Raw genomic sequence first — 57,671 nt, 5'->3', positions numbered from 1 at the left:
CGCCAGAATACGCGTGACCAGTTGTTCCGAGGCCGTCCGGTCGCGAACCGCCAGACCGCCTTCGATCGAAAGCGTTATCGCAAGCCCATAGGCGGCCGGCGGCAGCGGTGTGGCGATGAAATGGAAGGCGATCAGCAGAGCGACCGAGATCACCACCGTCGCCGTTATGCGGGACGCCTGCCGCAGCCGGGAAAAGGCCGGATCATTGGCCAGCAGCCAGTCCCGGAAGCGAAGCCTGAACGTCATGGCGCCTCTGCCTGTCCGCACGCCCGCAGCGTGCAGCGTTTGTGGGATGACGACGCGCAAAAAACAGTTGAAGCACGCCGCCGCTCGATTTCTGAAATAGCCTTTCGCGCGGTCTTTTCAAAGCCGTGAGGTGACCGGCCCCCGGTCTGAAGACCGGGCGCGACCGGCCGATTCCGAGCTCGCCGCCTTGCTCCAAAGTTTCGGCCAAGCATGCTTTGCCTTGCTGGCTCACAGTGCTATAGGGCTCTGGATTTCTCCCACCGTCGGAATGCCGCACGCGGTGTTCCGCAAGCTACGAGGCATATCAATGGCAAAGATCAAGGTCGCCAATCCGGTCGTCGAACTCGACGGCGACGAGATGACCCGCATCATCTGGCAGTTCATCAAGGACAAGCTGATCCATCCTTATCTCGACCTCGATCTCGAATATTACGACCTCGGCGTCGAAAACCGTGATGCAACTGACGACCAGGTGACGATCGACGCCGCAAACGCCATCAAGAAACACGGTGTCGGGGTCAAATGCGCCACGATCACGCCGGACGAAGGCCGCGTCGAGGAGTTCAAGCTGAAGAAGATGTGGAAGTCGCCGAACGGCACGATCCGCAACATCCTCGGCGGCGTCATCTTCCGCGAGCCGATCATCTGCAAGAACGTGCCGCGCCTCGTTCCCGGCTGGACCAAGCCGATCATCGTCGGCCGCCACGCCTTCGGCGATCAGTACCGCGCAACCGATTTCAAATTCCCGGGCAAGGGCAAGCTCTCGATCAAGTTCGTCGGCGAAGACGGCCAGACGATCGAGCATGACGTTTACGACGCGCCGGGCGCCGGCGTGGCACTCGCCATGTACAACCTGGACGAATCGATCACCGAATTCGCGCGCGCCTCGTTCAACTACGGCCTGCAGCGCAAGGTTCCGGTCTACCTTTCGACCAAGAACACGATCCTGAAGGCCTATGACGGCCGCTTCAAGGATATCTTCCAGAAGGTGTTCGACGAGGAATTCGCCGCCCAGTTCAAGGCCGAGAAGCTCTGGTACGAACACCGCCTGATCGACGACATGGTCGCCTCGGCGCTGAAGTGGTCCGGCGGCTATGTCTGGGCCTGCAAGAACTATGACGGCGACGTGCAGTCCGACATCGTCGCGCAGGGCTTCGGCTCGCTCGGCCTGATGACCTCGGTGCTGATGACGCCGGACGGAAAGACGGTCGAAGCGGAAGCCGCCCACGGCACGGTGACGCGCCACTACCGCCAGCACCAGAAGGGCGAAGAAACCTCGACCAACTCGATCGCCTCGATCTTCGCCTGGACCCGCGGCCTCGCCCACCGCGCCAAGCTCGACGGCAACACCGAACTCGCGAAGTTTTCCGAAACTCTGGAGCGCGTCTGCGTCGATACGGTCGAATCGGGCTTCATGACCAAGGACTTGGCGCTCCTCATCGGCCCCGACCAGCCCTGGCTGTCGACCACCGGCTTCCTTGACAAGATCGACGAGAACCTCAGGAAGGCAATGGCCGCCTAAGCGGCCAGCCCGACAACCACAACTGCGAAACCCGGCCTTGTGCCGGGTTTCTTGCTTGAATGGTACGAGCAAAATGGAGCCGCATTACTTGAGCGGCAGATAGATTTCCGTAAGCAGCTCGGTCGGGGCCACCTCGCGCGGGTTGTTCAGATATTTCTCGAACATGACGCAGTCGCGGATTTCGCGGCCGGAGTTCGGAAGCCAGGTCCCATAAAGCCATCGATAGGCCTTCGGCATGTCGGCATAGGGGCCTTTGTGCCGCAGCACGGCATAGTGCCCGCCCTCGATTTTTTGGGGCGTCAGCGGCGCCTCGGCCGCGTGCTCGCCGTTGACCGTCACGCAGGCGAAGGATCGGAGCTTATCCGTCTCCACGAGTTCCGGGTCATCCAGGTAGATTCCGACCATCTCCATGTCCGGCCGAAAGAGGCCGCGTGCAAAAAGGGTACCGTAAAGCGTTTCGAACGCCTCGCCGATACCCATGTAGGAACCGGAATGGGCGACACCCGCCAGGGTCAGAGGCTCTATCGTCCTCAAGTCAACATCGTACATGACAGCATTTCCTTCCGTAGAGGCGGCTTCAAAGGCCCTGTGGCTCCCCTCCTTCCTGTAGCGCGCCGGCGGAAGGCCATAGACGGCCTTGAAGGTGCGGTTGAAGGATTGAACATTCGGGTAGCCGGAGCGTCGCGCGATCGCTTCGACGGAAAGATCGGTCTGGACGAGCTCTGCCGCCGCGCGCTGCAGCCGCAATCTCTTGACGGTCGCCGCCAATGTCTCGCCATTTACCGCCCGGTAGATGCGATGCCAGTGGTGCGGCGAAAGACATGCGATCTCCGACAACCGGCCGAGATCCAGTTCTTCATCGAGATGCCCGTAGATATAGGCCGAGACGCGATGAAGCCGCCTCTCATATGTAGCCCATGCACCGCCCGTCATATCGAACCTTCCGCGCTTCGCTCGATCGCCTTCAAACCACGGATCGATTTGACAAATCCTGCTGACCTAAGTGCTGCCCGCTCCGCTTGTGCGGCAATGCGACTCAGATAGGCTGACAATGCCCGGCGCGCAGGATCCTGCAAACGTGGCGGATCTCGAAGGTTTCTCCGATGCCCGATTCTCTTATCCCGAAAACTGTCAGCGTGATCGCCGAGGGATACGGCCGCACCAGGCTGAAAGCGGACGCCCTGGCCGGCCTGACGGTCGCCATCGTCGCCTTGCCGCTTTCGATGGCCATCGCCATCGCCTCCGGCGTAACACCCGATCGCGGCCTCTATACCGCAATCGTCGGCGGCTTCCTCGTTTCACTCCTCGGCGGCAGCCGGGTCCAAATCGGCGGTCCGGCGGGTGCCTTCATCGTTCTCGTCGCCGCGACCGGTGCCCGGCACGGCATCGACGGCCTGCTGCTTGCGACTGCCATGGCTGGCATCATGCTCGTTGCGGCCGGCTACTTGCGCCTCGGACAGTACATCAAATTCATCCCCTACCCCGTCACAGTCGGCTTCACGGCAGGGATTGCCGTGATCATCTTCGCCAGCCAGTTGCGCGACCTTTTCGGCCTGACGCTTTCGGGTAGCGAACCCGGGCCGATCGTCGAAAAGACCGTGGCACTCGGCCGGGCTGCCGACACGGTCAATTGGGCGGCAGTGGTGACCGCCACCCTCACGATCGGCATCATTCTCGCGCTGCGCCGATCGAGGCCGCATTGGCCCGGCATGCTGATTGCCGTTGGTGCCGCATCGGTCCTCGTCGCCGCCTTGTCTTTGCCGACGGACACGATCGGCAGCCGTTTCGGCGGTATTCCGCGCGGCCTCCCGTTTCCGACCTTGCCGCCGCTCTCCCTTGAGAAAGCCGTTGCGGTGTTTCCGGACGCGGTCTCGTTGGCTCTTCTCGGCGCGATCGAGTCACTGCTTTCGGCCGTGGTGGCCGATGGCATGACGGGACGTAGACATAGATCCAGCATGGAGTTGATTGCTCAGGGAGTCGCCAATTTAGGTTCGGCGCTCTTCGGCGGCATCTGCGTCACCGGCACCATTGCCCGCACGGCAACCAACGTTCGCGCCGGAGGCACCAGCCCCGTTGCTGGCATGCTGCATTCGGTCTTTCTCCTTCTCTTCATGCTGCTTGCCGCACCGCTCGCAAGCTATATCCCACTCGCTTCCCTCGCCGGCGTGCTTGCAGTCGTTGCCTGGAACATGATCGAGAAGCCGGCCTTCATGGCGCTCTTGCGGTCGTCCTACGGTGATGCCGTCGTGCTGCTCGCGACCTTTTTCATCGTTGTCTTTCGCGAATTGACAGAAGGGATAGTGATCGGAGTCGCGCTCGGCGCCCTCCTGTTCATCAATCGAATGGCGAAAAACATCTCGGTCGGTGAAATGAAGTCGCTCGAGCTGCTGCAAGCGGGGAACGGCGACGAAGAGCACCCGGTCATCGGCGACGATCCCGAAACGGTGATCTATCGGATTGCAGGCGTCTTCTTCTTCGGCTCGGCAGCCACCGTTGCCGCGGTGCTCGATCGGATCGCCGATCAGCGCCGAAACTTCATTCTCGATTGCTCGGAAATCCCCTTCATGGATTCTACCGCCGCGAACATCATCGAAGGGACGTTGCGCAAGGCGGAGAGGATCGGCGTGCGCGTCATTATCGTCGGTGCCAATACGCAGGTTCGTCGCGCCTTGTATCAACACCACGTGCGTCCACCGCGTGTCTTGATGCGCGCCTCGGTTCCGGCGGCACTCGACACAATCCGCAGCGAACTGCGCACATGAAAAAGGGCGCCGCAGCGCCCATTATTCGTCTTTTCGCACCACGCCGCTCAACCGGCCAACGCTACGGCGACCGCCTCGATCGCCTCCGCTGCACGTCCGCCGTCCGGACCGCCGGCCTGGGCCATGTCGGGCCGCCCGCCGCCGCCCTTGCCGCCGAGCGCAGCCGAAGCGACGCGCACCAGATCCACGGCGCTGACTTTCGAAGTGAGGTCGTCGGTGACCGCCACCACGGCGCTCGCCTTGCCGTCGCCGCTGACGCCCACGAAGGCGACCACGCCCGAACCGAGCGTCTTCTTGCCGTCGTCCGCAAGGCTCTTCAGGTCCTTCGGCTCGACGCCGGATACCACCCTGCCGAGGAACCGGACGCCGCCGATGTCGCGGGCAGCATCCCCGGAGCCGTTCTGACCGTCACCCGCGAGCGCGAGTTTCTTCTTCGCCTCGGTAAGTTCCCGTTCCAGCTTGCGGCGCTCGTCGAGCAGCGCCTCGACGCGCCCGAGGACATCCGAGGGCTGGACCTTCAGGGCAGATGCCAACGTCTTGACCCGCTCATCCTGTTCGTTGAGATAGGCTCGCGCGGCCTCACCGGTCAGCGCCTCCACCCGGCGCACGCCGGCGCCGACAGCGCTTTCCGAGACGACGCGAACGAGGCCGATATCGCCCGTAGCGGACACATGCGTACCGCCACAGAGCTCGACCGAATAGGGCCTGCCGGCTTTGGCGCCGCGAAGGCCCTGCCCCATGGACACGACCCGCACCTCGTCGCCGTATTTCTCGCCGAAGAGCGCCATGGCGCCCTCGGCGATCGCATCGTCGACGCTCATCAGCCGTGTGACGACCGGCGTGTTCTGGACGATGATCTCGTTCGCCATCTCCTCGACGATCTTCAGCTCCTCCGCCGTCATCGGCTTCGGATGCGAGACGTCGAAGCGCAAGCGCTCAGGCGCGACGAGCGAGCCCTTCTGGGCAACATGGGTACCGAGGACCTCGCGCAGCGCCTCGTGCAGCAGATGCGTCGCGGAATGGTTGGCGCGCAGGCGCGCACGGCGCGCATGGTCGACCGTCAGGGCAGCCGCTTCGCCGGTCTTCACGCTGCCTTCCTCCACGGTGCAATAGTGGACGAAGAGCCCTTCGCCACGTTTCTGCGTGTCGGTCACAGTAAGCTTGCCGGTCTCGGTGGTGATGGCGCCGGTGTCACCCACCTGGCCGCCGGATTCGCCGTAGAAAGGCGTCTGGTTCAGAACCAGCTGCACGTTCTCGCCCTTGGTGGCCGCCTCGACGACGGCACCATCCCTGACGATCGCCTGAATGACCCCTTCGGCTGACTCGGTGTCGTAGCCGAGGAAGTCGGTCGCGCCGTGCTTATCCCTGAGCTCGAACCAGATGGTCTCGGTCGCGGCTTCGCCGGAGCCGGCCCAGTTGGCGCGGGCCTCGGCCTTCTGCCGTTGCATGGCGGCCGTAAATGCGTCCGTATCGACGCCGATGCCCTTGGCGCGCAGCGCGTCCTGGGTGAGGTCGAGCGGAAAACCGTAGGTGTCGTAGAGCTTGAACGCCGTCTCGCCGTTGAACTGGTCGCCTTCGGAAAGATCGGCCGAAGCCTCCGCCAAAAGGTTGAGGCCGCGCTCCAGGGTCTTGCGGAAGCGGGTTTCCTCCAGCTTCAGCGTTTCCGAGATCAGCGCTTCGGCGCGGACGAGTTCCGGATAAGCACGGCCCATCTGGCCCACGAGCGCCGGCAGGAGCTTCCACATCAGCGGATCCCGCGCGCCGAGCAACTGTGCGTGGCGCATGGCGCGGCGCATGATTCTGCGCAGAACGTAACCGCGGCCCTCGTTCGACGGCAGAACCCCATCGGCGATCAGGAACGCGGAGGAACGCAGATGATCGGCGATGACGCGATGGCTCGCGCGCCGGTCCCCCTCGGCCTTCACGCCGGTCGCCTCTTCGGAAGCCGCGATCAACGCGCGGAAAAGGTCGATGTCATAATTGTCGTGCTGGCCCTGGAGCACGGCGGCCACGCGCTCCAGCCCCATGCCCGTGTCGATCGAAGGCCGCGGCAGGTCGACGCGCTCTTCCTTGGTGATCTGCTCGTACTGCATGAAGACGAGGTTCCAGATCTCGATGAAGCGATCGCCGTCTTCCTCGGCCGAGCCGGGAGGTCCGCCCCAGATATGATCGCCGTGATCGTAGAATATTTCCGAGCACGGGCCGCATGGACCGGTGTCTCCCATGGCCCAGAAGTTGTCGCTCGTCGCGATGCGGATGATGCGATCGTCGCTCAGGCCGGCAATCTTCTTCCAAAGGCCGAAGGCCTCGTCGTCGGTATGGTACACCGTGACGAGCAGACGCTTGGCATCGAGCCCGTATTCCTTGGTGATCAGGTTCCAGGCAAGCTCGATCGCGCGCTCCTTGAAATAGTCGCCGAAGGAGAAATTGCCGAGCATCTCGAAGAAGGTGTGGTGACGGGCGGTGTAGCCGACATTGTCGAGGTCGTTATGCTTGCCGCCGGCGCGCACGCATTTCTGCGCCGTCGCCGCGGTCGAATAGGGTCGCTGCTCGAGGCCGGTGAACACATTCTTGAACTGCACCATGCCCGCATTGGTGAACATCAATGTCGGGTCGTTGCGCGGCACGAGTGGGCTGGACGGCACGACCTCGTGACCGTTCTTGCGGAAATAGTCGAGGAACATCGACCGGATTTCATTCACGCCGCTCATCTTGCGTCCTATCTGTGTACACTCCGGCGGCAGCCCGATCTCTCCAGGCTGCAAGCCGCACTTTTCAACCCCGCGCTTAGGCGCGTCGCATTCAATCACGTCACGCCTCCCGCCGGCCGAGCCGTCGGAACCACAGGCTTTTATCGTCCGCATTTCATGCTGTCCAGCGGGCAGCAAAAAACCGGCCGCGGGTGACGACGGCCGGCTTCGCATGCTTCAACCAGACGGTTGCTGCCGATTACATGTCGGCGGCTTCGTCGCCGTCGCTTTCCGGCCCGCCATTCTCCAGGAACCGGTCGGCGATGAGACCGGCATTCTGCCGCAGAGCCGTCTCGATTTCACGCAACAGTTCGGGATTCTCCCGCAGGAAGAGCTTGGCGTTTTCCCGTCCCTGGCCGAGCCGCTGGCTGTTATAGGAAAACCAGGCGCCCGATTTCTCGACGATGCCCGCCTTGACGCCGAGATCGATCAATTCGCCCGTCTTCGAAACGCCTTCGCCATACATGATGTCGAACTCGACCTGCTTGAAGGGCGGTGCCATCTTGTTCTTGACGACCTTGACGCGGGTCTGGTTGCCGACGACTTCCTCGCGCTCCTTGACCGAGCCGATACGGCGAATGTCGAGGCGCACCGAGGCGTAGAACTTGAGCGCATTGCCGCCCGTCGTCGTTTCCGGCGAGCCGAACATCACGCCGATCTTCATGCGGATCTGGTTGATGAAGATCACCATGCAGTTTGACTTGGAGATCGATGCCGTAAGCTTGCGCAGCGCCTGGCTCATGAGGCGCGCCTGCATGCCCGGCAGACTGTCGCCCATCTCGCCCTCGATTTCGGCGCGCGGCACGAGTGCGGCCACCGAATCGATGACGAGAATGTCGATCGCACCCGAACGGACCAGCGTATCGGTGATTTCCAGCGCCTGCTCGCCCGTATCTGGCTGCGAAATCAGAAGATTTTCGAGATCCACCCCGAGCTTTCGCGCATAGACCGGATCGAGTGCGTGTTCGGCATCGACGAAGCCGCAGATGCCGCCCTTCTTCTGTGCCTCGGCAATGGTCTGCAGCGCCAGCGTGGTCTTGCCCGAGCTTTCCGGTCCATAGATCTCGATGATGCGGCCTTTCGGCAGGCCGCCGATGCCGAGCGCGATGTCGAGGCCGAGCGAACCGGTGGAGACGGTTTCGATCTCAACTACGCTGTCCTTCGCTCCGAGCTTCATGATCGATCCCTTACCGAACGAACGTTCGATCTGGGAAAGAGCCGCTTCAAGTGCCTTGCTTTTGTCCACCGATTTGTCCTCTACGAGCCGCAAAGAATTTTGTGCCATTGGTCCACCTTTAGGTTATTGGAGCTATCGAGGCAATGAAGCCGCCGCAAGCCTTTTTGTACATGTTTTGTTCCAACTTGGCAATGGCACGTCAAGCAATTGAAATTGCACGGCATATTTCACTACGTTCGATTCTTGTTCACGCCTTTCGTCCACAGTATCCACAAGTTGCGCGTCAACGCATGCCGGCTTTCACGCGCCGCCCCGATTCGCTTCGTGATTCACGATGGATCAAAGCCGGACAAAGCCCTAAAAGGTAGTCCGAAACGATAGATCGGAATGCCGGCGGAAGAGAGACTTCGCCACCTTTTCTCCGCCCTTCATCGAGGACCAGATGCAAGCACAGGTGAAGTCGCAGAACATAGCCGTTTTTGGCGGCGCTCATATCGACCGGCGCGGCCGGATCAGCGGCGCGACGACACCGGGCGCGAGCAATCCGGGCACCTGGTTTGAGGAAGCCGGGGGCGGCGGCTTCAATGCAGCGAGAAATCTCGCGCGCCTCGGCCATCGCGTAACCATGATCAGCCCGCGGGGCGGCGATCCCGCCGGCGACACGGTGGCGGCCGCTGCGGAAGCTGCCGGTGTGATCGATCGCCCTTTCACCTTTCTCGATCGCAAGACGCCGAGCTATACGGCAATCCTGGAAAACGACGGCAACCTCGTCATCGCGCTCGCGGACATGGACCTCTATGCTCTGTTTACGCCGCGCCGGCTGCAGCAGCGGACCACGCGCGAGATTTTAGCGGCGAGCGAACTCGTGCTGATGGACGCCAATCTGCCGGAGGAGACATTGACGGCGCTTGCCGGCATCGCCGCGAAGTCCAGCCCGCTCCGTGCCGGTATCGCCGTTTCTCCGGCAAAGGTGGTCCGCTACCGCGCGTGCCTCGACGGGCTCGATTTCCTGTTCATGAACGAGGCGGAGGCGCGCGCACTGACCGGCACCGAGGCCGCAACCGCCGCGGAATGGCCGTTGCTGCTGCGCTCCGCCGGTCTTTCCGGCGGTGTCGTGACGCGCGGAGGCCGGGCCGCGGTCGCCTTCGACGGCAAGGGTGCCTGCCTCGCTACGCCGCCGGCTCTTTCAGCACTTGCCGACGTCACCGGCGCCGGCGATGCGCTTGCCTCGGGCTTTCTCGCCGCCCGGCTTGCCGGTGCGGATCTTGCCGACTGCCTGCGCCGGGGCATGGCGGCCGCCGTCATAACGCTGCATTCGCCCTACGCTGCCTCCGAAGAGATGCTGCCTGACAAGCTGGAGCAAGTGCTGCGCCTTGTGCCGGAAGCGGAAATGCTGGCATGAGAATTGGCAGCTGAATGGGAGCCGGGTAGCGCGGAATGCGGGCGGTTCTTCCGCACCCTCTGCTCCAGGCACCGGAATCGATCAGGCACCCCCGATGCAATTTGCCGTCGGATGTCATCAATCAAGGAAACGATCATGACCAAACCCTCCTCCCCGTCCCTGCCGATGGAATATTCAGATGAAGTCGCGGCCGCCAAGCAACGAGGTGCGCCGATCGTCGCGCTGGAATCCACGATCATCACGCATGGCATGCCCTATCCCGGCAACCTCGACATGGCCCGCAGCGTCGAGACGATCATCCGCGAACAGGGTGCCGTGCCCGCGACCATCGCCGTAATCCACGGGGTCCTCCATATCGGTCTGGACGATGCCAAACTGGAGGCGCTGTCGAAGACGCAGGGCGCGATGAAACTTTCGCGCGCCGACCTCGCCTTTGCGATCGCCGAACGCCGCACCGGAGCCACGACCGTTGCCGCAACGATGATCGCCGCTGCCCGTGCCGGCATCCGGGTTTTTGCGACCGGCGGCATCGGCGGTGTTCACCGCGGAGCGGAGCAGAGCTTCGACATATCGGCGGACCTGGACGAACTCGCACGTACCGGCGTCATTGTCGTCTGTGCCGGCGCCAAGGCCATTCTGGACATTCCCAAGACGCTCGAAGTGCTCGAAACCCGCGGTGTCCCTGTCGTGACCTATGACAGCGAGAACTTCCCGGCCTTCTGGTCGCGTGAATCCGGCCTCAAGAGCCCGCTGATGCTGAACAGCCCGGCGGCAATCGCCAGTTTCCAGCGGACGCGCGAGTTGCTCGGGATCGACGGCGGAATGCTTGTCGCCAATCCGGTGCCTGAACAAAGCGAAATCCCGCGCGAGGAGATGGAGATCTATATCACCCGCGCACTGGACAATGCGGCGAGCGAGGGCATTTCCGGCAAGGCGGTCACACCGTATCTGCTCGACAACCTCTTCCGTTTGACGGACGGGCGCAGCCTGGAAACCAATATCGCGCTGGTCGAGAACAATGCGCGCCTTGCCGCCGGGATCGCTGTCGCACTCGCTGCGAAGTAACCGCAGAAATGGAATAGGAAGGCGAAGGGGATCTGCCGCGCCGCCGTTTGCCCTTCTCCCTATCGAAATGGGGAAGATGCCGGCAAACGGCGAAGAGCACAGGTTCGGAGGAGAAACCTCGTCAGCTGTCGAGCATCTCGCGCACGGCGACGGCAAGTTGCTTCAGCGAGAAGGGCTTCGGCAGGAAGCCGAACTTCGCGTCGGCCGGCAGATTTCGCGCAAAAGCATCTTCGGCATAGCCGGATACGAAGATGAACTTCAGGTCCGGATATGTCTTGCGCAGCTCGCGCAGCAGCGTCGGCCCGTCCATCTCCGGCATCACGACGTCGGAGACGACGATATCGACGGCGCCTTCGAGTTCGTCCATGATCTCCAGCGCTTCGATACCCGATCCCGCTTCGTGAACCGTATAGCCGCGCGTCTCCAGCATGCGCTTGCCGCCGCGCCGGACCGCTTCCTCGTCCTCGACGAGCAGCACGACCGCCGAATCCCCGGTCAGGTCGGCAGGCTCGGCCCGAGGCATCGGCACCGCAACCGGTTCGCTCCTCGCCGGCGCCGCGGATTGCGCTGCGGACGCGTCCTCATCCTGGATTTCGGGCACGTCGACATGCCGCGGCAGCAGGATGCGGAAGGTCGTACCGCTGCCGATCTCCGACTCGGGATAGATATAGCCGCCGGACTGCTTCACGATGCCGTAAACCATCGACAGTCCGAGTCCGGTGCCCTTGCCGACATCCTTCGTGGTGAAGAAGGGCTCGAAGATCTTGTCCATGATTTCCGGCGGAATGCCGGTGCCTTGGTCGGACACCTCGACCATGACGAAGTCTTCCTCGGGCAGTTCGCGCCGTCCAAGCGCCGACACTTCGCTCGCCGGCAGATTGCGCGTCCTGAGCGTGATGATCCCGCCTGCAGGCATGGCGTCGCGGGCATTGACGGCGAGGTTCAGGAGCACCTGCTCGAACTGGCCGAGGTCGGTCTTCACCGGCCAGAGATCGCGGCCGTAGTCGACCTCCACCTTGACGTTGGTGCCGGTCATGCGGTCGACGAGCATCCTGAGATCGCCGATGACGTCGGTGAGATTGAGCACCGTCGGACGCATCGTCTGCTTGCGCGAGAAGGCGAGCAGCTGCCGCACAAGCACGGCTGCCCGGTTGGCGTTACGCTTGATCTCCATCAGGTCCGCGAAGGTCGCATCCGCCGGCCGCGCCGATAGCAGCAGATGGTCGGCGGAAAGCAGGATGGCCGTCAGGACGTTGTTGAAATCATGGGCGATGCCGCCGGCGAGCGTTCCCACGGCATTCATCTTCTGCGTCTGCGCCATCTGGTTTTCGAGCGCCTTCTGCTCGGTGATCTCCAGAGCATAGATGATCGCAGCCTCCTCGGGCGCCTGATCGCTCTGGTCGATGACGGCATTGACGTAGAAGCGGAAGTGACGCCCATCATCCTTGGGATGAAGCGCGTCGATCGGGGCAATATCGCTCTGCCGGTCCTTCGCGGCAGCCAGCGACTCCTGCAGACGCCCTCTCTCGGATTGATGCACCACGGCGTCGATCAGGGCCCCGCGCTCGACCTCGTCCTGCGAAACGAGCCCGGCGAAGAGCTTCATGAACGGAGCGTTGGTTCGGAGAATGCGGCCGTCTCCATCCACCGAGGCGATCGCCATGGGCGTGTTGTTGAAGAAGCGGGTGAACCGCATCGCGGCATTCGACGCGGACTGATCGCCGTCGTCGCCTTCCCGGGACATCACGATCGTCCGGCTTTCGCCGGGCGCACCGTCCCGTGCCGAGGAAACGCGATGAATGAGGCGTACCGGCAGGCTCTGGCCGTTGGTCTTTCTGAGATCGAGGTCCAGGATCTTGGTTTTCTTGAGGCCGGGCTCCGCCTGTACCGATTGTACCAGCGCCAGCCCCTCGCCCGCGACGAGATCGGCAATGCTGACGGAGCCGGGCTGGAACTTGGTCAGGTCTATTCCGAGCCAATCGGCGAGCGTCGCGTTGATATAGAAGATCTCGCCCTTGCGCCCGGCGGAGAAGAAGCCCGCGGGTGCGTGGTCGAGATAGTCGATCGCGTTCTGCAGTTCCTTGAAGAAGCGCTCCTGCTCGTCGCGCTCCGCGGTAATATCCGCGATCTGCCACAAGTAGAGCGGATTGCTGTCGGCATCCTCGAGCGGCAATACCCGCGCCTTCAGCCGATACCAATGGGCGCCGGAACCGGCCACCTTGCCGTTTGCCAGAGGTTTCAGCAGCCGGAACTCCTCGTGTCCCTGCTTGCCCTCATGCAGACCGTTGGTCAGGCGATAGATCGCTTCGGTTGCCTCGCGGTTGCGCGACAGGATCGTTTCGAGCGACTGGATGCCTGCCGCGCTCTTGGTGCCCGTCAGGGCACCATAGGCCGCGTTGGCATAGATGATGCGCCCCTTGCGGTCGGTCACGATCGTCCCGTCTTCATGCGCGTCGAGGAAGGCGCGCGCCAGTTCGTCCGGCCGCGATTGCGGCATCACTTCGATAAAGCCGATGACGGAAGAAACGAGGAAGAAGATGCCCACCATGGCCAGCACGCCGAGAATGCCGAGCACGATCTCGTTTTCGAGCTGGTCCTTGAAGACGACGAAAGCGGCAGCCGACGCGGTGAGGACGATCGCAAGCAGGATGATCCTGAGGATGGTTCCCGGACGAACGCCCCGGTCAACGACCGGCATCTGGTAGTCACCTGCCTGCCGCAATTTCGTCATCGGGTCCTCACCTGCTGCCGGGTCGCATCGAACGCGATCCGAGCGCTTGCAGTGCCGTACATCCCCGTGGATGCACAAGGGCCGCTGCAATACTTTGAATTGCCGCATGACTTATCCCCAATCCGTTTCCGGCTTGAGGAACCATGCGGTGGCCGGGTCCGAAGGCATCGTCGCGAATCGATGGCCGCCCTCCGCGCTTTCGCGCATCGACCTGGAATCATCTTTAACAATCAGAGATAACAGCAAAAAGCGTCTCTGCGGAAGCGCTGCGGTCAATTCACAGGGAATGTCGGGCCGAAGCTTGTCCAAGCCCGAAAAAAGCCGTCAAATATTGACATGCGAAGCGGCAGTAAGGAGTTCAGCCTATGTTGGAAACAATCCTCGGGGACAACGCCAGCCGGTTCATGATCGCCGCCGGAGCGGTTGCGATCGGTCTCTTGTGCCTCGTCGCCGTGCTTCGGCTCATGCGCAACAAGCCCTCCTCTCCCTTCGTCCGTGGCGGCAAGAACAGGCAGCCGCGGCTTGCAGTGCTCGATGCCGCCGCTGTCGACACGCGTCGGCGCCTGGTGCTCGTCCGCCGCGACGACGTCGAGCACCTGATCATGATTGGCGGCCCGACGGACATCGTGATCGAAAGCCGCATCGCGCCCGAGGGAGAAGATCCGGTTCCGGCCGCACTTCAGGCGCAGCCGGAAGAAAAGACGACCCGCGCCCCGATTGCGGAAACCCGGCCTCAGCCGGTTCCTTCCCCTGTCCCGCCCGAACGCCCTCTCCCGACGGAAGCTGCCGCCGACCCCGTTCGGCAACCGGCGCGCCCGAGCGAGCCGCCGCGGGTCACCGCGCGCCCGGAGCCTCCGGTGCGGGTGGTTCCGGATCAGCAAGGCCCCGCACTCGGCTCACCGCAGCCGCAGCAGGTCTCCAGGCCTTTACCTGCGCCTCACATTCCGCCGGTATCAGCCATCGAGCCGTCGCACACCGATTTCAGCGCGGTGCGTGACCGCTCGCTTCCGGTGGAGCCCGCTGCTCGCGAAGAGCGCCCCGTCCCGCTTACGGCGCTCGAGCCGGTAAAGGGCATGCCGGGCCAATCTCTCCCGCCTCGGCCCGCAGCGCCGGAAGCGGCCGCGGAATTCGAGCGCATGCTCGATGCGGAAATCAGCGGCGATCTCCAGCGCTTCTCACCTTCACGGCCGCCGCGTCCGGAGATCAGGCCCGCCGGTCGCCAGGAACCGGTACTCGGATCGCCTTCGCAGGAGACCCGCAAGGAGCCGACGATCGAAGAAGAAATGGAAAGGATGCTCGCCGATATCTCCGTGAGCCGCAAATTGTAACTCGTACGCCGCGGAACAACGCATCGGTGCCAAATGAAAACGGCGCGGTCGAACCGCGCCGTTTTCGATAGTCCCAACGGTGTCCCGGGACTTATTCGTCCCGGTAGACCTTCTCGCGACGCTCGTGACGTTCCTGCGCCTCGATCGAGAGAGTTGCGATCGGCCGGGCGTCCAGGCGCTTCAGTCCGATCGGCTCCCCGGTTTCCTCGCAGTAGCCGTAGGTGCCTTCATCGAGCCGCTGCAACGCGGCATCGATTTTGGCAATCAACTTCCGCTGACGGTCCCGAGCGCGCAACTCGATCGCCCGATCCGTTTCGGACGAGGCGCGGTCCGCAAGATCAGGATGATTGGCGCTCTCCTCCGCCAGGTGATCCAGTGTCTCGCGGGCTTCGCGAAGGATGTCGTTTCTCCAGGCATTCAGCTTCGCACGAAAGTATGCCCGGTGGTTCGCATTCATAAAATCCTCGTCCTCCGACAGGACATAGGTACTAAGATCGATCTTCTCACTCAACGCGATTCTCCTGAAGAACATCTCATTGCGGCGGTGTATAGACCTATGGAAGCTCTGATTCAAGCCTTGTAATCAGTGCTTAACTGCATTTTAACACTGCCCGCATCGCAGGCTAACCGGCTAATATTTCATCACAATTACACGCAAAGTCTTGAACGCCGAAATACCGCTCACCGCCGACGGCATCGGCCGCTTGACGTTCCACGGGCGAGCACGGCGGCATTTCGGATTGCGACATTTGGTGCGCGACCCGCATCGGTTCAATGGGCGCACCGGATCAAAAAACCACGAAACGCGGCTTGATCTTTACGCCGACCGGCGGGACAACGGAGCATCCGCAAGGCGTTTCCAGCCGTCGGCACCAGGGGCGCCTCCATCCTGGGGATTTCCAACACCGGGTGAATACATGCAAGACAGCGTCGTCCCGGCCTTCCAGCTTCTGCTTCTTCGCCACGCCCGATCGGGCTGGGCTCTGCCCGGCCAGAGCGATTTCGATCGCGCGCTCGACGATGTCGGCTTTGCGGAGGCGGAACTCACGGCACAGTCCGCAGCCGACCATCGCATCAGGCCGGACCTGATTCTTTGTTCGACGGCTGTCCGCTGCCGGCAGACGGCCGAACCGCTATACCGCGCATTTGGCGAAGATATCGACATTCGGTACCTCGACCCACTCTATACCGGTCCCACGACCGTCTATGCCGACCTTGTCGAGGCGCATGCGAGCCGACCCTCGCTGATGATTATCGGGCACAATCCGATGATGGAGGAGCTCTTTCGACGAATTCTGGGCGAAGAACGGGCGGCTGCGGCACTCGCTGACGGATATCCGCCGGCCGGAATGGCGGTGATCGATTTTGCGGCGCCGCCGAAAGCCGGAAGGGCATGGACAGCGACACTTTCGAAGTTCCTCGTTCCCGCCCTTGAAGAAGCCGGGAAAGGATGAGGCCCTGCCAGCCGCTTCCGCCTGCGGAAACGGCGAATTCGCTTCGCCTTGTTGCGCTGGCGGAAACATTTCCTATATCGCTCCAGACGCTACGCGGATGCCCGCGACCCGGTTGGGATATCGGCAAATCAAACGTACCGCTCATCATTCCCGAAGGGACGAAACAATTTGGCGCCCATTCTCACCAGTTTCAAAGACGACGCGCTGATCGCCCTGGACAATCTCGCCGACCGTGCCGCGGGTCTCGTCACCCCGTCCCTCAGGCTCGGCGTCACCGGCCTTTCGCGGGCCGGCAAGACCGTTTTCATCTCTTCGCTCGTCCACAACCTGCTGAACGGAGGGAGGCTGCCGGTTTTCGAACCGGTCCGGTCGGGCCGTGTATCCAAGATCCGGCTCGAACCGCAGCCCGACGACGCGGTCCCGCGCTTTCAATATGAGGATCACATTGCGGCGCTGGTCCGGGATCGGTCCTGGCCGGATTCGACCAGGGCCATATCGCAGCTGCGGATCACCCTCGATTACGAAAGCGCCAGCGGCTGGAACCGTCTGTTCTCTCCCGGGCGGCTGTCGATCGACATCGTCGATTATCCCGGCGAATGGCTGCTCGATCTGCCGCTGCTCGGCCAGGATTTCCGGCAGTTCAGCGACGCAACGGTTCAACGCGCACGCACCGGCATGCGCGCCGACCTGTCGAGCGAGTGGTTGGGACTTGCCGTCGCGCTCGGAGCCTCGGCGCCGGCCGACGAAGGCAGCGCCCGCCGGCTTGCCGAGAGTTTCACCGCCTATCTCAAGGCCTGCAAGGACGACGACCGGTCCCTCTCCACCCTGCCGCCTGGCCGCTTCCTGATGCCGGGCGACCTCGAAGGGTCGCCGGCGCTTACCTTCTCGCCGCTCCCCGACCTGCCTGCGGGCCGCGCCCCAAAGGGTTCGCTCTGGGCGATGATGGAGCGCCGCTACGAAGCCTACAAGACGCATGTGGTAAAACCGTTCTTCCGCGAACATTTTGCCCGCCTCGACCGCCAGATCGTGCTTGTCGACGCGCTTCAGGCGGTCAACCGCGGCACGGAGGCGCTGAAGGATCTGGAACAGGCTCTGGCAGACGTGCTTGCCTGCTTCCGGCCCGGCGTCAACTCCTGGCTGACTTCGTTCGTCACGCGCAAGATCGACCGCGTACTGATCGCCGCCACCAAGGCCGATCACCTGCACCACGAAAGTCACGACCGGCTGGAGCGCATCACGGCTCGCCTCGTCAGCCGGGCGACCGAGCGAATAGGAATGAGCGGGGCGGGCCTTGAGGTCATGGCGCTCGCATCTGTCAGAGCAACGCGGGAGGCCACCGTAGACCACGATGGCCATCGTTTGCCCGTGATCGTCGGAACGCCGATCGCCGGTGAAAAGATCAACGGCGAGATATTCGACGGCGAAAAGAAAACAGCGATATTTCCTGGAGACCTGCCGGAAGATCCTGAACTTCTTTTTGAAGCCGTCGACCGCGTCTCCGCATCGGCCCTATCCGCCTCCGCCCCGGAGCAAGCAATGCCGGAACTGAATTTCGTCCGCTTCCGGCCGCCGCATCTCGAGGAGACGCGCGGCGGTTTGAAACTCTCCGTGCCGCATATCCGGCTCGACAGGGCCATGCAGTTCCTACTCGGAGATCGCCTGGCATGAGTGATGACTTCAACGACCGTCGACGCAGGCCGGCCGCCTTTTCCGTCGAGGCCGAGGAGGCCACCAAACGCGAGATGGAACAGACGCCGCGGCGCCCACCGGGGAGTTTCAGCGAAAAGATCGTCATGACGCCCGATGCCGAGGACCCGTTCATCGGGACCACCGCGGCGATCGAATCGCTCAACCTGCCGGAAGCAAAGCCGCAGCGGCGCCGGCTCTCCTTCGGCAAGATCGCCGGGGGGGCTTTCGGCATCCTCATTTCGCTCGCGGTCGGGCTTTGGATCGACCGGCTTGTGCGCGACCTCTTTTCGCGCGCCGACTGGCTTGGCTACGGAGCCGTCGCAGTCGTGGCGATCGGCGTCGTCGCTTTCCTGATCGTAATCGCGCGCGAAATCTTCGGCATGATGCAACTGACCGCTGTCCAGACGCTGAAAGCCGATCTGGCCGCGGCCGCCGAGGCCGGAAAGACGCAAGCCGCACGTGTTGCGACCGCGAGGCTCGTTCACCTGCTCGCCGGCAATCCCCGGACGGCCAAGGGCCGTGCCCGCCTGACGGAGACCGAGGGCGATATCATCGATGCACCCCATCTCATCGAACTGACGGAGCGTGAATTGCTGGCGCCGCTCGACCGCGAGGCGCGGCGGATTATTCTTGGCGCCGCGAAGCGGGTGTCGATCGTGACTGCCGTCAGTCCGCGCGCTCTCGTGGACCTCGGCTACGTGATCTACGAATCCGCGCGGTTGATCCGTGCCATGGCCGAACTCTACGGCAGCCGCCCGGGCACGCTCGGCCTGCTGCGCCTGATGCGCGACGTCATCGCGCATCTCGCCGTCACCGGCTCGATCGCCGTCGGCGACAGCCTCATCCAGCAGATCCTCGGCCACGGCCTGGCATCCAAGCTGTCCGCCCGCCTCGGCGAGGGCGTGATCAACGGGCTGATGACGGCGCGCATCGGGATCGCGGCGATGGATCTCTGCAGGCCGATGCCGTTTCGCGCGCTCAAGCGCCCCAGCATCGGCGACTTTCTGGGCGACCTGGCGCCCGGCGCCGCACGGTCCGAGGACGCAGCCGGCTGATCGTCGATCCATCGCCGGCGCGCCCTGCCCTCTACGCAAGATAAGCGGCCCAGAAGCCGGGCTGAAACCATCCGTTAACCATTTTCACGGCAATGTAGACGTCAGTTTCCAGCTTGATCCATCAAGGACTGCTCATGCTCTCGCGCCCTTCTCCGATTGTTCGCGGCATTGCCGTTATCGCGCTCGTCGCCGCCGCGGGCCTTGCGACACCCGCGTTCTCCGGCGCCCGTGACAAGGCGTTCTTCGACAGGATTGCCGGGCAATGGAAAGGCCCGGGCGAAATCGTTGCCGGCAAGTACAAGGGCACGAAGTTTACCTGCGATCTTACCGGTGAAGCGGCACCCGGCAACGAAGCCGGCCTGAAACTGGACGGCTTCTGCCGCGTCGGGGTATTCAAGCAGCCGATGTCGGCGACGATCGTCCGGAAGGGCAACAGCTACACCGGAAAGTTCCTGGACGGTGCCGAGGGCAAGGGTCTCGACGTCGTGTCCGGCAGCGTTGCCAAGGACAAGGTGGTCGTCGGGATCAACCGCAAAAAGCTCAATGGCGCGATGATCGCGCGCCTGCACGGCGAAGAAACAATGAACATCACGATCTCGGTGAAGGTCGAGGACACCATGGTTCCGGTCATCGGTGTGAGCCTCAACCGGCAGATGGACGATATCGCCGTCGGTTCGATCGAGTAACCACCCTTCCCGACAGACCTGTACGAGCACGGCTTCTCCGCTTATTGCTCCGCGCGCCACCATTCGACGTTTTCGTCGGCCACTTCGATACCCTTCACATCCGCCCGGCCCAGCCATTCTCTGACTGTCCGTCCGTCGACGGTAAGGTCTGCGGCAAAGTCGGCGAGCGGCTTCAGCACGAAGCCGCGTTCGGTCATGCGCGGATGAGGCAGCGTGAGCGTCGCGCTCGCCCTGTTGAGGTCACCGAAGGTCAGGAGATCGATGTCGATGGTGCGGGGACCCCAGCGCTCCATTCTCACACGCTTCATGGCTCGTTCGATCTCGAGACAGGCGGCAAGCAATGCCTCTGGTTCCAGCGTCGTTTCGACTTCCGCACAGGCGTTGAAGAACCAATCCTGATCCGTCTTGCCCCATGGCGGCGTGCGGTAGAGCCGCGAAACCGCTACGATCCGGCAATCCGACCGCGCATCGAGCGCCCGCAGGGCTTCCGCCATCGCCCGGCGCGGATCGCCGAGATTGCCGCCGAGACCGAGGATCGCGTGCCGCCAGCTCCTATTCGGCGACATGCTCGACCGTGACTTCCACGTAATCCAGGATGCCCGGAACCGGCGCGTTCGGCTTGCGGATGGAGACCTTCGCCCGGCGAATCTGGCGAAAACGGGCGCAAAGCGTCTTGGCGACCTCAAGCGCCAGCGCTTCGATCAGGTAACGCCGGCGTCCAGTGACGATCCTCTCGATCTCGGCGAAGGCGATGCCGTAATGCACGGTGTCGTCGATGCAGTCCTCGGCAAGCGCCGTCCCCTGGTCGACGACCAGTTCCGCATCGACGAAGAAACGCTGCCCGAGAAACTCCTCTTCGTCGAGCACGCCATGGCGGGCAAAGAACGCGCAGTTCTTCAGTGTGATCGTGTAGGTCGCAGTCATGGCTTCATGTCCCGTCAGCTGATCTTTGCGGCCAGCATAGCATCGGCCACCGCTAACGCATCCCTGTTGATTGCGACATCGTGTACCCGAAAAATCGCAGCGCCGGCCGTTCTGAGGAGCGCCGTCGTCGCGGCGGTACCAACGTCGCGGCCTTCCGCCTCTCGGCCCGTCACCGCGCCGACGAAGCGCTTGCGCGAAGTTCCGACAAGAAGCGGCCGTCGAAACCCATGCAACGCCCTGAAGCGCGCCATCAGTTCGAGGTTCTCGTTCGTGTCCTTCGCGAATCCAAAGCCCGGATCGAGCACGACCCGTTCCCGCGCCACGCCGGCGTCGGCGGCGATCCGCAGAGACCGTTCCAGGAAATGGAACTGATCCTCGATCACATCGCTCAGTTTCTCCCGATCGCGTCCGGTATGCATGATGCAGAGCCCCGCACCCGTCTCGGCCGCCACGGCCGCGATCGCCGGCTCGCGCTGCAACCCGTGCACGTCGTTGACGATGTGGGCGCCGGCGTGAACCGCCAAACGCGCGGTTTCCGCGCGGTAGGTATCGACCGAGATGACGGCCCGGGACTGCCGCGCGATCGCGGCGATAACGGGCAGAACGCGGGCCTGTTCCTCGTCGGCGCTGACCGGTTTGGCGTCCGGTCGCGTGGATTCGCCGCCGATATCCAGGATTTCCGCACCCGCCTCCAATGCGCGCAGCGCAGCTCTGACAGCAGCGTCGGGATCAGCGAAGCGCCCGCCGTCGGAAAATGAATCCGGTGTAACATTGATGATCGCCATCAAAACGCCACGCGGGCCCAGTTCGAGATCGCGTCCATGCGCCAATTGCCAGCGCCAGGGCTGAAATGGATCGTATGTCATTGTTCCGGTCCGCAGCTGAACGGTTTGAATTCACCGCCCGTCATGGTGCAAATATATCATTCGAAAGCAACATGTTATGACGCCTTCCTCACACACCTTGCAAGCTTGTCGACGTCGGTTGGGGCCGATTTGTGTTGCGCTGGCTTTGGCTATGCCCCAAGCTTCAATGAAGTTCAACCGGCGAGAACGCGCTTCCATGCCCCGACTACACATCCCGCTGCGTGCAGCCCTGGTCGCATTGCTCGTCGGAGTCCCGTTCGGCAACGCCTCGGGCGAAACACTGATCAGCAAGAGAATCTCCTACTTCTCGATCGGAGGGCGCACGGCCGCAGAACTCGACAAGGCGCTTTCGGCGTCCGGCCCTATGATGAAGAGCACCGGAACGCGGCATCCGGGCGCCACCCGGATCAAGTTCGGCGGCACGGTCACCTATGTTAGTCGCGACGACCGCTGCGCGGTGGGCTCGGCCAAAGTCACGCTCAACACGCGCATCATTCTGCCACGCTGGAAGCATCGTCGACAGGCGGGCCGCGATCTGGCCCTGGTCTGGGACACGCTGGCGAGCGACATCAAGCGCCACGAGGAACGCCATGCGGAGATCGCGCGCATCCACGCGCGCCAGATGGAAAAGGCACTGCTTTCACTGAAAGCCGAGGACAGTTGCGAGCGCATGCAGGCCCGGGTAGCGGAAGTAAGCGCCGAAGAAGTCGAGCGGCACGACAAGGACCAGGCGCGCTTCGACCGCACCGAGGCGGCGAATTTCGACCGGCGGATGATCCGGTTGCTGCAATACCGCCTCGAAAGCCTGAAGAAGAACGCCAAGGCCCGCTGATGGCGTGAGGCAGGCCGTGCATCGCCGCGGCGCGAAGCGCGGGACCGTGTCCGCGCTTTCGATCGGAATACCCCAAAGAAACGGTGGGATATAGTTTCCGCTTCAGAAGAAAACGCCGGGAACCCACAGTATTTTACTGGCGGAATCTAGTGATAGCGGGGCGCAGCCGACTCAGCTATATTAAAGTCATGCAACGAGCGGAGGAACCGAAGTTCAACTGCTCGATGAAGTTGACATTGGATTGCGGATCAATACCGAGATCTCGCGTTTTAGTGGCAACCGGCGTGAGTTTGGCTTCGTCGTCTTCGGCTATTGCAGCATTATCCGGACGATGAGGCAGCACAGGTTCTCCTGGCGTGTCCTGGTGCGGCAGATGTTCCCTCCCTCATCTGCATGCGATGCGCCCTCCTAGCCTCGCTTGTCGATTGACCGGCGAGGCTTTTTTTTGCAACGACGGCCCGTTCGAGCCGATCAGGCCTGGCGCTCGGGGACATGAACGACAAGCCCGTCCAGAGCTTCGCTCATCTTGATCTGACAGGAGAGACGCGAGGTCGGACGCACGTCGTAGGCGAAGTCCAGCATATCCTCTTCCATCGCTTCCGGCGTGCCGACCTGCGCCGCCCAGGCCTCGTCGACATAGACATGACAGGTGGCGCAGGCACAGGCCCCGCCGCACTCCGCCTCGATCCCGGGGACCGAATTGCGAACCGCATTCTCCATGACCGTGGAGCCGTTCTCGACATCGAGTTCGTGGCGCGCGCCGTCAAAGGCTACGATCGTAAGTTTTGTCATTTTTCTTTCCGGAACGAATTGAGGGGCCGGCCGGCTGGCACAGGGCTTGTCAGGACTAGGCGGTGCCCCGGCTTTGAATTCAGGGCACGTTCTTCCAACAAATCAACCGGCCAGTCAACACAATGCGGCCGGTCCGCACAGCCTCAAATTGCCGCGGCGGTCGGGCAGATCGCGTTTAATGATAGGTTTTAAGCCATCCCGCCCAAAAGTGCGCAGCGGTTTTGGGACAACGACATGCACAATAACGACAAGCTGCAGCCAGATCACGTTCATGTTTCTAGGTCGGGGTCGACCGACATGAGCGTGACCGGCCCCAAAAAGTTAGAGCGGGATGCGAGCGGAAAACCGCGCCCGCTTTCCTCACCCCGCTCTTCCGCCCGATAAGTGCGCGCGCTTCAGGTCAACGGCAGAGTTTCAAAACGAAGAGCTCAGCCTCGAGAACGGCAGCGCCGAGAGCGCTCCGCAGAGCAGCGTCGGCGGGACATTTCTCGATGGCGGCTGCAGCCTCGGCGACCGCGACCGCACCGACCGCGAGAGCCGCCCCCTTCAGACGGTGGGCCTCCTGGCTGCAGGCCTCTGCGTCACGTTCCGCCATCTCGGCCATCGCCTGGCGTGCCTGACGCGCAAAGAGCTTCAGGACCTCGGTCTCGAGCGCCGTGTCCCCCATCGTCTGTCTGTAGAGATGCGCAAGGTCGATGGGATTCCTGCTGGAGGGAGTGGAACTTGCGGGGATGTCCGGTGCCTCGAAGGCTATCTTGAGTGCCGCCATGGGCTCGCTTCCTACAATCGATTTCGCGTAAACAATCGCACCGTTTTCAAACAGGAATATCGGTGCGCGGCACTGCCATTGACCTAAAACGCGGCGCAATGGAGGCAGAAAAATTGAGGAAATGGTTAACGACCATTAAACCGGCTGATTCCCTTGGCTTTTCGGGTCCCGAGGGCTCGCTTCCGTTAAGAAATCATTAGGATTTTAATGAATGGGGAACGCTCATAATTGTAAGAGCCCGGCTAATGTGTCACTACGATACGATTAGGAACGGGTCCGTATATGAAAATGGCAACTGTTCCGGTGGATAAGCTGCGTCCCAAGGTGTCGCAGTGCATAGGCTGCGGCTATCCATCGAGGCGATGTAATGGGTGATCAGTCAATCTGTGGCTTCGTTGCGAAGCTTGGACCTTGCGGTCACCGCCCTGGTTCGGATGTTCCGCTGGGCACCTGGCGGCACAGGAAGACGGCCATCATCGGGCAATAGTAGTGAGGCGTATCCGTATGGCGACGAAGAAGACCAACGAGTCGATCGACGAAAAGGCGTTCCAGGCGCTGGAAGCTGCCCTGAAGATCGACTTTGACGACCTGAAGTCGGCCTTGAACGACGAGACTTCCCTGGACGAGCCGGTGCCGGAAAGTGTGTCCGAGAGCGCCCGCCAGGCCGCCGGTTCCGGTGAGGCCCGCGCCGCACGAACGCAACAGGAAGCTGCGAAGCCCGCGCGCGGCGCCGAAGCACCGCGCAGTTTTGCGAGCGAAATGGCTCCGAAGCAGCCCCCCCTGGCGCCGGCCAACGATGACACGCGCAAATCCCCAGCCGCCATGCTGCGCTCGCTGGAGGTCCGCTCGAGCCGCGCGGCAATCCGCGTCGCTGCGATCGTCTCGCTGGTCTGGACAGTGGCCGGACTCGGCGTCGCCCACCTTCTTTATGCGCCCGGGATCTGGCAGATCCGCTCTCTCGGCGATCTCGCGGCAATGCCTGGAGCGATCGGCATCCTGCTCGGCATCGCCCTGCCCGTCATGCTCTTCTTCTCCTTCGCGATCATGATCGCGCGTGCTCAGGAACTGCGCAGCGCCGCGCGTTCGATGGCAGAGGTCGCGATGCGCCTCGCCGAGCCGGAAACCAATGCCGCCGACCGCGTCATGACGGTCGGTCAGGCCGTGCGCCGCGAAGTCTCGGCGATGAACGAGGGCATCGAGCGCACCATCGCCCGGGCAACCGAGCTCGAAGCGCTCGTGCATTCGGAAGTCAGCGCACTCGAGCGCAGCTACAGCGAAAACGAACTGCGTGTCCGCACGCTCGTCCAGGAGCTCGGTCTCGAACGCGAGGCGATCATCGGCCATTCGGATCGGATCCGCACGGCTATCGCCGGCGCGCATACCAAGCTGAAGGACGATCTCGAAACTGCAAGCGAGGACATTGCGTCGCGCATCGCCGTTTCCGGGGAGGCCTTCGCTTCCCTCATCGATACCCGGGCCGCGGCACTTACCGACAAATCGGACCATGCGCTCGAAAATCTGAGCACCATGCTGACCACGCGGACCGACGCATTGCTTTCGGGCCTTACGACCGCGGGAGTGGCGCTCAGCAACGAGTTCGACGCGCGTCTCGATGCACTCAGCGATAACCTGACGCAGCGTGGCGAGCAGTTGCTCAGCCAATTCGAAACCCGTGCCTCGACGCTCGACGCCAATACCGAGAAGCTCAACGCCGCCCTGAACGAACGCGCCCGTCAGCTCAACGAGACGCTGATCGCCCGCACACGTGACCTCAATGAGAGCCTCAGGATAGGCCAGCAGGCGATTTCCGGCGGTCTCGACGACGTGCTTTCCTCGCTCAACTCGGCCCTTGACGAAAAAGGAGCGAGCTTCCGCCAGAGCCTCAAGTCGAGCGCCGACGACGCCATCATGGATCTCGATCTGCGCGGCGGCTTTTTCGAGGAAAAGCTGCAGACGACGGTCGGCCAACTGGCAAGCGCCTTCGACGAACGCTTCCACGAATTTGCAAGCGCCTTCGACAAGCGTGCCAGCCAGCTCGACACCAAGCTCATGGAAAGCCTCCACCGGATCAACGAGACCGTTTCCGGCGGCTCGGAGGCGATCGGCGGCGCCCTTGACAGCAGCGTGGACAAGATCAATTCGGCGCTGTCCGACCAGTCGCTCACCCTGGCAACGGCGCTCGGCGCGACGCAGGACTTCATCGAGGAGACGATCGGCAGCCGCACCTCCGAGCTCAGCAGCCTGATCGGCAACGCGCACAACCGCATCGAGAGCGTGCTTTCCGACAAGACCGGCTCGCTGATGGGCGCGCTGACCGAAGCGCAGGAGCGCATCGAGAACGGCTTCGGCCAGCGTGCCGATGCGCTTGCCAACGCGCTGACGGCGAGCGAGCGAAGCCTGACGGACGGACTCGACTCCCGTACATCCGCCTTCATCGAGGGCTTGCAGTCTGCTCATGCCCGCATCGAGCAGACTCTTACCGGCTCCACCGACGAGATCACGAGCGCGATCGCCGCAAGCCAGCATCGGCTCGACAACACGCTTTCGGAACGTACCGCCGCGCTCTCGACCGCCCTCGCCTCAGGAACCAGCGTCATCGAAAGTACCGTCGGCGGCACAGCAGACCGGCTTGAGCGTGTCCTTTCCGAGCGCGGGCAGTCGATCACCGACGCACTGTTCAACCAGACAGCGGCGCTCGACGGCGTGCTCGCCGAGCGCGCGACGCAAATCAATTCCACCATGTCGGCCCGCGCAAGCGAAATGGCTGACTCGCTCAGCCGTCATGCCGAGGACGTCGCCGACAGCCTGACTTTCCGCGCCATGGCGGTCGCCGAGACCATGACCGACCGCGTCGGCGAGATCGAAAACAAGCTTTCGCAGAGCGTCTCCGAAGTCGCCGAAAACCTGGGCGGCCGCGTCAGCCTGATCGCCGATACGCTCACCGATACCAGCGCCCGCATTGCCGAGGACCTGAGCAGCCGAGTCGGAAAGATTTCCGAGACGCTGGCCGGTACAAGCGCCGAAATTGCGGAAGCGCTTACCGCCCGCACGTCGGAAGCAACCGCTTCGCTTGCAGGAAAAGCGGCCGAGATCGAACAGACGCTCACCGGCAGGGCCTCGCACCTGCGCGATACGCTGACGACGACGCACGACGAGATCCGTTCGACGCTCGACGACCGGATCACGGCGATCAACCTTGCCGTCGGCCAAGGCCGCGAGCAGCTGGAAGAACTGCTCTCGGATCAGTCCATGGCGATGGCAACGACCCTGGCGACCAGCGCCAGCATGCTCGAAATGTCGCTGGAAGAGCGCCAGGCATCGATCGCCGGTGCGATCGAGCGCAGCACCGAGGCGCTCGCCGCCCGCACGTCGGAAGCAACCGCATCGCTTGCCGACAAGGCCACCGAGATCGATCGGACGCTCTCCGGCAAGGCCGCGCAGCTGCGCGACACGCTGGCGACCACCCATGAGCAATTGCGCACGACCCTCGACGAGCGGATCAACACCATCAACCTCTCGGTTGGCCAGGGACGCGAGCGGCTCGAAGAGTTGCTGTCCGACCAGTCGATGGCGATGGCCACCACACTGGCGACCAGCGCCAGCATGCTCGAAATGTCGCTGGAAGAGCGCCAGGCATCGATCGCCGGAGCGATCGATCGCAGCGCCGAGGCGCTCGACTCCCGTATGCGCTCGACGACGGGCGAGATTGCGGAACGTCTGGCCGAAACAGCCGATCAGATCAGTCTGGCGGCTGACACGCTCACCAACCGCGTCGACATTTCGATCAGCGGCGTCAATAGCCGCCTCGACGAAACCGGCGCTCGCATCGAGACAAGCCTCGGTTCGCTCGAAGAACGCATCCGCGGCAGCGTCGGCGACGTCGACGCCATTCTCGGCGAAACCGGCGCACGCATCGAAACGAGCCTCGGCTCCCTCGAAGAGCGCATCCGCGGCAGCGTGGGCGATGTCGACGCCATTCTCGGTGATACCGGCGCGCGCATCGAAACGAGCCTCGGCTCCCTCGAGGAGCGCATCCGCGACAGCGTCGGCAGCGTCAATGCGATCGTCGACAATGCCGGCCAGCGGATCGCCGACAGCCTCGGTGAGCGCGCAGGCGAAATCGACCGGATCAGCGAGGCTGCGGCAACGCGCATATCGACTGCCATCGAAGCCGGCACAGGCCGGATCGAGGAGCGGCTCGGCACGATGGATCGGGCCCTCAATATCGGCCTCGACAACGTAAACCGCACGATCGAAGGGAAAGCTGCGGCGCTCGTAACCAGCCTGCGTGGCGCCGTAAGCGACGCCACCCAGGAGATCGACGCGGAAGCCGCCCGGTCGGCCGGGCTCCTGTCCAAGGCCGGCGCCGACTTCGCAGGTGCGCTCGCCGCGAGCAACGCCGAATTTGCGTCGTCGATCGAGCAAACCGCATCGGCCACGGCCGCACGCCACGCCGATCTCGCCCGCTCGGTCGCGGAAGCCGCGGACACGGCGACCGCCCGATTGGCCTCGACCAACAGCCAGATCGCGACCCATGCCAAGAGCATTCAGCAGAGCCTGACCGAGGCGGAGAAAGCGCTCGATGCGCGCGGCCAGTCCATCCGCAGCACGCTCGACGAAAGCACCCGCGAACTCAACTCGATGCTTGCCGGACGCTCGATGGAACTGTCGCGTCTTCTCGACGAGCAGGCTCGCCCTGTCATCGAACAATACGCCGCCACCGGCAAGGAGGCCGCCGAACGCATCGCTTCCCTCACCCAGGAAAGCGCCGACCGCCTGCGTGCCGAAAACGCGGCGCTCATCAACGCCATTACCGAACGGACCGGTGAGACGCTCGACGCCATCTCGTTGCGTGCGGAAGAGACCGCCAAGGCGATGAAAATGGTCGAGAACCGGCTGCAGTCGACGGCCATGGGCCTGATCGATCAGCTCGCGTCGAGCAATTCGGCGATCGCCACGGTCATCGACCAGGCGAGCGGCAATCTCGGAGACATGGACCAGCGGCTCGAGGCGACCGCCGCAAAGGTCTCGGAAACGGCGCGGCAGGCCTCCGACATGCTCTCCACCTCGACCCGCCTGATCGAAGGCAAAGTCGACAAGCTGTCGGACATTTCTTCCTCGACATTGTCGCAGATCGGCGGCATCGTCGGCCGCTTCGAAGACCATTCGAAGGTTCTCGGACAGGCTTCCGACCTCCTGGCGGCCGCCCAGTCGAACCTTGTGAGCACGCTCGAAGAGCGCCAGGACGCGCTTCGGACACTCTCGGTCGGCCTCGTCCAGCGTTCGGAGGAGATCGAGCGGACCATGCGCGCTCTCGAGGGCTTCGTCGACGGCGCCTTCCAGCGGGCCGAGGAACGCTCCGGTCAGGTTGCCGGCAATCTGCGCAGCGGGATCCAAACCTCCTTCGCCGATGTGGGCCGACTGCTGTCGAACACCGAACAGCGGGCAACCGAGGCTGCAGAGGCCCTGCGCGATACGCTTGTGAAGGCGAGCGATGAAGCCGCCGCTTCGGTCGAAGGGGTCTTCTCGCAGGCCGAGGAACGTTCACGCCAGATCGCCGACAGACTGCGCTCCGGCGTCGAGACGTCCTTCGCTGACGCAAACAAGACGCTTTCGCAGGTCGAAGGACGTGCACTCAGCGCCTCCGAGGCCCTGCGGCAGGTCATGGCAAAGACCGGCGAGGAAGCCGGCCAGGCGCTCGAAGGCGCGTTCGCCACCGTGGAAGAGCGTGCCAAGGACGCGGCCTCGCGGCTGCGCAGCAGTATCGGTGCGTCGGTCTCCGACGTCGAGCGTATGCTGGCCGAGAGCGGCAAGAAGTCCGATGGCGTCGCAGCACAGTTGCGCGAAGCCGTCCGCCAGGCGATCGAGGATGCGATCGGCCGTTTCAACGGCGCAACCGACGACATCCGTCGTTCCGCCGGCGAAATCCGCAAGGAACTCGACATGACGCGCGAAGAATTGAAGCGCGGCGCTTTCGACCTTCCGGAAGAGGCCAAGGAAAATGCCGCGCTGATGCGGCGCGCCGTCGGCGAACAGATCAAGGCGCTGCAGGAATTGTCCGAGATCATCGGCAAGTCTTCCTCGCAGCTCGAAGTCGCCCAGCCGGTTCGCCAGCAGGAAGCCCCCGCTGCCCCGGCCGCCCGCGTCGTCGCGCCACAAGCCGCCGCACCGCAGTCATCGCTGCCGCAAGCCGCCGTGCCGCAACCTGCCGCACCGCAGCCGGCTCCGAATGCCGCTCTGCGCGGAAGCCTGGGCATAGAGCAGGCCACCCGCCCGCTGCAGCCTGCCCGGCCGCCGGCAACGGAGGAACGCGCCGAAGAGGGCGGCGGCTGGATGCGCGATCTCCTGCGCGCGGCTTCCCGCGAGGAAGAGCCTGCAGCAGCGCGGCCGCGCTCGGCGGAAAGCCAACCGGTGGCAAAAGCCGGCGCCAGCCGCAACCCTCGCCATGTGGTCGAGTCGCTGAATTCGCTCTCGGTGGACATCGCGCGTGCAATCGACCACGACGCCTCCGTCGAGCTTTGGCGTCGCTATCAGCGCGGCGAACGGGACGTCTTCACCCGCCGCCTCTACACGCTGAAGGGGCAGCAGACCTTCGACGAAATCAAGCGCAAATACGATCGCGAACCGGAGTTCCGCACCGCCGTCGACCGCTATATCGCCGACTTCGAGAAGCTGCTCGCCGATGTGGCGCGCAACGATCCCGACAAGCGCATCACCCAGACCTACCTGACGTCCGATACGGGCAAGGTCTACACCATGCTTGCCCACGCGGCAGGGCGCTTCAGCTGACACGGACAGCAATCGGTCTCTCGGGAACGGCCTCGTCGCAAGACGGGGCCGTTTCTATTCATCTCTCCTCTTCCTCATCTCTCTCTGTGCTCGTCACGGAGATGAGGGCAGCGCCGCGTCTGCGGCGCGGAAGAGCCTTTCCAGCCCAAGGACTTGGTCTGGCTGGATTCCTGTGACGAGCACAGGAATGAGGGACCGGGGATGTCCCGCTACTACATCGAAGCGAAGCGGGACGCTGTAAACGGGCCTGGCCCGCGACCTTTCCGCGCCGCCTCGCTATCTTCACGGTTTATGAAACGCGCCGAGGGGTCGCACCCTCTCGACCCTCATCCCTGTGCTTGTCACAGAGATCCAGCAGCGCCGCGTCTGCGGCGCGGAAGAGCCTTTCCAGCCCAAGGACTTGGGCTGGCTGGATTCCTGTGACAAGCACAGGAATGAGGGACCGGGAAGTGCGGCCACTACATCGAAGCGGAGCGGGACGCTGTATACGGGCGTGGCCCGCGACCTGTCGTGTCGCCTCGCTATCTTCACGGTTTATGAAGCGCGCCGAGGGACCGCACCCTCTCCTCACCTCATCCCTGTGCTCGTCACAGGGATCCAGCAGCGCCGCGTCTGCGGCGCGGGAAGCGTTCTTTCAGCCCAAGGACTTGGTCTGGCTGGATTCCTGTGACAAGCACAGGAATGAGGGACCGAGATGTGCGGCTACTACAACTATTGCTTGCGAATATGCGAGGGAATGGTCAGCCTATGACGCAATGAAAGGTTACGTCTACATTCTCGCATCGAGACGCTGTATACGGGCGTGACCCGGGACCTTCCGCGCCGCCTCACGATCTTCACGGTATAGGACGCGCCGAGGGGCCGCACCCTCTCCGCCCTCATCCCTGTGCTCGTCACAGGGATCCAGCAGCGCCGCGTCTGCGGCGCGGGAAGAGTCCTCCGGGGGGAGCCGTTGCCACGGAGAGAAACCGGCTGGCACTCGCTTCAAGCGACGCGGTCTGCCAACGGCATTGTTTGGGATAGGTGAAGGTCAAGCCGCGTGTCGTCTCCCCCCTTATGGGGGAGAATACCTGCGGCAGGCCTTCGCTTCAAATTCTGCGTTCTGCCCGCATGCCACAAAAAAAGCCCCGGTAAAAAACACCGAGGCTTCCTGTCGGTCAGGCCTGCTGGCCAGCAGGCAAACCGGATCAATGTTCCTTGTTCGCGTAGACCGACTTCTTCGTCAGGTAGATGAGGCCCGTGAAGATGAGCAGGAACACCATGACCATGAAGCCGGTGCGCTTGCGATCTTCCAGATGCGGCTCGGCGGCCCACATCAGGAACGCCGAGACGTCCTTGGCATATTGGTCGACGGTCTGGGGGGCGCCGTCGTCATAGGTGACCTGGTCGTCTGAGATCGGCGGTGCCATCGCGAGTGCCGCGGCGCTGGCGAAATACGGGTTGTAATGCGTGCCTTCGGCCACTTCCACGCCCGCCGGCGGATCCTGATAGCCGGTCAGAAGCGCATGGATGTAATCCGGACCGCCTTCCTGGTAGGGCCAGAACATGTCGAAGACGAATTGCGGGAAACCGCGTTCGATGCCGCGTGCCTTCGCGATCAGCGAAAAATCCGGCGGTGCCGCGCCGTTGTTCGAAGCAGCCGCCGCTTCCTTGTTCGGGAAGGGTGACGGGAAGTGGTCGGACGGAACGGCCTTGCGCGTGAACATCTCGCCATCCGCGTTCGGACCGTCCTCGACTTCGTAATTCGCAGCGAAGGCCTTCACCTGCGCTTCGGAGTAACCGAGATCCTCGAGCGTGCGGAAGGAGACGAGCTCCATCGAGTGGCAGGCCGAACAGACCTCGGTGTAGACCTTCAGGCCACGCTGCAGCTGCCCCTTGTCGTAGTGGCCGAACAGCCCGGCAAAAGTCCAGTCCTGCTGTTCCGGCTTGTGGATCGGGTAGTGGGGCGTGCCCCCGGCGTGCTCCTCGCCGCCTGCTTCGTCCTGCGCGACAGCCGCTCCAAACCCGAGACCGGCGACGACAGCAAGTGACAGAATGCCTGTAACAAGCTTTTTCATTGTTGTGGATTCCTTATCGATCGCTGTTCCGGTCAGGCGCGTGCGGGCTTCAACTGCGCCTTGGCATTCTGTTTTTCCAGCACCGCTTCGGTGATGGAGTTAGGAATGCGCTTCGGCGTCTCGATCAGACCGAGGATCGGCATGATGACGAGGAAGAAGGCGAAGTAATACAACGTGCCGAGCTGCGACATCACGACATAGAGGCCTTCCGCCGGGCGCGAACCCAGCCAGCCGAGCATGATGCAGTTAGCAACGAAGATCCAGAAGCACAGCTTGTACCAGGGGCGGTAGACAGCCGAGCGGACCTTCGACGTGTCGAGCCAGGGCAGGAAGAACAGGATGAGGATCGAGCCGAACATCACCAGAACGCCGCCAAGCTTGGAGTCGATCGGGCCGACGTTGAAGGTGATTGCCCGCAGCATCGCGTAGAACGGCAGGTAGTACCATTCCGGAACGATATGAGCAGGAGTCTTCAGCGCGTCCGCCGGAATATAGTTGTCCGGGTGTCCGAGGAAGTTCGGCATGTAGAAGACGAACCAGGCATAGACGATCAGGAAAACCGATACACCGAGCGCATCCTTCAGCGTCGCATAGGGCGTGAAGGGCACGGTGTCGGACTTGGACTTGACCTCCACCCCGGTCGGGTTGGTCTGGCCGGTGACATGCAGCGCCCAGATGTGCAGGACGACGACGCCTGCGATCATGAACGGCAGAAGGTAATGCAGCGAGAAAAAGCGGTTGAGCGTCGGCTGGTCGACGGCGAAGCCGCCGAGCAGGAACTGCTGGATCCACTCGCCCACCAGCGGGAAGGCCGAGAAGAAGCCGGTGATGACGGTTGCCCCCCAGAAGGACATCTGCCCCCAGGGCAGCACGTAGCCCATGAAGCCGGTCGCCATCATCAGGAGATAGATGACCACGCCGAGGATCCAGAGGATCTCTCGCGGCGCCTTGTAGGAACCGTAATAGAGGCCACGGGCGATATGCAGGTAGACCGCGATGAAGAAGAACGACGCGCCGTTGGCGTGCAGGTAACGCAGCAGCCAGCCGTGATTGACGTCGCGCATGATCTTCTCGACCGAATTGAAGGCGACGCTCGTTTCTGCGGCATAGTGCATGGCCAGGACGACGCCGGTGAGGATCTGCACGATCAGCATCACCGAAAGCATAGCACCAAAGGTGTAAGCGTAGTTCAGGTTGCGCGGAACCGGATAGGAGACGAACGAGTCGTGAACGAGCCGAGGCAGCGGAAGACGGGAGTCAACCCACTTCTCGATGCCTGTCGTTGGCGTGTAGGTTGAATGATCAGCACTCATTATCAGTAGTCCCCTCAACCGATCTTGATGACTGTGTCGGAAACGAACGAGAAGGTCGGCACGGCGAGGTTTTCCGGTGCCGGGCCTTTGCGGATACGGCCGGCCGTGTCGTAGTGCGAGCCGTGGCAGGGACAGAACCAGCCGCCGAAATCGCCCGCCTGACCGAGCGGAACGCAACCGAGGTGGGTGCAGACCCCCACCATGATGATCCAGTTTTCCTTGCCCTCGCCGGCGGAACGATCGAGATCGTTTGCCTCGGCATCGGACGGAAGGTTGGCGTTGCGCGCCACCGGATCCTTCAATTCTTCGAGTGCTACGGCCTTGGCCTCTTCCACTTCCTTATCGGTGCGGTTGCGGATGAAGACCGGCCTGCCGCGCCACTTCGCCGTCAGCGACATGCCCGGCTGCAAGCTCGAAACGTCGACTTCGATCGAAGCAAGCGCCAGCGTGGATGCGTCCGGACGCATTTGGTCGATGAACGGCCATGCCGCCGCACCGGCCCCGACAACGCCGGCCATACCGGTAGCCAGGTATAGGAAATCGCGGCGAGTGGGCTCGCCCATGGTCTCGCTTGAAGTCTCGTGTTCGCTCACGGCTAAAACATCCTCTCACGCAAATGTTGCGGAAACCGCATCCGCCCCCGGCGCGCTTCCTGCCCCGTCCCGAGCCTGGAACCACGCCCCGTCAAACGCTGACACCCCATCCGGCCCCTTGAGGCAAGCCACGGATCGGATGTCAGAATCCGGGAAAAATTCTGCACGCAGATTCCCCATCAATCCGGCGCGTTCTATGCCTGATCGCAGATTATGTCCAGCCTTGACAAGGGGCCGCGGGCAGATTGTCGCGGGGAAAGGCGCGACCAATTGGCACAAGGACTTGACGCGTTATAGCCGCGCCGCGGAGCGCCCTATTCCGCGGCCTCTTCGCGCGCGATGAAACCGCCCGACTGGCGCGACCAGAGATCGGCGTAGAGACCACCGTTGGCGATGAGTTCGGCATGGGTGCCGTCCTCGACGATACGGCCCCTGTCCATGACGACGAGCCGGTCGAGCGCGGCGATCGTCGATAGCCGATGCGCGATGGCCAGCACCGTCTTGCCCTGCATCAGCCGTTCCAGATTGGACTGAATCGCCGCTTCCACTTCCGAATCGAGCGCCGAGGTCGCCTCGTCCAGCACGAGAATCGGCGCATCCTTGAGCATGACCCGGGCAATTGCGATACGTTGGCGCTGGCCGCCGGAAAGCTTGACGCCGCGCTCGCCCACATGTGCATCGAACCCTCTGCGGCCGCGCTGATCCTGCAGATCGACAATGAAGTCATGGGCTTCCGCCCTGCGCGCCGCCTCGACCAATTGCTCCTCGCCCGCCCCCGGTCGCCCGAAGAGGATATTGTCGCGGATCGACCGGTGCAAAAGCGACGTGTCCTGGCTGACCATGCCGATCTGGCTGCGCAGCGATTCCTGCCGGACGGCAGCGACGTCCTGTCCGTCGATGAGGATCCGCCCTCCTTCGAGATCGTAGAATCGCAACAGCAGATTGACGAGGGTCGACTTGCCGGCACCCGAACGGCCGACAATGCCGACTTTCTCGCCCGGACGGATGGTGAGCGAAAAGTCGTCAATGACCCCTCCGCCCCTGCCGTAGTGAAACGTCACATGTTCGAAGCGGATTTCCGGACGGCTGACCCGCAGTTCCGGTGCGCCCGGCCGGTCGGTCAGCCCGATCGGCTGCGATACCAGCTCCGCCGAATTCTGAATCGTGCCGATATTGCGCATGATCGCATTGAATTGCGACATCATCCGCCCGAGCAGCATGTTGAGGCGCAGGACCAGCGCCAGGGTGAACGCGACGGCGCCGGAACTGACCGCGCCCGCCAACCACAAGTGAACGGCGTAGACCGCGATCGCCGCGATCATCATGCCGGACAAAAGCGCGAGCGATGCCCTCACCCCCGTCAGCAGGCGCGTGAAAGGGATGACTGCTCCCTGGAAACGGTGGAACCCACCCCGAATATAACGGTCGTTCTCTTCGTCACTGCCGAACAGCTTCAGCGTCTGGATGTTCGCATAGGCATCGACCATGCGGCCGTTCAGCATCGACGCCATCTCCGCCGTGTCGCGGGCATGCTTGCGCACACGCGGGACGAAATAGCGCGCGAGCACCAGGAAGATCACGATCCAGAAGGCGACCATCGCCGCCAACCGCCAGTCCAACTGGGCGATCAGCGCCATGGTCGAGGCCGTGTAGATCACGATGAACCAGACCACCTGCAACAGCGAAACGATCAGGTCGCTCGTCGCCTGTGCGCCGCTCCAGACCTTGGTGACGATACGCCCGGAAAAGTCGTTCTGAAAGAAGGAGAGCGACTGGCGCGCGACATGGACATAGGATTGCCAGCGCACCAGGTTCAGGAAGCCGGTGATGATCGACTGCTCCTCCACCAGCGCGGCAAGCGTCACCGCAAGGAAGCGGAAGACCAGGACCGTCAGCAGCATGAAGAGCAGTTCCGGTCCGTTGGTCGAGATCAACCCATGCCAGCCGTCCTCCGGTCGGATCGTGTCGAGCACATCGACAAGCCGACCGACGAAATAGAACAGGCCGGCTTCCAGCATCGCCACCAGACCGCCGAGCACGGCCATGGCGAGGAAAGGACCTTTCGCCTGGCTGGCGTAAAACCAGGCGTAACCCAAGAGCGACCGCGGCGGCTGCAGCCGCTCGCGCGGCGCAAAGGGGTCGATCCAGTTTTCGAAAATCTTGACGATGGCGCGCAGCATCGTTCCGATATAGGCGGTTCTGAAATCCGGGCAATCCGTTTTCGCTTCCGCGCCCATTACGATTGCGTAACGCCGGCCCGCTGAACGCGGAGCCGGCAGTGGCCCGGAGGCGGCGGATTACTCCGCCGCCTCCTCCTTTTCGACCTCGTCGGCGATGAAGCCGCCGGACTGGCGCGACCAGAGATCGGCGTAAATGCCGCGCCTGGCGACGAGTTCGTTGTGAGAGCCGGTCTCGACGATCCGGCCGGCTTCGAGGATGACCAGGCGATCCATCTCCGTCAGCGTGGACAGGCGATGCGCGATGGCGATCACCGTCTTGCCGGACATCAGTGCGAAGAGATTTTCCTGAATAGCCGCCTCCACCTCCGAGTCGAGCGCAGACGTCGCTTCGTCGAGGATGAGGATCGGTGCGTCCTTCAGGAAAACGCGGGCGATCGCAATCCTTTGCCGCTGGCCGCCCGAAAGCTTGACCCCGCGTTCGCCGACCTGAGCGTCGAGCCCTCGCCTGCCCAGATTGTCTTCGAGCGTCTGGATGAAATCCCATGCATTCGCTTTCTTCGCGGCGGCGATGATGTCGTCGTCGCTTGCCTGCGGATGCCCATAGGCGATGTTGTCGCGAATGGAGCGATGCAGGAGCGACGTGTCCTGCGTCACGACGCCGATCTGGGAACGCAGGCTGTCCTGGGTGACGGTCGAGATGTCCACGCCGTCGATCCGGATCGCGCCGGATTCCAGATCGTAGAAGCGCAGAAGCAGGTTCATCAAGGTCGTCTTGCCGGCGCCGGAGCGGCCGACCAGCCCGATCTTCTCCCCGGGCCGGATATCGAGCGACAGCCGGTCTATGACGCCCTTGGCCTTGCCGTAATGGAAGCGGATGTCTTCGAAGCTGATCGCACCCTGGTCGGCCTTGAGCGTCACGGCAGCCGGCTTGTCGACGATGTCGTGCGCCTTGGTCATCATGCCCATGCCGTCATAGACAGTGCCGATATTCTCGAACAGCGCCGACACTTCCCACATGATCCATTGCGACATGCCGTTGACGCGCATGGCAAGACCGATCGCGACCGCGATCGCGCCGATCGAGATTCCGCTCGTCAGCCACAGATATATTCCGAGAGCGCCGACGGAAAAAAGGGCGATACAGTTGTTTGCGTAGACAAATATGTGAAAGAGCGTGACCTTCCGCATCTGCCGGTACACGGTGCTCAGGAATTCGTCCATGCCCGCGCGGGCGTATGTCTCCTCCCGCCCGGCATGGGAGAAAAGCTTGACGGTCCCGATATTGGTGTAGCTGTCGACGATGCGTCCGGTCATCATCGAGCGCGCGTCGGCCTGTTCCTTGGAGATCTTCTGCAGCCGCGGAACGAAATAGGTGACGATCACGATATAGATGACGAGCCACAGCCCGAGCGGCATCACGAGGCGCCAATCCGCGGCCGCCACGACGATCAGCATCGTCGCGAAATAACTCACCACATAGACGAAGACGTCGAGGATCTTCATCACCGTTTCACGGACCGCAAGCGACGTCTGCATGACCTTCGTCGCCACGCGCCCGGCAAACTCGTTGGCGAAGAACGTCATGCTCTGCCTGAGCAGATAGCGATGCATCTGCCACCGCGCGATCATCGGATAATTGCCGAGCAACACCTGATGCATCACGAAGGAGTCGAGGGCGACCAGCCCCGGCAGACCGATAAGAATGAGGGCTGCCATCCAGGTGAGCCTGGCGCCTTCGGTCGCAAGAAAGGTTTCGCGGTCAGCGGTGGACAGCCAATCGACCACATTGCCCAGGAACTGGAACAAGGCCACTTCGCCGATCGCGATCAGCATGGTGCAGATCGACATGATCAAGAGCCACGGAGCCGCGGGCTTGGTATAGTGCCAGCAAAAGGCAAAGAGACCCTTTGGCGGGAGCTTCGGCTGCTCCGTCGGATAAGGATCGAGGCGGGATTCAAACCAGCCGAACATTGTCTAGCCCCTTCAGATAGCTTGAAGGAAAGCGGGTCGCCCCGCATTCTTTATCTTGAAAAATACAACCCGGAAATGACGCCCGCCAGCGGAGCATGACCCCGGATGAACCGGAGCGCGCATCGCTCGATCGAAAAAAGCAGAGGCGCGGAACCGGTCAGGCCAGGAAAGGCCGTGTTACTCGTGGGAGGCGCGTCAACATCAGAACAGTCATGCATGCCTCCTTCGGTTCGCGTTGAAGAGGACAGAGCTTTAACCTTATTCGTGCTGCCATGCCAGATTGTCGCAGGCATTTTCTTGACCAATTTTTCGCCGGCCGTTGGTCTGTTGCCAATACGGCACAAATTAGCGGCGGCAAAAGAAGCGGCCCCGAATGAATCGTCTCGGAGTACACCCGACCATGGATCGCGAGGCCGATCGGTGGCATAGGAACCGTCATCAATCACTCCCACGCTCCAATCTATTCTATCGACAGGCGCATGAACGACCTCCGCATCGCCCTTTACCAGCCTGACATTCCAGGCAATACCGGAACGATCCTGCGGCTCGCCGCCTGCCTCGGTCTTTCGGTCGACATCATCGAGCCTGCCGGTTTCGATCTTTCGGACCGCAATCTCAAGCGTGCGGGAATGGACTATATCGCGGCGGTGACCATGACTCGGCACGTCAGCTGGGAGCGTTTCGAAACATGGCGGTCGAGCACCGGCAGACGCCTCGTGCTCGCCTCCACCAAGGCGGCCGCCCCCTATACGCGCTTCAGCTTCCGGCCGGACGACGTCCTTCTCTTCGGCAGGGAAAGCGCCGGAGTTCCCGATCACGTCCACGAACGGGCCGAAGCGCGCATCCTCATACCGATGGCGCCCGGCCAGCGTTCGCTCAACATCGCCATGGCAACCGCCATGATCGCCGGAGAAGCGCTGCGGCAGACCGGCGCCTTCTGAGCCGAAACGAGCGGCGGCCCTCAGCGGCACCCCGGTCCGGTGTCCTGACGGCGGTCATGCGGCGATCTCGTTGTAGGGCGTTGCCTTGCGGGCGTATTTCAGGGTGCGCGCCCACCAGGTCAGCCGGTCGATCATCAGGAATAGCGGCGCACGCATCTCTTCCGGTTTGTAGAGATTTCCCGCCGCATCGAACTTCGACCAGGCCTTGGCGAAGGAGATTCCGTCGCGAAGGGTCACGGCGTGCAATTCGCCGAAGACCTGCCGCAATTGTTCGACGGCCCGTATGCCGCCCGATGCGCCGCCATAGGAAACGAAGGCTACCGGCTTTGCGTGCCAGGGCTCATAGACCGCATCGATCATCTCCTTCAAGGCCGCCGGGTAGCCGTGGTTGTACTCCGGAGTGATGACGATGAATGCGTCCGCTTCGGCGACCTTCCGCTCCATCCACTCGGCTGGACCGGCGGATTTGTCGCCGCGAGCGCTTTTCATTCTGACGGGATCGATGATCGTCAGGCTGAACACGTCGGACGTCTCGAGCTCACGAATGAGCCAGCTCGCGACCGTGTCGCAGAAACGGCCCTGCCGTGCGCTGCCGTAGATCAGGGCAAGGGTCATCTTTTCAGTCATGCTATGTCGGCTCCATGTTGTCGGTTACAGGGAGCTCATGCTATAGAACCTCAACTATAGTTGAGGTCAATAGCAGCCGTGAAAAAAGACAAACCCAATGATGTCAAGCGCGAACTGACGGTCGGCGAAGTGGCCGAACGCAGCGGCCTCGCGGTGTCGACGCTTCATTTCTACGAGACCAAGGGCCTCATCCGCAGCAATCGCAGCCGGGGCAATCAGCGGCGCTACCCGCGTTCCGTCCTGAGGCGGGTGGCCGTGATCAAGGTTGCCCAGCGTACGGGTATCCCGCTTGCCGAGATCCAGTCGGCCCTGTCGGTGCTCCCCGACGACCGGCCGCTGACGGTCGACGACTGGGGACGGCTCTCGAAGACCTGGCGGCAGCAGCTCGACGAGCGGATCGCCAAACTGACGGCGCTGCGCGATCAGCTCACAGGCTGCATTGGCTGCGGTTGCCTGTCGATGCGCGACTGTCCCTTGCGCAATCCCTGGGACGTTCTTGCCTCCGAAGGAACGGGGCCGCGCCTCATCGATCCCGCCGATGGGGCGGAGCATGAGGCCAGTTAGCCGGCTGACCCGACTGCGCAGGCCTCATACGGGAGAGCAGCGCCATGCTGGCCAACGCACCGAGGGAGCAGAGAAGCGCAAACGCCAGCGTCCACCGGTTACCCCCCTCGCCAAGCAGGAACGAAAAGAACGGCGGGGCGGCGGCGAAAGCCAGGTTGAGCGGCAGGCCGAGGCGCGCCACCACCGCCCCATACTCCGTAGAAGAAAAGAAGACGAGCGGCATCGTCGCCCGGCTGACGGACATGGCGCCGCTTGAAAGGCCATAGAGCACGAGGAAGAGAACGATCGACCATTCCGCCCCTTGCCCAAGCGCGAGCGCCAGCAGTGCCGGCGGCATGATCGCCGCGGCAACCAAGCCCGTCGTCAACCCGTCCCAGCGATTGCCGCCGAGGAAATCGAAAAGCCGCGCCGAGAGCTGGATGAACCCGATGGCCGACCCGAAGCCGACCGCCAGATAGCCGGGCACGGCAAAGCTGCGGAAAAGATCGATCATCACAAGCTGAAAACCCCAGGTAACAAAGCCGTTGAGCGCGACCGCCGCCGTGATCAGGGCAACGACGCGCCACCGGCGACGAACAGCCGGCGACGCAGATCGATTCGATTTGGCGACCCGGGGATCGGATTTTGGCGGCCCGCGCCTGGGCAAAGCAAAAAAATGCAAGGGCGCGCAGGCGAGGAGCATTACCGCGCCATAAAGGACGAATGTGCCGCGCCAACCGAGAGCCGCCTCGCAGAAAGTCGTGACCGGCCAGGCGATCGTGGGTGCGAGCGCCATGGCGAGCATCTGCGCCCCTATGGCACGACGCGCGCCCTCGCCCGCGATCTCTGTGAGGAACACCTGAGCCGAAGTCGTGAGTGCTGCCGCCCCGGCCAGACCAAGAATGCCCCAGGCCGCAAAATAGGAAACCGGACCTCCGGCGCCGGCCAGCAGCCACAGCCCCGGAGCCGCGGCTGCCGAACCGAAAGCGAGCACGAGCCGCGCCCCGTAGCGCGCGTAGACCGGCGCAAGCAGCGGTGAGCAGAAGGCCATCGCGACCAGCATGACGGTCGGGCCGAGATAGATGGCCGAAGGCCTCAGGAGAAGATCGTCCGCCATTCCGTCCGCCGTCACCGAGACGAACATGAACATCGCTCCCCAAGCGATGATCTGGGTGATGGAGAGCACGATGATGGAACGGAGAACGGGCATCGGGGCAGGTTCGGGAATACGCGCAATGGCGAGAGGGAGACACAAACTGGTTTATCGCGCCGCCATGATCTTGGCCACGCTATTATCGATGGACAAAGATGCATCTTGCCTGTCGGTATGAACGGTGGGATCGGGGGCAATCAGTCTGCGCTCGGGAGACGGCGCATCGTGAACTCGATCTCGCCGCCTTCGAGCTGGCGCCAGCTCTCGACTTCGGTCCAATAGGCAGCCTTTGGCCAGGTATCGAACCACTCCCGCGCCTTGGCCCGCGCGGCATCGCGCTCGAGCCGAAACGTCTCGCGCACGAAAAGCCCGTCTCTTCGTGTGGGGTGCTCCCGGCGATGCCGGGCGATCTGGCGCCGCAAGCCGTCCAGCGGCGGTCCTGGGGGTATCTTCGCCATGGGCCATACCTCTGGCGAAAAGATAGGATGAGCGCCGCATTATTGCCAGTCATTTGTCCCGATCCTGCGATGAGGCCCTGATTGCGGTAGACTGTCGCTGTCGCCGTGGCACCGTTGCCAAGCCGCTGAAAATATGGACTGTGGCGGCGACATCGAATCGGCGGTTTTCAGCAGGGAAATCCGCGAACGGAAGTGCATTCCCATGGAAAGACCGCAACTGCCACAGGGCCTGCCGGCCGACATCGAAGACAAGAAAGCAGCGGCGAAGGCTTGGTTCGAAAGCCTCCGCGACACGATCTGCGCCGCCTTCGAGGCGATCGAGGACGATTTGACAGGTCCGCTGTCGGATCGTCCGGCAGGCCGTTTCCTCGCCAAGGACTGGCTGCGCGAGGAAGGTGCCGGTGGCGGCGGTCGCATGTCCATGATGGAAGGGCGCGTCTTCGAGAAAGTGGGGGTTCACACCTCCACCGTCTTCGGCGAGTTCTCGCCGGAGTTCCGCGACCAAATTCCCGGCGCGAGCGAAGATCCGCGCTTCTGGGCATCCGGCATTTCGCTGATCGCCCACCCGGTCAACCCCAATGTCCCTGCCGTGCACATGAACACGCGCATGGTCGTGACCACCAGCAATTGGTTCGGCGGCGGTGCGGACCTCACGCCGGTCCTGGACCGCCGGCGCATCATGACCGATCCGGATACCGTCCTTTTTCATCGTGCCATGGAGATCGCCTGCAATAGGCACCCCGTCGCCGATCATGCAAAATTCAAGCAGTGGTGCGACGAGTATTTCTACCTGAAACACCGGAACGAACCGCGCGGCACCGGCGGGATCTTCTACGACTGGCTGCGCTCTGCGGAGGAGCTCGGCGGTTGGGACGCGGATTTCGCGTTCACGCGCGATGTCGGCAAAGCCTTCGCACTCGTCTATCCGAGAATCGTCCGGACGAATTTCCACAAGCCCTGGACCGAACAGGATAGAAACGAGCAGCTCGTGCGCCGCGGCCGGTACGTCGAGTTCAACCTGCTTTACGACCGCGGCACGATCTTCGGTCTCAGGACGGGTGGCAATGTGGAGTCGATCCTCTCCTCCCTGCCCCCACTCGTACGCTGGCCGTGAATCGCAGCTTATTCGACCATCGTTGAGGCGGCGAACAAATGCGCCGCGTCGGCGTTTCCCTCTCCAGGAGAGAAGGAGCGACGCATGGTCTTCAAGAAAAGGACATTCTTCGGCGATGACCCCGAGAGGCTGCCTGCCGAAGATCCCGCCGAACTCGAGCGCCGGGTCGCTCATTGTCTTGCGGTCGCGCCGGGCCTCGACGCCATAGAGGTCACGGTGACGGGCTCGGGCAGTACGATCCTGCTCGCCGGTACGGTGGCGACCGAAGAGGAGATCGCCCGCGCCGAGGAGGCGGCCCTATCGGTCGAAGGCGTCGCCGAAGTCGTCAATCGCATCGAACGCGCGAAGGCGGGGCGCGGGTGAGCGGCCCCTCACCTGCACAAATGCGGCTGATCTCAGATCAGAAATAATCATCAGAGAGACGGCTTCCCTCAGATGGAGCTGAGCGTCCAGCCGACGATGTCGGCCGCGACCCTGGCGAAAGCGGCGTCGAGTGCGGTGACGAAGGCGGGATTGCCGGCGCCACGCACGGGCACGACGGCGCGGAAGGCCTGCTGTTTGCGGACGGTACCGTTCCGGTCGTCCAGTAGCTTGGCGAATATCTCGACGACCGCCGTTGCCGGTCCATCGGTGGATATTTCGAAGGCTCTGAGCTCGGTTATCAATTGATAATCGATGGCGAGCCCTTGGCCGGGTTTACCGACGCGAATCCTGCCGGTGTTATCGAATGTCTGGACGAGCCTGTCCTGCACCATACGCGGCAGACTGTCTCCCCATTGGGCCCTGGCGAGGTATTGCAGTTCCGACCTCGAAAGACGAACGACGATCTGGTCGCTGCCCAGCGTCTTCAGCGCCGTCGGTTCAGGCACGAGAAGCTGGCGGTTCGTAGCTCCCGGACGCTCCACCGCAGGAACGGACGCCAGACTGAACGTGTCGTTGGCCGCCTGGCGCGAGCCGCACCCCGCCAGCATCGCCGCCAATGCAAGAACCACCGCAGACCGGGCCCCTCTCGCGCCACGAAAACCTACCAGACCCGGAAAACCCATACGCCAAATATCCCCTAGCAACGCGGCGCCGTTCAGCTTCCCGCCCTCAACGCAACCTGCCCGCGACCGTCGATAAACGAATCACCGACGCGTGCGGCCATCATATTGCTTAACCGTTTCGCCGCCGAACAGAAGCCGCTGCGGATTTTTATCGAACTCGGAAATCGTATTCTGCAGGCTTTGAACCGTGCGACGCGTGTCGCCGACGAGCGCCTCGACGTCCCGCAGTCCCGAATTGGAGAAACGCTTGAGATTTTCGGCTATAGGGCCCAGTTGCGCATTCAGGTTCTCCGCCACCCGCCGAAAGGACTCGAGCGTTTCGCGTGCCTGCGCAGAAAGCGACGGAGCGTCCGCGTCGCCGAGGAAGCCGTCGATCTTCACCAGGATGCTGTCGACCCGGTTCGATGCCGCATTCAGCTTGTTGGACATTTGCGTGAAATCGGTGATCGTCTGATCGATGTCCCCCTGCCGGGCGGAAATCTTTTCGGCAAAGTCCGAAACCTGCGCGGCGATCTTGCGGGCGTCCGCACTCGCGGCCGTGATATCGTTGACGACCAGCCCGACCTTCTGCGCGTCGACGGCAGCCACCAGTGTATCGACCCGCTTCAACGTCTGTTGCGCGCTCTTGCCGAACTGATCGTAGGTTTCCACCGTGCGCCGGAATCCGGCGATCGCTTCCGATACCCCGCCTGAAGCATCCTTCAGATTGTTGCTCACCTGCTCGGCATTGCTGACGATGTTGTCTATCTTCTTCGGGTCGACCGACTTGATCAGCCTGTCCGCGCTCGCAAGCGTATCATCGAGCTTCTTCGATGCAGCATTGACGGAGCCGGACAGTTGTTCGACGCTTTTCAGGAACTGGTCGATCGCACCGGAATTGTCCGCCAACGCCTTGGAAAAGCGCTCCGCGTTGCCGATGGTGGCCGTCAGCGGGCCACGCACGTCGGTGACGAAGCTCTGGATATCCGTGATCGCCGAATTCGCGCGGTCGAGGATCTGGTCCGCGGTCGCCAGCAGGCTGGTGACGCTCGACTGATCGGCAAGGATGTGCGCCTGGGTGCCGTTTTCCAGCGCGGTCTTGAGGATATTCTCGTCCCCCTTGCGACCGCCGCTGAGCTCGATATAGGCCGCTCCCGTCAGCCCCTGCACCTCGAGCGTCGCCGTTGTGGATTTCATGACCGGCGCATCGGCCGAGACTTCGGTGATCGCAATCGAATAGCGAGGATCATTGGCATCGATCGCAAGATTGCGCACGCTGCCGACGTTGATGCCGTTGAAGCGCACCGGTGAGCCCACCGACAGACCGTTGGCCGATCCGGGAATGTTGACGACGAGTTCGACCATCTGGCCGGTTCGGCCATATTGCGACATCCAATAGACGAAGCCGAAGGCCGCGGCGATGACCAGGACGGTGAAGAAGCCGACAATGGCATAATTCGCTTTAGTTTCCATCGGCATTACCTACCTTTGCGGTCCTTGCCGCCTGTTCATGTATTCTGCGAGCAGGCTTGCTGTAGCTCCCCCGCCTCCCGCATTCTCGTCTCAATCCTGCTCGCGCACGATCGCCCTTGCGCGCTTGCCCCGGAAATAAGACTTCACCCAGGGCTCGTCACAGGCGAGCATATCCTCGATGGTGCCTTCGACGAGAACGCGCTTGTTGCCGAGCACCGCGATCCGGTCACAGACCGAAAACAGGCTGTCCAGATCGTGCGTCACCATATACACGGTCAATCCAAGCGTGTCCCGCAGCTTGGCGATCAACTCGTCGAACTCCGCGGCCCCGATCGGATCGAGTCCGGATGTCGGCTCATCGAGAAAGACGAGATCGGGATCGAGCGCAAGCGCGCGCGCAAGCGCCGCGCGCTTGATCATGCCGCCGGAAAGCTCCGAGGGGTATTTCTCCGCGGCCTCCGGTGCGAGGCCGACCAGTTCGATTTTCAGGCGCGCGAGTTCGTCCATCAGGTCCTGCGGCAGATCCAGATATTCGCGCATCGGCACCTGGATGTTCTCACGCACCGTCAGGGCCGAGAAAAGCGCGCCGTGCTGGAACAGCACTCCGAGGCGCATATCGAGTGCGATGCGCTCGGCCTCGCCCATTTTGTCGTAGTCGGCGCCTAGAATTTCGATCGTGCCGGAACGCTTGGGCAGAAGCCGAAGGACCGTGCGCATCAGTACGGACTTCCCGGTACCCGAGGCGCCGACGAAGCCGAGGATTTCACCACGCAGCACTTCGAGATTGAGATTGTCGAGAACCACATGGTCTCCGAAGCCGACGGTCAGATCGCGCACGGAGAGAACCGCCTCTCGCTTCTCCCCCGCATCCGCTTGCTTTTCGATGACCGCTTGAACCATGTTCGCCTACCTCAGAAATCGATTGCCGCGTAGAACATGGCGAACAATCCGTCGATCAGAATCACGACGAATATCGATTTGACGACGGAGGAGGTCACACGCCGCCCGAGCGACTCGGCGCTGCCGCCGACCTTCAGTCCCTCGACTGCGGCAACGACGCCGATGATCAAGGCCATGAAGGGGGCCTTGATCATACCGGCCGCGACCGAGGAGAAATCGACAGCTTCCTGCAGCCGCGCCAAAAAGGTCGGGATCGTGATGTCGGAATAGGCCCATGCCACCATGGCGGCGCCGGCAAGGGCGGCGAAGTTCGCAATGATCGTCAGGAGCGGCAAGACAATCGTCAGCGCCACGAGACGCGGAAAGACGAGAACGCCGACCGGACTCAAGCCCATGACCTTGAGCGCGTCGACCTCTTCGCGCATCTTCATGGAGCCGATCTCGGCGGTAATCGCGCTGCCCGACCGACCGGCGATCATGATTGCGGTCAGCAACACGCCGATCTCGCGCAATTGCAGGATGCCGACGAGATCGACGACGAAAATTTCCGCTCCGAAAGAGCGGAGCTGGAACGCTCCCTGTTGCGCGATGATGGCGCCGATCAGGAACGACATCAGGGTGATGATGGGCGTCGCCATGACGCCCATGCGGTCGATCTGATGGACGATCGCAGCAGGCGAGACGCCCGCGTGACGCCCGAGCTTCATCTGCGCACCGCGTACCGCAGACCCCAGGATGTACATGGCCGCGACCGTGTCGGTCCAGATGGAGACCGTCAGCTCACCCACGGGCGTAAACAGCCGCTGAAAAAGCGGCATCCTGGTCCCACTCTCTTCCGGGCTGCGCAGTTGCTTCGGCAGTGCGCGGACCAGTTCGGCATAACGCTCGCCGCCCGTGAACCGAACGTCGTCGGCTGTCCCGTGCATGAAGCGGCGAATGATCCATGCACCGGCCGTGTCCATCGCGGTGATGCCGGAGAAGTCAAACTCGCTCTGCCCATCGGAGGGCTTTTCAAGCCGCTTCAGCTTGGCGGCCATCTCCTCCGCGGTCTCGTGCCGCCAGTCGCCGCTGAACACATAGCGCCGACCGTTTCCGGCGGCGCCCTCATCGACGACGACGTCGGCAGCGGTCTCTGTTTGGGCACGCGTCACGTGATATCGGTCTTTCAGTTCGTTCTCCGCATAGTCTCTTAAACCAGAATCGATTTGATGACAAAATCATGCGGGAATTCAAAGTCGTACAGTGCCCTTGGTGCGACAGAAATGACACAATGGGCCGGAAGCTTCGCGAAAGTCCGCCGTCCGCGGTCCGGAGCGTATGAAGTCAAGGGGTCCCTATGCCGATTTCTCTTACAGCCACCGTTGAACACTTCCCGATCGCCGGGGCTTTCACCATTTCGCGTGGCTCGAAAACCACGGCAAGCGTCGTCACCTGCCGCGTCACCGACGGCGAGCTATCGGGTTGGGGCGAGTGCGTTCCCTATGCGCGCTACGGCGAATCGGTCGAGTCGGTGCTGAGCGCCATCGAGACCGTACGACAGCTCATCGAAGAGGGTATGACACGCACGGACCTGCAGAAGGCGATGAAGGCCGGCGCCGCTCGAAACGCGGTCGACTGCGCCCTATGGGATCTCGAGGCAAAGCGCAGTGGAAGCTCCGCTGCGGCGCTCGCCGGAATAGCCGGCCCGACGCCTTTGACCACCGCCTACACCTTATCGCTCGGCGAACCGGATCAGATGAGGGCCCAGGCCGAGAAACACGCCCATCGGGCGGTTCTCAAGGTGAAAGTCGGAACGGAAGACGACACGGCGCGCATTCGCGCCGTCAGGAGCGGCGCGCCGGCGAGCCGCATCATTCTCGACGCCAATGAGGGATGGACGGCAGCCAACCTTACGGCCCATTTCACCGCCTGCGCCGAGAACGGCATCAGCCTCATCGAACAGCCGCTGCCGGCCGGCCGCGACGAGATACTCGCCTCCCTGCCCCGCCCCGTACCCGTCTGCGCCGACGAAAGCGTGCATGCCACGGAGGACCTCGAAAGGCTCGTCGGCCGCTACGATGCGGTCAACATCAAACTCGACAAGACCGGAGGGCTGACCGAGGCCCTGCGCATGCGCGCCGCGGCCGAAGCCCTCGGCCTGAAGATCATGGTCGGCTGCATGGTCGGCAGTTCGCTCGCCATGGCGCCGGCGGTGCTTGTCGCGCAGGGCGCCGATTTCGTGGATCTCGACGGACCGCTGCTGCTCTCGAACGACCGCACGCCGGGCCTTCGCTACGAGGCCTCGCTCGTCTTTCCGCCGGAGGCCAGCCTCTGGGGCTGAAGATACCAGCCGAGGAAAGTGAAAAGGCAGCCGGAAAGCGCGACCACCGACATGGAGTAGAAGCCGTCGACGCCGAACCAGGCGTAGAAATAGCCCGACAGAAAGGTGAAGATCGCCGTGAAGATGCCGGTGTAGAAGAAATAAAGCCCCTGCGCCGACGCCTCCTGCTCCTCCGCGACACGCTCGACCAGCTTGTGCTGCATGCCCGTATGCATGATCGCATAGGTGAAGGCGTGGAAGCACTGCAGAACGAAATAGCCCGAGAAGCCGAGGTCCATCGGAAAAATCAGCCAGCGCACGACCGCGAGCAGGCAGCCGGAGAAAATCATCGTCCAGACGCTGAACCGGCGGACGATCGCCCTGGCAAGGAAGAACATCAGCACTTCCGCTGCGACGCCGGCACTCCAGAGAATACCGATCTGCGTGCCGCTGTAGCCGATATGCTGCCAGTAGATGGCAGAGAAGGCGAAGAGCATCGCATGGCTGCTGTTGACCAGCGTCACGCCGACCAAAAGCAGTTGCAGGTCCGCCTGGCGCAGCGATTGCGGCGGCGGCTCGGTGATCGCGGTAATCGGTGATGGCCTGCGTGGACGGCCGACACGCGGCGCGGCCACCGCCAACAGTATGGTGAGCGCGAAGCCTGCCGCCATTGCGGGCAGGACCATCTGCCCGCCGACGACTCCGATCAGCCAGCCACCCAGCATCGTCGCCCCGATAAAGGCGACCGATCCCCAGACACGCATCTGCGCATAGTCGAATCCCCAGCGCCGCACGCCCGAAAGTGCTATCGCCTCAACGATCGGCACATAGGGCGAATAAACCGCCGATTGCAGCGTGTAGATGACGAGCACCGGCCAGAAGCTCTGCGCATAGAAAAGAACGATTGCCCCGGCGAAGGACAGGATGCCCGACCAGATCAGGACGATCGCCCGCTCGCCGATGCGGTCTGCGAGAACGCCCGCCAGCGGTGCGGTGATCACCCGGACGAACATCGGAACTGCAAGCACTATGCCGATTTCGAAGTCGCTGAGCGACAGGCTGCTCAGCCAGACCGGAAAGTACGGCATTGCGAAACCGTTGACGATCAGCGGCGCTGAGAAGAGAAGCGCGATGCGGAGTGCGAAATGGCGCGGCGGGGGCCCCGCGACGAATGCGGGAGCAGATGACGGAATCATGGAGGGACCTGATGGCTGTGGGCCACCATTAACACAACCGCGCGTGTGTTTGCCATCGGCTCGTCGTCACCGCGGACGCTTGTCCACCGGAACGATAGTCAGACCCTTCCGCGGCTTTCTCTTGCCCCGCAAATCACTCAGGCGGCCTGCGGTGCAAGCCGCCTGACGGGCATTGTCTCGGCCTCGCCGGCTCGCTGCCCAGCGGCGTTGTCGCCGCGCATCTGGTGCCAGGTGATGAGCTCCATCGTGCCGTCGTGATGCTCGGCGATTGCCGTGCAGCTCTCCACCCAATCGCCCGTGTTGATGTACCTGATGCCGTCGATGTCTTCGATGACCGCATGATGGATGTGGCCGCAGATCACCCCTTGCGCGTCGTGACGACGGGCTTCCTCGGTGACGACTTTCTGGAACTCGCCGATGAAGTTCACCGCGTGTTTGACCTGCAGCTTGGCCCAGGAGGAAAACGACCAGTAAGGCATGTCGAGACGACGACGTATGGCCGCAAGGCCAATATTGATGGCGATTGCCATGTCGTAGGCCCAGTCGCCGAGATAGGCGAGAACGCGTGCGTTGCGCACGACGACGTCGAACTCGTCCCCGTGCAGCACGAGATAGCTCCGCCCGTCCGCACCCTTGTGGAGATAGCGTTGCGCCACTTCGATACCGCCGAAATGAACGCCCGGAAACTCCCGGAGGAATTCGTCGTGATTACCGGGGATGTAGATGATGCGCGTGCCTTTTCGTGCCTTGCGCAGAAGCTTCTGGACCACGTCGTTGCACGATTGCGGCCAATACCAGCTGCGTTTGAGACGCCAGCCGTCCACGATATCGCCGACCAGAATGATCGTCTCCGCCTCATGGTGCCGCAGGAAATCCAGAAGAAAGTCCGTCTTGGCCGCTTTCGAGCCCAGATGAACATCGGAAATGAAAAGCGTCCGCAGTTTCAGAACGGAATTCTGTTGGTATGCCGATGCCGCCGCCATGCCAGCCTCATCCTGGTTTAGCCGTTTCACGACCGTCAAAATCAGACTCGTGTTTCAGGAAGATGACATGGGACACGGAGCACGCAGCAAGCGCCGCGTAACCATGGCTGGAAAGAACCGCGTCGAAACTGTACCTGCCGGGCGATTCATGCCAAAAGGCACGACATCGATCAGCACCGGACGTGAACGCGATTTCCTGAACCGCGCTCTCGGGTCCCACGCAAGAATTCAAGGAATGCAAAGGCATGAACACGGGCGATAAAGCGAAATCCCAGGCCGTTCCCGCCAGCGGAGACATCGATCAGCAGGCACTCTTCTTCCATCGCTATCCTCGCCCCGGCAAGCTCGAGATTCAGCCGACCAAGCCACTCGGGAATCAGCGCGACCTGGCGCTCGCCTATTCGCCGGGGGTCGCCGCACCTTGCCTCGCGATCAAGGACAATCCCGAGACCGCCGCCGATTTCACCGCCCGCGCCAATCTCGTCGCCGTGGTATCCAACGGCACAGCCGTTCTCGGCCTTGGCAATATCGGTCCCCTCGCCTCCAAACCCGTGATGGAAGGGAAGGCCGTTCTCTTCAAGAAGTTCGCGGGGATCGACGTCTTCGACATCGAGATCGACGCACCGACGGTCGATCGGATGGTCGACGTCATCTCGGCGCTGGAGCCGACCTTCGGCGGCATCAATCTCGAGGACATCAAAGCTCCCGAATGTTTCGAGGTGGAGCGGCGTCTGCGCGAGAAAATGGAAATACCGGTCTTCCACGACGACCAGCACGGGACCGCGATCATCGTCGCTGCCGCCGTCCTGAACGGCCTGGAACTTGCCGGCAAGGACATTGCCGAGGCCAAGATCGTAGCCTCGGGTGCCGGGGCGGCGGCGCTCGCCTGTCTCAACCTCCTCGTCACGCTGGGCGCCAAGCGGGAAAACATCTGGGTCCACGACATCGAAGGTCTCGTCTACAAGGGGCGCGAGGCCCTGATGGACGAGTGGAAAGCCGTCTATGCGCAGGAGAGCGACAATCGTGTGCTCGCCGACAGCATCGGCGGAGCCGACGTGTTTCTGGGGCTCTCGGCCGCCGGCGTTCTCAAGCCTGAACTGTTGGCCCGGATGGCCGAAAAGCCACTGATCATGGCGCTGGCCAATCCTACGCCGGAGATCATGCCCGAAGTGGCCCGCGCCGCGCGCCCCGATGCCATGATCTGCACCGGACGCTCGGATTTTCCGAACCAGGTCAACAATGTCCTCTGTTTCCCGCATATCTTCCGTGGCGCGCTCGATTGCGGCGCACGCACCATCAACGAAGAGATGAAGATGGCGGCCGTGCGCGCTATAGCAGGCCTTGCCCGCGAGGAGCCGTCGGATGTCGCCGCGCGCGCCTATTCCGGCGAAACGCCCGTCTTCGGCCCCGATTACCTGATCCCTTCGCCTTTCGATCAGCGGCTGATCCTGCGGATTGCGCCGGCCGTGGCAAAGGCTGCAGCCGAAAGCGGCGTCGCCACGCGTCCGATCCAGGACTTCGACGCCTATCTCGACAAGCTCAACCGTTTCGTCTTCCGCTCCGGCTTCATTATGAAACCGGTCTTTGCTGCGGCGAAGAATGCGACGAAGAACCGCGTCATCTTCGCCGAGGGCGAAGATGAGCGGGTGCTGCGGGCCGCCCAGGTTCTGCTGGAGGAAGGCACAGCCAAGCCGATCCTGATCGGCCGCCCGCAAATCATCGAGACCCGACTGCGGCGCTACGGCCTCAGAATCCGCCCCGACGTCGATTTCGAGGTCGTCAATCCCGAGGGCGACCCGCGCTATCGCGACTATGTCGATGATTATTTCGCCCTCGTCGGGCGGCTCGGCGTCATTCCCGAGGCGGCCCGCACGATCGTGCGCACGAATACGACGGTCATCGGTGCGCTCGCCGTCAAGCGCGGCGAGGCAGACGCGCTGATCTGCGGGGTTGAGGGACGCTACAGCAAGCATTTGCGCGATGTATCGCAGATCATCGGCAAGCGTCCGGGCGTACTCGACTTCTCGGCGCTCAGCCTCCTGATCTCACAACGCGGCGCGACTTTCTTTACCGATACCTATGTGAGCTTCAGCCCGAGCGCGGAGGAGATCGCTCAGACGACGGTAATGGCTGCAAACGAAATCCGCCGCTTCGGCATCACGCCACGTGCCGCCCTCGTCTCCCATTCGAACTTCGGCTCGCGCGATTCCGAGAGCGCTTTCAAGATGCGCACCGCACTGCAGCTCGTGCGCGAGCTAGCCCCCGATCTGGAGGTGGACGGAGAAATGCATGGCGATTCCGCCATCTCCGAGGTCCTGCGCCAACGCGTGATGCCGGACAGCACGCTGAACGGCGAAGCGAATCTGCTCGTCTTCCCCAATCTCGACGCCGCCAATATCACGCTCGGCGTGGTCAAAACCATGACGGACAGCCTGCATGTCGGTCCGATCCTTCTGGGCTCGGCGCTGCCGGCGCATATCCTGTCGCCGTCCGTTACCTCGCGCGGCGTCGTCAATATGGCGGCGCTGGCCGTCGTCGAGTCGAGCCATCCCGTCTGAGGGATGGCGCGCCTCCTCATTGGCGATGGAGGGCAAAAAAACGCTGCTTCCAGGGGAACCGACGCGGCCGCGCTAGCGATATTAGGCAACTCAACTTATGATTGTATAGACCGGATTACTGCACCGTTTATGAAATATTGCACTAGACAAAACCGGCCGCCGTAAACCATGTTTATTATAGGGGCAAGTTTCGGTGTTACGGCATGACTAATCAACAAGCTGTCCTCAATTTGCTGGATATCGTGGAATATGGAGGTTGCGCCGACCCCGAGCGCTTCTTCGCCCTGATGCGTCGAACCTTCAACATCTCGCATCTCCTGTATCTGGAGGCGGAGTCGCTTCCGGATGGTCTGAGAATCTGCCGCCTGCATCACACTTTCGGCGCCTACGCCGCTGAAATCTACGCCGCCAGGGAGCTTTACAGGATCGACCCGATCCTCAAGCTTGCGCTAGGCGGTGTCAGGCCCGTGGAATGGGCGACAGCGCGGCGCCGCTTTCCGGAATGCGAGCCCCTCTTCGAGGCGGCCGAGGAGATCGGGCTTTCCACCGAAGGCGTCGCCTTGCCGCTCCCCTCGCCTGCAGGCCGCATGGCGCTCCTCGCAATCGGTGCCAATATGTCGCCGGTCGAGTGGTCCGCCTATCGCCGTTGCCATCTGCGCGATTTCCAGCTCGCTGCCAACCTGTTCCACGCCTCCATGCTCGAACATTCGGCCATGGCCGGGGCGCTCGACGAGCGCGATCTCCGCCTGACCGGGCGGGAAACCGAAGTGCTCACCTGGTCGGCGGCCGGCAAGAGCTACTGGGAGATTGCAACTATTCTCGGGATATCCGAGCGAACCGTGCGTTTCTTCATGACCAATGCCCGCCGCAAACTCAATGTAGTGTCCAACACGCAAGCCGTAGCGCACGCTGTTCGACACGCTCTTATCCCCACCATCTGACGGGTTGCCGGCCCGGGACAGGACCGGCCACTCGCAGTTTCCCCCACAAATCTATTGGGAAAAAACAAGGAAATAAACTGTCACTATAGACAGTTACATATGTCATCCGAGCCTGACAGCATCGCTACATCGCGTAATCACGCATGGAGCGAAAAATGATCAGGATAGTGAACGGAAACGGTCGCAGCCAGCATCCCCAGGCCATCGACGAGATGTTCCGGCTGCGTAAGCGCGTATTCCACGACTTCTTGAAGTGGGACGTCAAGACCGAAGGGGACTGGGAAATCGACCACTACGACAAGGCCAATCCGCTCTATGTCATGTCGTACTCGCCCGACACTGGCAAGATTCGTGGCTCTCTCAGGCTCCTTCCGACGCTCGGTCCGAATATGCTGGACGATACGTTCCCGATCCTGCTCGGGGACAATCCGGAAATCCGCAGCGCGTCGGTGTGGGAATCGAGCCGCTTCTGCATCGATCCCGAAATTTCCCAGGATCGCGCATCGAACCAGGTCACCATCGCCGCGGCCGAACTGATGTGCGGTGTGGGCGAAATGAGCCTTGCCTCGGGCATCAGCCATATCGTCACGGTCACCGACGTTTTCCTGGAGCGAATGTTCCGCCGCATGGGTTGCCCGGGGGAGCGCATAGCCGACCCGCACAGGATCGGCTCCGTCCATGCGGTCGCCATTGCCTGGGAGGTAAGCAGGAACCTGCTCGAAACGATGAAGGCGGTGGCCTCCATCGAGGGTACCGTCCTCGATCGCCCGATGTCGCTCGAAACGGCACGCGCCGCCTGACCCGATATTCCGGGCCGTGCAGGCGCACGGCCCACTGCTTTCCATACAAGGGCATCGCAAATTAACGCAGATGCCCTCTTCCCGTTGCACCATCTCGACAAGGTCCTATGATGAGGCGGTAAGGCGGACACATCGGCAACTGTCCGCTGCAAGGCAGGAAGAAGCACGTGTCCGCGTCCCCGAAGGTGGCATCCAAGATCCGGCGCATCGCGGCGGTTCTCGTACCGCTCGCGTTGGCGACAACCGGTCCGGCTGCGGCATCCGGCGTTTGCGAACGGCTGAGCGCCCGCCTCGCCGGCCTTCCCACAGGTTTCACGACGAATGCCAGCCTGCGCGATTTCACAGGTGCGGTCTCCCGCCAGAACATCGAGTTGCGACGCGCCAAGAACGATCGCCGCCGAATGGAATGCAGCAGCGACAGCGTCGTCATTATCGGCGGCGATGACGAGGCGGCTTGCGCCGAACTCGACGGCACGATCGCGCGGATGGAGGAAAATCTGCGGCAACTCAAGGCGCAGCGCAGGCATCTGATCGGCGGTGGCGACGACGACGTTCGGCGGCGCATCCTCGCCGCAATGGAACTCAACGGCTGCTCGGGGGTGCGCGAGGCCTGGGATACCGGAAGCGCCGGAGGCGAGTTTGCGAACGCCGCCGCCCGGGAAACGGAGGTTCACCGGAACATCCTGAGGGACCTGCCGCCGGACAGCGATGCCTATCCGCTACTACTCGACGCCCCCGGATCAGAGCTTCCGCTCATGGAGCCCGATTTCGCCGGCAGCCTCAGAACCATGTGCGTGCGAACATGCGATGGCGCCTTCTTTCCCATCTCCTCGCATGCCACGCCGGCGGACTTCGGTCGCGACGCCGATCTCTGCCGCGCGCGCTGCCCGGGTGCGGAGACGGAGCTCTACTACCATGTGCTCGCAACGGAAGAAGCGGACCGGATGGTTTCGGCAACGACCGGCCGACCCTACACCGACCTCCCAACGGCCTTTGCCTACCGGGCGCGCGGTGTCGGCTCACCGGGCATCTGTGGCTGCGGAATTCCGGATTCCGCAACGGATGCCAACAGGCAAAAGACAGGCTCTGCCGGAAAGCTCACCGCCGTCAGCCCATCGGTCATTACCATCGGCAGCGAGAGAAAGGCGCCGCCCAAGCCGATAGAAGAGCGGCCCTACGACCCGACCAAAAACAAGGTCCGCATCGTCGGTCCGACTTTCCTTCCGCAGGAAGAGAGCGCGATCGACCTCAAGCATCCGCTTGGGCCGCGATACCAGCCGCTGCAGGACAATTGACAGGCGCCGGCGAGCATTCTGCGAGAATCACGCATATTCTTGATCTAGAGCCCGTTAAGCAGCGACCTTTGCGCGTCCGGTAAGATGCGCGGCTGTGGGAAACTTTTCGGAGGACTGCAATCTCTCCACCCTCATCCTGTGCTCGTCACAGGGATCCAGCAGCGTCGCGTCTGCGGCGCGGGAAGCGTTCTTTCAGCCCTAGGACTTGGTCTGGCTGGATTCCTGTGACGAGCACAGGAATGAGGGACCGGGGATGTGCGGCTACTACATCGAAGCGAAGCGGGACGCTGTATACGGGCGTGACCCGGGACCTGTCGTGTCGCCTCGCTATCTTCACGGTTTATGAAGCGCGCCGAGGGACCGCACTCTCTCCTCACCTCATCCCTGTGCTCGTCACAGGGATCCAGCAGCG

At 62.7% G+C, this 57,671-nt stretch carries 45 protein-coding genes (1 of these 45 running past the window's edge); 20 read left to right on the top strand and 25 right to left on the bottom strand.

Annotation, left to right across the window (positions count from 1 at the left end):
* A protein-coding gene (locus tag BHD07_RS20730; protein ID WP_338282915.1) for an FUSC family protein crosses the window boundary here: on the bottom strand, window positions 1-246 show its start. The gene continues 1,770 nt to the left of window position 1, outside the view; 246 of the gene's 2,016 nt are visible here — the first part of the coding sequence; it begins with the start codon at window positions 244-246; the stop codon falls past the left edge of the window.
* 307 nt (window positions 247-553) lie between these two features.
* Here BHD07_RS20730 and BHD07_RS20725 point away from each other — a divergent pair, with 307 nt between their 5' ends.
* Window positions 554-1,768, top strand: coding sequence for an NADP-dependent isocitrate dehydrogenase (locus BHD07_RS20725; protein ID WP_338282914.1), 1,215 nt, complete (start codon window positions 554-556; stop codon window positions 1,766-1,768).
* Window positions 1,769-1,852: 84 nt separating this feature from the next.
* On the opposite strand, the gene BHD07_RS20720 is transcribed toward BHD07_RS20725, so the two are convergent.
* A complete protein-coding gene (locus BHD07_RS20720; protein ID WP_338282913.1) occupies window positions 1,853-2,701 on the bottom strand; it encodes an AraC family transcriptional regulator in 849 nt (282 codons plus the stop codon).
* A 170-nt stretch (window positions 2,702-2,871) separates the two neighbouring features.
* On the opposite strand from BHD07_RS20720, the gene BHD07_RS20715 reads away from it, so the two are divergent.
* Window positions 2,872-4,530, top strand: coding sequence for a SulP family inorganic anion transporter (locus BHD07_RS20715; RefSeq protein WP_338282912.1), 1,659 nt, complete (start codon window positions 2,872-2,874; stop codon window positions 4,528-4,530).
* Between the two features lie 47 nt (window positions 4,531-4,577).
* Here the strand turns inward: BHD07_RS20715 and alaS are convergent, their stop codons facing one another.
* Both alaS and recA read right to left on the bottom strand, forming a co-directional pair.
* A complete protein-coding gene (gene alaS / locus BHD07_RS20710) occupies window positions 4,578-7,241 on the bottom strand; it encodes an alanine--tRNA ligase (protein WP_338282911.1) in 2,664 nt (887 codons plus the stop codon).
* 238 nt (window positions 7,242-7,479) lie between these two features.
* Window positions 7,480-8,565 (bottom strand): recombinase RecA, encoded by a 1,086-nt coding sequence (recA, locus tag BHD07_RS20705; protein WP_010969478.1) that lies wholly within the window; start codon window positions 8,563-8,565, stop codon window positions 7,480-7,482.
* 334 nt (window positions 8,566-8,899) lie between these two features.
* Between recA and BHD07_RS20700 the strand changes: the two genes are divergently transcribed.
* Entirely contained in the window at window positions 8,900-9,859 is a 960-nt protein-coding gene (locus BHD07_RS20700) for a carbohydrate kinase family protein (protein ID WP_338282909.1), read from the top strand.
* A gap of 135 nt (window positions 9,860-9,994) precedes the next feature.
* Complete coding sequence (locus BHD07_RS20695; protein ID WP_100673131.1) at window positions 9,995-10,924, top strand: pseudouridine-5'-phosphate glycosidase; 930 nt, start codon at window positions 9,995-9,997, stop codon at window positions 10,922-10,924.
* A gap of 121 nt (window positions 10,925-11,045) precedes the next feature.
* Here the strand turns inward: BHD07_RS20695 and cckA are convergent, their stop codons facing one another.
* Complete coding sequence (cckA, locus tag BHD07_RS20690; RefSeq protein WP_338282907.1) at window positions 11,046-13,655, bottom strand: cell cycle histidine kinase CckA; 2,610 nt, start codon at window positions 13,653-13,655, stop codon at window positions 11,046-11,048.
* Window positions 13,656-14,020: 365 nt separating this feature from the next.
* Between cckA and BHD07_RS20685 the strand changes: the two genes are divergently transcribed.
* Complete coding sequence (locus BHD07_RS20685; protein WP_338282906.1) at window positions 14,021-14,983, top strand: flagellar biosynthetic protein FliO; 963 nt, start codon at window positions 14,021-14,023, stop codon at window positions 14,981-14,983.
* A gap of 91 nt (window positions 14,984-15,074) precedes the next feature.
* Here BHD07_RS20685 and dksA read toward each other — a convergent pair whose 3' ends face one another.
* On the bottom strand, window positions 15,075-15,494 hold the full coding sequence (gene dksA, locus BHD07_RS20680) for an RNA polymerase-binding protein DksA (RefSeq protein WP_003532995.1): 420 nt from the start codon (window positions 15,492-15,494) through the stop codon (window positions 15,075-15,077).
* Window positions 15,495-15,900: 406 nt separating this feature from the next.
* On the opposite strand from dksA, the gene BHD07_RS20675 reads away from it, so the two are divergent.
* The 4 genes from BHD07_RS20675 to BHD07_RS20660 all read left to right on the top strand — a co-directional run bounded on the left by BHD07_RS20675 (window position 15,901) and on the right by BHD07_RS20660 (window position 19,867).
* Window positions 15,901-16,437: a SixA phosphatase family protein gene (locus tag BHD07_RS20675; RefSeq protein WP_338282904.1), complete on the top strand. Its 537-nt coding sequence runs from the start codon at window positions 15,901-15,903 to the stop codon at window positions 16,435-16,437.
* 168 nt (window positions 16,438-16,605) lie between these two features.
* Window positions 16,606-18,105 carry a YcjX family protein gene (locus tag BHD07_RS20670; protein WP_100673127.1) on the top strand — a complete coding sequence of 500 codons (1,500 nt, stop codon included), beginning with the start codon at window positions 16,606-16,608 and terminating at the stop codon, window positions 18,103-18,105.
* Complete coding sequence (locus BHD07_RS20665; protein ID WP_100673126.1) at window positions 18,102-19,181, top strand: YcjF family protein; 1,080 nt, start codon at window positions 18,102-18,104, stop codon at window positions 19,179-19,181. The genes BHD07_RS20670 and BHD07_RS20665 overlap by 4 nt, the downstream gene beginning before the upstream one ends.
* A gap of 134 nt (window positions 19,182-19,315) precedes the next feature.
* Window positions 19,316-19,867: a hypothetical protein gene (locus tag BHD07_RS20660; RefSeq protein ID WP_018095108.1), complete on the top strand. Its 552-nt coding sequence runs from the start codon at window positions 19,316-19,318 to the stop codon at window positions 19,865-19,867.
* A 41-nt stretch (window positions 19,868-19,908) separates the two neighbouring features.
* Here BHD07_RS20660 and folK read toward each other — a convergent pair whose 3' ends face one another.
* From folK to folP, 3 genes are read right to left on the bottom strand one after another with little or no spacing between them, the layout of a single operon-like run.
* The gene (gene folK / locus BHD07_RS20655; protein WP_338282902.1) at window positions 19,909-20,433 is read right to left on the bottom strand and encodes a 2-amino-4-hydroxy-6-hydroxymethyldihydropteridine diphosphokinase; all 525 of its coding nucleotides are present in this window, start codon (window positions 20,431-20,433) and stop codon (window positions 19,909-19,911) included.
* Window positions 20,420-20,791 carry a dihydroneopterin aldolase gene (folB, locus tag BHD07_RS20650; protein WP_018095110.1) on the bottom strand — a complete coding sequence of 124 codons (372 nt, stop codon included), beginning with the start codon at window positions 20,789-20,791 and terminating at the stop codon, window positions 20,420-20,422. Before folB ends, folK begins: the two co-directional genes overlap by 14 nt.
* A gap of 14 nt (window positions 20,792-20,805) precedes the next feature.
* Entirely contained in the window at window positions 20,806-21,657 is an 852-nt protein-coding gene (folP, locus tag BHD07_RS20645) for a dihydropteroate synthase (protein WP_338282901.1), read from the bottom strand.
* A 196-nt stretch (window positions 21,658-21,853) separates the two neighbouring features.
* Here folP and BHD07_RS20640 point away from each other — a divergent pair, with 196 nt between their 5' ends.
* A complete protein-coding gene (locus tag BHD07_RS20640) occupies window positions 21,854-22,489 on the top strand; it encodes a DUF922 domain-containing Zn-dependent protease (protein ID WP_275597838.1) in 636 nt (211 codons plus the stop codon).
* Between the two features lie 471 nt (window positions 22,490-22,960).
* On the opposite strand, the gene BHD07_RS20635 is transcribed toward BHD07_RS20640, so the two are convergent.
* Together BHD07_RS20635 and BHD07_RS20630 are read right to left on the bottom strand one after the other, a co-directional pair.
* On the bottom strand, window positions 22,961-23,281 hold the full coding sequence (locus tag BHD07_RS20635) for a 2Fe-2S iron-sulfur cluster-binding protein (protein ID WP_029957011.1): 321 nt from the start codon (window positions 23,279-23,281) through the stop codon (window positions 22,961-22,963).
* Between the two features lie 400 nt (window positions 23,282-23,681).
* Complete coding sequence (locus BHD07_RS20630) at window positions 23,682-24,050, bottom strand: Hpt domain-containing protein (RefSeq protein ID WP_338282900.1); 369 nt, start codon at window positions 24,048-24,050, stop codon at window positions 23,682-23,684.
* A gap of 504 nt (window positions 24,051-24,554) precedes the next feature.
* On the opposite strand from BHD07_RS20630, the gene BHD07_RS20625 reads away from it, so the two are divergent.
* Window positions 24,555-30,839, top strand: a complete 6,285-nt coding sequence (locus BHD07_RS20625; protein ID WP_338282899.1) for an apolipoprotein A-IV repeat region-like domain-containing protein — start codon at window positions 24,555-24,557, stop codon at window positions 30,837-30,839.
* Between the two features lie 1,187 nt (window positions 30,840-32,026).
* Here the strand turns inward: BHD07_RS20625 and BHD07_RS20620 are convergent.
* From BHD07_RS20620 to BHD07_RS20600, 5 genes are all read right to left on the bottom strand, one after another.
* Window positions 32,027-32,896, bottom strand: coding sequence for a cytochrome c1 (locus tag BHD07_RS20620; RefSeq protein ID WP_100673119.1), 870 nt, complete (start codon window positions 32,894-32,896; stop codon window positions 32,027-32,029).
* A 32-nt stretch (window positions 32,897-32,928) separates the two neighbouring features.
* Window positions 32,929-34,209 (bottom strand): cytochrome b, encoded by a 1,281-nt coding sequence (locus tag BHD07_RS20615; RefSeq protein ID WP_338282897.1) that lies wholly within the window; start codon window positions 34,207-34,209, stop codon window positions 32,929-32,931.
* A 14-nt stretch (window positions 34,210-34,223) separates the two neighbouring features.
* Window positions 34,224-34,802, bottom strand: coding sequence for a ubiquinol-cytochrome c reductase iron-sulfur subunit (gene petA, locus BHD07_RS20610; RefSeq protein WP_275597835.1), 579 nt, complete (start codon window positions 34,800-34,802; stop codon window positions 34,224-34,226).
* A gap of 314 nt (window positions 34,803-35,116) precedes the next feature.
* A complete protein-coding gene (locus BHD07_RS20605) occupies window positions 35,117-36,982 on the bottom strand; it encodes an ABC transporter ATP-binding protein (RefSeq protein WP_379943086.1) in 1,866 nt (621 codons plus the stop codon).
* 117 nt (window positions 36,983-37,099) lie between these two features.
* Complete coding sequence (locus BHD07_RS20600) at window positions 37,100-38,953, bottom strand: ABC transporter ATP-binding protein (RefSeq protein ID WP_338282895.1); 1,854 nt, start codon at window positions 38,951-38,953, stop codon at window positions 37,100-37,102.
* A 479-nt stretch (window positions 38,954-39,432) separates the two neighbouring features.
* On the opposite strand from BHD07_RS20600, the gene BHD07_RS20595 reads away from it, so the two are divergent.
* Window positions 39,433-39,894, top strand: a complete 462-nt coding sequence (locus BHD07_RS20595; RefSeq protein ID WP_100673115.1) for a tRNA (cytidine(34)-2'-O)-methyltransferase — start codon at window positions 39,433-39,435, stop codon at window positions 39,892-39,894.
* Window positions 39,895-39,948: 54 nt separating this feature from the next.
* On the opposite strand, the gene BHD07_RS20590 is transcribed toward BHD07_RS20595, so the two are convergent.
* Window positions 39,949-40,521: an NADPH-dependent FMN reductase gene (locus tag BHD07_RS20590; RefSeq protein WP_010969495.1), complete on the bottom strand. Its 573-nt coding sequence runs from the start codon at window positions 40,519-40,521 to the stop codon at window positions 39,949-39,951.
* A 78-nt stretch (window positions 40,522-40,599) separates the two neighbouring features.
* On the opposite strand from BHD07_RS20590, the gene soxR reads away from it, so the two are divergent.
* A complete protein-coding gene (gene soxR, locus BHD07_RS20585; RefSeq protein WP_100673114.1) occupies window positions 40,600-41,085 on the top strand; it encodes a redox-sensitive transcriptional activator SoxR in 486 nt (161 codons plus the stop codon).
* On the opposite strand, the gene BHD07_RS20580 is transcribed toward soxR, so the two are convergent.
* Complete coding sequence (locus BHD07_RS20580) at window positions 41,045-42,274, bottom strand: MFS transporter (protein ID WP_100673113.1); 1,230 nt, start codon at window positions 42,272-42,274, stop codon at window positions 41,045-41,047. The two genes, soxR and BHD07_RS20580, sit on opposite strands and share 41 nt — an antisense overlap.
* 140 nt (window positions 42,275-42,414) lie before the next feature.
* Window positions 42,415-42,675 carry a hypothetical protein gene (locus tag BHD07_RS20575; protein ID WP_003534130.1) on the bottom strand — a complete coding sequence of 87 codons (261 nt, stop codon included), beginning with the start codon at window positions 42,673-42,675 and terminating at the stop codon, window positions 42,415-42,417.
* Between the two features lie 202 nt (window positions 42,676-42,877).
* Between BHD07_RS20575 and hemF the strand changes: the two genes are divergently transcribed.
* Window positions 42,878-43,789 carry an oxygen-dependent coproporphyrinogen oxidase gene (gene hemF / locus BHD07_RS20570; protein ID WP_275597833.1) on the top strand — a complete coding sequence of 304 codons (912 nt, stop codon included), beginning with the start codon at window positions 42,878-42,880 and terminating at the stop codon, window positions 43,787-43,789.
* 84 nt (window positions 43,790-43,873) lie between these two features.
* Window positions 43,874-44,152, top strand: coding sequence for a BON domain-containing protein (locus BHD07_RS20565; protein ID WP_100673112.1), 279 nt, complete (start codon window positions 43,874-43,876; stop codon window positions 44,150-44,152).
* A 68-nt stretch (window positions 44,153-44,220) separates the two neighbouring features.
* Here the strand turns inward: BHD07_RS20565 and BHD07_RS20560 are convergent, their stop codons facing one another.
* From BHD07_RS20560 to BHD07_RS20545, 4 genes are all read right to left on the bottom strand, one after another.
* Entirely contained in the window at window positions 44,221-44,835 is a 615-nt protein-coding gene (locus BHD07_RS20560; protein WP_100673111.1) for an ABC-type transport auxiliary lipoprotein family protein, read from the bottom strand.
* An 81-nt stretch (window positions 44,836-44,916) separates the two neighbouring features.
* On the bottom strand, window positions 44,917-46,287 hold the full coding sequence (locus BHD07_RS20555) for an MlaD family protein (protein WP_164867046.1): 1,371 nt from the start codon (window positions 46,285-46,287) through the stop codon (window positions 44,917-44,919).
* Window positions 46,288-46,377: 90 nt separating this feature from the next.
* The gene (locus tag BHD07_RS20550) at window positions 46,378-47,187 is read right to left on the bottom strand and encodes an ABC transporter ATP-binding protein (RefSeq protein ID WP_100673109.1); all 810 of its coding nucleotides are present in this window, start codon (window positions 47,185-47,187) and stop codon (window positions 46,378-46,380) included.
* Window positions 47,188-47,198: 11 nt separating this feature from the next.
* Window positions 47,199-48,338: an ABC transporter permease gene (locus tag BHD07_RS20545; protein WP_100673108.1), complete on the bottom strand. Its 1,140-nt coding sequence runs from the start codon at window positions 48,336-48,338 to the stop codon at window positions 47,199-47,201.
* Window positions 48,339-48,523: 185 nt separating this feature from the next.
* Here BHD07_RS20545 and dgcA point away from each other — a divergent pair, with 185 nt between their 5' ends.
* The gene (dgcA, locus tag BHD07_RS20540) at window positions 48,524-49,507 is read left to right on the top strand and encodes an N-acetyl-D-Glu racemase DgcA (RefSeq protein WP_338282893.1); all 984 of its coding nucleotides are present in this window, start codon (window positions 48,524-48,526) and stop codon (window positions 49,505-49,507) included.
* Here the strand turns inward: dgcA and BHD07_RS20535 are convergent.
* Both BHD07_RS20535 and BHD07_RS20530 read right to left on the bottom strand, forming a co-directional pair.
* Window positions 49,459-50,682, bottom strand: coding sequence for an MFS transporter (locus tag BHD07_RS20535; RefSeq protein WP_100673106.1), 1,224 nt, complete (start codon window positions 50,680-50,682; stop codon window positions 49,459-49,461). The two genes, dgcA and BHD07_RS20535, sit on opposite strands and share 49 nt — an antisense overlap.
* 137 nt (window positions 50,683-50,819) lie before the next feature.
* Window positions 50,820-51,665 carry a UDP-2,3-diacylglucosamine diphosphatase gene (locus BHD07_RS20530; RefSeq protein ID WP_338282892.1) on the bottom strand — a complete coding sequence of 282 codons (846 nt, stop codon included), beginning with the start codon at window positions 51,663-51,665 and terminating at the stop codon, window positions 50,820-50,822.
* Between the two features lie 245 nt (window positions 51,666-51,910).
* Between BHD07_RS20530 and BHD07_RS20525 the strand changes: the two genes are divergently transcribed.
* From BHD07_RS20525 to BHD07_RS20510, 4 genes are all read left to right on the top strand, one after another.
* Window positions 51,911-54,223 carry an NADP-dependent malic enzyme gene (locus tag BHD07_RS20525; RefSeq protein ID WP_100673238.1) on the top strand — a complete coding sequence of 771 codons (2,313 nt, stop codon included), beginning with the start codon at window positions 51,911-51,913 and terminating at the stop codon, window positions 54,221-54,223.
* 203 nt (window positions 54,224-54,426) lie between these two features.
* Window positions 54,427-55,164, top strand: coding sequence for a helix-turn-helix transcriptional regulator (locus tag BHD07_RS20520; protein ID WP_018095134.1), 738 nt, complete (start codon window positions 54,427-54,429; stop codon window positions 55,162-55,164).
* Between the two features lie 155 nt (window positions 55,165-55,319).
* Entirely contained in the window at window positions 55,320-55,964 is a 645-nt protein-coding gene (locus BHD07_RS20515) for an acyl-homoserine-lactone synthase (RefSeq protein ID WP_003534106.1), read from the top strand.
* Window positions 55,965-56,131: 167 nt separating this feature from the next.
* Window positions 56,132-57,259, top strand: coding sequence for a DUF2865 domain-containing protein (locus BHD07_RS20510; protein WP_338282889.1), 1,128 nt, complete (start codon window positions 56,132-56,134; stop codon window positions 57,257-57,259).
* Window positions 57,260-57,671: the final 412 nt, after the last annotated feature.

The sequence above is a fragment of the Sinorhizobium sp. KGO-5 genome (genome assembly GCF_036245905.1).
In the GTDB taxonomy this organism is placed as follows: domain Bacteria; phylum Pseudomonadota; class Alphaproteobacteria; order Rhizobiales; family Rhizobiaceae; genus Sinorhizobium; species Sinorhizobium meliloti_A.
Note: the sequence above shows the minus strand (reverse complement) of the source record. Positions and strands in the feature narration are given on the sequence as shown.

Bases quoted from the DNA above. Each gene is read 5' to 3' on its own strand.
- BHD07_RS20725 (WP_338282914.1), top strand. From the start codon at position 554: ATGGCAAAGATCAAGGTCGCCAATCCGGTCGTCGAACTCGACGGCGAC.
- BHD07_RS20720 (WP_338282913.1), bottom strand. From the start codon at position 2,701: ATGACGGGCGGTGCATGGGCTACATATGAGAGGCGGCTTCATCGCGTC.
- BHD07_RS20715 (WP_338282912.1), top strand. From the start codon at position 2,872: ATGCCCGATTCTCTTATCCCGAAAACTGTCAGCGTGATCGCCGAGGGA.
- alaS (WP_338282911.1), bottom strand. From the start codon at position 7,241: ATGAGCGGCGTGAATGAAATCCGGTCGATGTTCCTCGACTATTTCCGC.
- recA (WP_010969478.1), bottom strand. From the start codon at position 8,565: ATGGCACAAAATTCTTTGCGGCTCGTAGAGGACAAATCGGTGGACAAA.
- BHD07_RS20700 (WP_338282909.1), top strand. From the start codon at position 8,900: ATGCAAGCACAGGTGAAGTCGCAGAACATAGCCGTTTTTGGCGGCGCT.
- BHD07_RS20695 (WP_100673131.1), top strand. From the start codon at position 9,995: ATGACCAAACCCTCCTCCCCGTCCCTGCCGATGGAATATTCAGATGAA.
- cckA (WP_338282907.1), bottom strand. From the start codon at position 13,655: ATGACGAAATTGCGGCAGGCAGGTGACTACCAGATGCCGGTCGTTGAC.
- BHD07_RS20685 (WP_338282906.1), top strand. From the start codon at position 14,021: ATGTTGGAAACAATCCTCGGGGACAACGCCAGCCGGTTCATGATCGCC.
- BHD07_RS20675 (WP_338282904.1), top strand. From the start codon at position 15,901: ATGCAAGACAGCGTCGTCCCGGCCTTCCAGCTTCTGCTTCTTCGCCAC.
- BHD07_RS20665 (WP_100673126.1), top strand. From the start codon at position 18,102: ATGAGTGATGACTTCAACGACCGTCGACGCAGGCCGGCCGCCTTTTCC.
- BHD07_RS20660 (WP_018095108.1), top strand. From the start codon at position 19,316: ATGCTCTCGCGCCCTTCTCCGATTGTTCGCGGCATTGCCGTTATCGCG.
- folK (WP_338282902.1), bottom strand. From the start codon at position 20,433: ATGTCGCCGAATAGGAGCTGGCGGCACGCGATCCTCGGTCTCGGCGGC.
- folB (WP_018095110.1), bottom strand. From the start codon at position 20,791: ATGACTGCGACCTACACGATCACACTGAAGAACTGCGCGTTCTTTGCC.
- folP (WP_338282901.1), bottom strand. From the start codon at position 21,657: ATGACATACGATCCATTTCAGCCCTGGCGCTGGCAATTGGCGCATGGA.
- BHD07_RS20640 (WP_275597838.1), top strand. From the start codon at position 21,854: ATGCCCCGACTACACATCCCGCTGCGTGCAGCCCTGGTCGCATTGCTC.
- BHD07_RS20635 (WP_029957011.1), bottom strand. From the start codon at position 23,281: ATGACAAAACTTACGATCGTAGCCTTTGACGGCGCGCGCCACGAACTC.
- BHD07_RS20630 (WP_338282900.1), bottom strand. From the start codon at position 24,050: ATGGCGGCACTCAAGATAGCCTTCGAGGCACCGGACATCCCCGCAAGT.
- BHD07_RS20625 (WP_338282899.1), top strand. From the start codon at position 24,555: ATGGCGACGAAGAAGACCAACGAGTCGATCGACGAAAAGGCGTTCCAG.
- BHD07_RS20620 (WP_100673119.1), bottom strand. From the start codon at position 32,896: ATGAAAAAGCTTGTTACAGGCATTCTGTCACTTGCTGTCGTCGCCGGT.
- BHD07_RS20615 (WP_338282897.1), bottom strand. From the start codon at position 34,209: ATGAGTGCTGATCATTCAACCTACACGCCAACGACAGGCATCGAGAAG.
- BHD07_RS20605 (WP_379943086.1), bottom strand. From the start codon at position 36,982: ATGCTGCGCGCCATCGTCAAGATTTTCGAAAACTGGATCGACCCCTTT.
- BHD07_RS20600 (WP_338282895.1), bottom strand. From the start codon at position 38,953: ATGTTCGGCTGGTTTGAATCCCGCCTCGATCCTTATCCGACGGAGCAG.
- BHD07_RS20595 (WP_100673115.1), top strand. From the start codon at position 39,433: ATGAACGACCTCCGCATCGCCCTTTACCAGCCTGACATTCCAGGCAAT.
- BHD07_RS20590 (WP_010969495.1), bottom strand. From the start codon at position 40,521: ATGACTGAAAAGATGACCCTTGCCCTGATCTACGGCAGCGCACGGCAG.
- BHD07_RS20580 (WP_100673113.1), bottom strand. From the start codon at position 42,274: ATGCCCGTTCTCCGTTCCATCATCGTGCTCTCCATCACCCAGATCATC.
- BHD07_RS20575 (WP_003534130.1), bottom strand. From the start codon at position 42,675: ATGGCGAAGATACCCCCAGGACCGCCGCTGGACGGCTTGCGGCGCCAG.
- hemF (WP_275597833.1), top strand. From the start codon at position 42,878: ATGGAAAGACCGCAACTGCCACAGGGCCTGCCGGCCGACATCGAAGAC.
- BHD07_RS20565 (WP_100673112.1), top strand. From the start codon at position 43,874: ATGGTCTTCAAGAAAAGGACATTCTTCGGCGATGACCCCGAGAGGCTG.
- BHD07_RS20560 (WP_100673111.1), bottom strand. From the start codon at position 44,835: ATGGGTTTTCCGGGTCTGGTAGGTTTTCGTGGCGCGAGAGGGGCCCGG.
- BHD07_RS20555 (WP_164867046.1), bottom strand. From the start codon at position 46,287: ATGGAAACTAAAGCGAATTATGCCATTGTCGGCTTCTTCACCGTCCTG.
- BHD07_RS20550 (WP_100673109.1), bottom strand. From the start codon at position 47,187: ATGGTTCAAGCGGTCATCGAAAAGCAAGCGGATGCGGGGGAGAAGCGA.
- dgcA (WP_338282893.1), top strand. From the start codon at position 48,524: ATGCCGATTTCTCTTACAGCCACCGTTGAACACTTCCCGATCGCCGGG.
- BHD07_RS20535 (WP_100673106.1), bottom strand. From the start codon at position 50,682: ATGATTCCGTCATCTGCTCCCGCATTCGTCGCGGGGCCCCCGCCGCGC.
- BHD07_RS20530 (WP_338282892.1), bottom strand. From the start codon at position 51,665: ATGGCGGCGGCATCGGCATACCAACAGAATTCCGTTCTGAAACTGCGG.
- BHD07_RS20525 (WP_100673238.1), top strand. From the start codon at position 51,911: ATGAACACGGGCGATAAAGCGAAATCCCAGGCCGTTCCCGCCAGCGGA.
- BHD07_RS20520 (WP_018095134.1), top strand. From the start codon at position 54,427: ATGACTAATCAACAAGCTGTCCTCAATTTGCTGGATATCGTGGAATAT.
- BHD07_RS20515 (WP_003534106.1), top strand. From the start codon at position 55,320: ATGATCAGGATAGTGAACGGAAACGGTCGCAGCCAGCATCCCCAGGCC.